This window comes from Lujinxingia litoralis (assembly GCF_003260125.1).
GTDB classification, from domain to species: Bacteria; Myxococcota_A; Bradymonadia; order Bradymonadales; family Bradymonadaceae; genus Lujinxingia; species Lujinxingia litoralis.
The window spans coordinates 173,015-229,422 of record NZ_QHKO01000004.1 but is presented as its reverse complement, the minus strand read 5'-3'; the positions used below and the strand labels follow the sequence as shown (position 1 = coordinate 229,422).

The window sequence follows — 56,408 nt, the reverse complement described above, 5'->3', positions numbered from 1 at the left end:
ACTCCATGGAGGCCCGGGCCGCCGACATCTTAGAGGGGCTGAACATCCCCACCGAGAAGCATCGCGAGCCCCTCTCGGCGCTCAGCGGCGGCTATAAATTGCGCGTGCTCCTGGCGCAGACCCTGGCGGGCAACCCCGACATTCTCCTGCTCGATGAGCCCACCAACCACCTGGATATCGTCTCGATCGCCTGGCTGGAGCGCTTCCTCAACGACTACGCCGGCTGCGTGGTGGTCGTCTCTCACGATCACCAGTTTCTCAACACGATCTGCACCCACATCATCGACGTCGATTACGAGCAGGTCACCGTCTACAAGGGCAACTACGAGCGCTTTGAAACGGCCAAGGTCGAAGATCGCGATCGTAAAGAGGCCAAAATCGCCAAGCAGCAGGCTTTTATCGCCGAGCAGGAAGCGTTCATTAAGCGCTTTAAGGCCAAGGCATCCAAGGCGCGTCAGGCGCAGAGCCGCGTTAAGCAAGTCGAGAAGATGGAGGTCGAAGAGCTGCCGCAGAGCTCGCGCATGTATCCGAAGTTCAACTTCAAGGCGGCGCGCGACACGGGCAAAGAAGTGCTGCGTGTGGAGGGGCTGACCCGCTCGTTTGAAGAGCGCACCGTGCTCAATGACGTCACCTTCAGCATCAACCGCGGCGACCGGGTGGCGATTGTGGGGCCCAACGGCATTGGTAAATCCACGCTCCTGAAGCTGGCGATGGGCGAGCTTGAGCCTGACTGCGGTGAGATCGAGTGGGGCCATGCGGTGGAGCCAGGGTATTTTTCGCAGGACCTGGCTGACCTGAAGGGCAGCGCGGAGACGACCCTGCACGACTGGCTCTGGAGTCACTTCCCCGATAAGCCCAATGGCTTTATCCGCGGTAAACTCGCCGAAGTTCTTTTTGGAAAGGAGGATATTGAGAAGCGCGTGGGGGCGCTCTCCGGCGGTGAGAAGGCGCGTTTGGCCTTTGCGCGTCTGGGCGTTGCCGAGCCCACCGTGCTGGTGCTCGACGAGCCGACCAACCACCTCGACCTGGAAGGGATCGACTCGCTGGCCAAAGGGCTGGAAGCCTACCCCAACACCGTGCTCTTTGTGTCTCACGATCGCTGGTTTGTGCAGCGGTTGGCCACGCGGGTGCTGGAGATCACGCCCCAGGGGGTCAACGACTTTAAGGGCGGGTACGCCGAGTTCTTGCGGTGGCGCGAGGGCGCCGACCACCTGGACCGGGCCGAGGTGGCCAGCGCCGGGCGCTGAGCCTGGCCGAGCTCAGGAGGACTTTTTGCGTCGGGGGCGCATCAGTCCCTCCTGGGCCGTGGACGCGACCAGCTCCCCCTGCTGGTTGAACATGCGCCCGCGCACCAGCCCGCGACCGCCGCTGGCCGAGGGGCTCTCCACGATGTGCAGGAGCCAGTCGTCGAAGCGGAAGGGGCGGTGGAACCACATGGCGTGATCCAGGCTGGCGACCTGCATGGAGGGCATCAGCCAGGAGACGCCGTGGGGGTACATGGCGGTGGCCAAAAAGTTAAAGTCCGAGGCGTACGCCGCCATCGACTGATGAATGCCCGGGGTCTCCGGGAGCGTGCCGGCGGAGCGATACCAGGCGGCGCTCTCCGGCTCGCGGATGGTGGGTTTGAGGTAATTCATCGGGCGCACCGGGCGGATCTCGATGGGGCTCTCCGCGGTGAAGCGCTCGCGTAGCGGCGCGGGGATCTGCTCGGCGATGCGCCGGGAGAGCTCCACCTGGGAGAGGAGCCCCTCGGGGCCTTTGACCTGCGGCATCTCGTCCTGGTGATCGTAGCCCGGCTGAGCCTTCTGAAAGGAAGCCGACATGCTGAAGATCGGGCGTCCCTGCTGAATGGCGACCACGCGGCGAGTGGTGAAGCTGCCGCCGTCACGGATGCGCTCGACGTCGTAGACGATCGGGGTGTTGACGTCGCCCAGCAACAAAAAATAGCCGTGCAGGGAGTGCACGAAGCGATCTTCGGGCACGGTCTGAATCGCGGCCGAGAGCGCCTGCCCGAGCACCTGTCCGCCAAAGACCTGACCCCAGCCCAGATCCTGGGAGCGGCCGCGGAAGAGGTTGACTTCGATGCGCTCAAGCGCCAGCAGATCGACGAGTTGTTGGAGGACTTCGGTCATGGGAGTTCTCAGGGGCGGAGCGGGGAGTGGGGCGAAAAAAATCTGGCAAACTTTGAATACCCGGGGTGCGCCTTCGTCTGCGGCGGCACCGCTTGCGGCATCCTTCCACGCGCTCTCTGCAGGTTCAAGTCGTACGCCCCTGGCATAGGGCAGCGGACTGGCGAGCGGGCCGGTGTTGTTTTTTGCTGCGCTTGAGCAACCCTTAGTGCAGATTTAACAGAAGCAAGAATACAACGATGTGTGCGCAGGTGTGTCGCCGGAGCGGCCTGGTACGCCCCTCCATGATCGCGCGCCAACGCGCCAGCAGACGAGTGATCGCTATGATGATGAACTGGATTCGCCAGGGGGGGGTGGGCGCGGCGTTCGCGCTGGTCGCGCTCACCGGATGTTCGGATGCTGCCGACGACGCAAACGTCGGGCAGCTCTCGCAGGCCGCGGTGACCTGCGCAGCCACGAGCTGCCAGGCGCCGACGCCGTATTTCAACCAGGCTCTCTGTGCCTGCGCGCCCTGCGCGCTCGATGCGCATTGCCCCGGCGGCGCCACCTGTGATGCGGCCGGTCAGTGTGTGGCCACGCTGGAGTGCGAAACCGTCAGCGATTGTGCCGCAGCAGAGGTCTGCCAGGCGGGAGTCTGCCGCGAAGCGACAGGCAGCGATGGCGAGCAGTACGCCGGGGAGCCCGACCCTCCGACCTGCGACCCCGACGATCCGGGGGCCTGCGGTGTGGGACAGGTATGCAACCCGCAGACGCTGCAGTGCGAGACGTCGATCACGACCTGCGACGAGGTTCCCTGTCACCCGGAACTGACCTGCCTGCGGCGCTGCCGGCCTGTGCGAGGGCTGTACCGATGGCTTTGATGAGCGATGCGCCAACGGCAGCTTCTGCTTTGGCGGCCTCTGCCTCCAACTCTGAGGAGATGATCATGTTGAGAAAGCAATGTGTGATCGTGCTGGTGGTCTCTCTGATGACGGCGGCGTGCAGCGATGATTCCAGGAATCGCCGGGGCCCCGACGACTGGGATCTTAACGACGATGTGTCGGTGGAGGATGACGCCGGCGATGTTGGTGATGAGGTCGATGGCGATGTCCTCGATGCGGACGCACCGGACGCGGACACGCCGGATGCAGACACACCGGATGCGGACACGCCGGATGCAGACACGCCGGATGCGGACATTCCGGACGTAGATACGCCGGACGCGGATACGCCGGACGCGGACACTCCGGATGCAGACACGCCGGATGCAGACACGCCGGATGCAGACACACCCGACGCCGATGAGCCCGATGTCGAGATGCCCGGGACCTGCGTGGAGCTCTGGGCTGGTGGGGCTCCGGCTGGCGAGGACTTCGACTTTGGAGCGCAGAACGAAGCGACGACCCTGAGCTTTGAGCTGCGACTCTGTGAGGGCGCGGCACCCACGCGCGTCAATTCGCTGGAGGTCGTTGGCGACGCCTACACCCTGGCACTGGGCAGTGTGAGCGGGTGGCCGGCACCGATTGAAGAGGGGCGAACGCTGAACTTCACGCTGACCTTCGATCCTCAGGAGGTGGATCTGGATGGGGAGCTGGTGGTGGGCGTTGTGGATGGCCCCGGGGAGTTTCGCTTCGGGCTGACCGGCGAGCGCATGGATTACTCACCCGAGTGCCCGGTGGTCACGCCCCAGGCCGCCCCCAGCTTCACGGCGGTGGGGCCGGCCAACCCGGGCGAGGCCACCGGCGGGCTCTTCGATTTGAGTGTGGCGGGCACCTACGTCCCGGCGCGCTTTAGCGCCCAGTGGTATGTGGTGGAGACCCCGGTCGGGGCAACCTCGCCAGTGTTCTACGATCGCAGCGATGAGGCCCCCACCCGGGTGCGCTTGGACGCGCCGGGGGACTATGTGATCGGGCTGAAACTCCGTGATGAGCAGCTCGGCCAGGACTGTGCTCCGGAGATGTTGCCGGTGGCGGTGATTGAAAGCGCGTTTGGCGACAACGATGCCGTGGTCACGGTGACCTGGTCCAACGCTCAGGTGCCCAATCCCTCGGAGGGGAACGGCACGGATATGGACCTGCACCTGTGTCACCCCGATGGTGAGTTCAATACCACCGATGGGTGGTGTGTGTACTGGAGGTCGGCAGCGACGGTCTGGCATACCGGGAATGCCGAGCTGGTCATCGACGATCTTTACGGGGTGACCGGTGAGATGATCAGCCAGGAGTTCGCGCTGCCGGGCTTTAGTTATCGGGTGGGGGTTGAGTACTACAGTGACAACGGCTACGGCCCGTCGCTGGCCACGGCCAAACTCTACCAGCGCGGGGTGGAGGCGCATGTGCAGACTCGGCTCCTTCAGTACCTCGATTTCTGGCGGCCCTTTGACTTCGATCCGGCCACCGGCGTGACCGTGGTAGACACCGTGCAGGCAGGGTCGCCCTTGCCCTGATGGCGAGTAGGGTTGGCGGGCGCTGGTCCAACGCGCCCGGCTGGCCTAGATTCATTGCCGCGCCCGCCGAAGCGGGCGCGGCTTTTTTATGGCCGTCGTCCGTGTCGGACGATGGCGCAGGGTCCGAGGAGAGTACGATGAGTGAGCGATTTTTAGCCCATACCGGCGCGCGGGTGCCGATGATCTGCGGGGCGATGTACCCCTGTTCCAACCCCGAGCTGGTGGGCGCGGTAGTGGGCGCCGGGGCGGTGGGGGTGGTGCAGCCGCTCTCGATTGTGTTTGCACATCGCCTGGATCTGCGCACGTCGCTGCGCCAGATGCAGAGCCAGAATCAGGGCGGGGCGCTGGGCTTTAACGCGCTGGTGGAGAAGTCCTCCAAGGTCTACGAAGACCGCATGCGCAAGTGGGTCGACATCGCGCTGGAGGAGGGGGTGCGCTTCTTTGTGACGGCGCTGGGCAACCCGGACTGGGTGGTCGAGAAGGTGCACGCGGTGGGCGGGGTGGTCTACCACGACGTGACCGAGCGCAAGTGGGCGCTCAAGGCGCTGGAGAGCGATGTGGACGGGCTGATCTGTGTCAACGGCCGGGCCGGCGGCCATGCCGGGGCGAAGGGGGGCGAAGAGCTCTTTGAGGAGCTCCATGACCTGGGCGTCCCCCTGGTGATGGCCGGCGGGGTGGGAGGACCCCGGGGCTTTGTCGAGGCGCTGGACCGGGGTTACGAAGCGGTGCAGCTGGGCACCCGCTTTATCGCCACCGAAGAGTGCAGCGCCCACGCCGACTACAAGCAGGCCATCGTCAAGGCGGGCAAAGACGACATCGTGCTGACCCGACGCATCTCCGGGGTGCCGGTCTCGGTGATCCGCACTCCCTTTGTGGAGCGGGTGGGCACCGAGGTGGGACCCCTGGCGCGCCGGATGCTGCAGCATCCGCGCTTTAAGCACTGGATGCGCGGGTTTTATGCGGCCCGTTCGGTCTGGTCGCTGGGGCGGGGCGCCACCCGGGACGGCGGGTACAACGACTACTGGCAGGCCGGAAAGAGTGTCGACGCCATCGATCGGGTGCGTCCGGTGGCCGAGATCGTGGCCGAGTTTGAGGCCGCCTATCGGGCTGCGCGCGCGCAGGCCGGCTGAGCGCGCTGTTTTGAGCTCGTCCGAGCGCTCTTAGATTCATAGGGCAGACTGTGGGATTCCCCCCTCTTTAAGCCGTGGTGTGCCTATGACTCTCTCCGAGCGACGCGGGCCAGCCTACCAGATCCGCACCGAGCGTCTGATGGTGCGCTGCCTGAACCCCGAGGACGCCCTCCTCTTTCAGGAGGCGGTCGACGATAACCTGGAGCACCTGCGCCCCTGGCTCTCTTGGACGCGGCACGAGCCCCGCGACCTCAACGAGAAGATCGAACGTCTGCGCCAGCTGCGCAGCGCGTTTGATGCGGGGCGCGACTTTGTGTTCGGGCTTTTCACCCCCGACCAGACCCGCATCATCGGGGCCTGTGGCCTGCAGACACGCCAGGGCCCCGGCGCGCGCGAGGTGGCCTACTGGGTGCACCGCGACTTCTGCCGGCGCGGCCTGGCCACCGAGGTGGCCGCCGCGCTGGTGCGGGTGGCCTTTGAGGTGGAAGGGGTCGGGCGCGTGGAGATCCGCTGCGATCCGCGCAACACGCCCAGCGCCTGCATCCCCCGAAAACTGGGCTTTGAACACGAGGCCACCCTGCGCGGGCGCAAGCGCGACGCGCAGGGCAACCTCTGCGATGAGATGATCTGGACGCTCTTTGCCGAGCACTACCCGGGGAGCCAGGCCCGTGAGCGCGCGGTGTGCGCCTACGATGTGCTGGGGCGGCGCCTGATCTGAGGCGGTACTGCGCGCCTCTCTCAGAGCTGGCTGCGCAGGATGCGGGGCAGGTCTTCGGCCACGACTCGATCTTCGTAGTGGCGCATCGCGTCGGGGTGTTTTTGCAGGTACTGGCGCACCGCGTCGTGCGCGTCCAGGGTGTGGATGCGGGTGTTCTGGGCGTTGGGAATGCGGCAGAGCATGTGGGGCTCATCGCCCTCGCGCTCGCAGGCGGTCAACGTGTACAGGCGCTCGTCGTCCAGGAGTTCCCCGCCCACCCGGATCTCTTTGACGCGCTCCCCGCGAGGGGCCCGGGCCTCAAAGCGCACGCTCATATTGGAGGGGCGAGGAATCCAGCCCCCGAAGCGATCGGCGGGATTGTGGGCAAACACGTTTTCCAGCTCGCGCTCCCAGAAGGCGCGGATCTGGGCTCCGCTCACCTGGCCGGTCTTCAGCTCGGTGACCACCGGGTAGAACTTCCAGAGGTCCCCCTCGACGATGGGGCCGGGGAGCACCGGGTTGCCAAAGCGAAACCCGTTGGAGAGGGCGATCTCGGTGCCGGTGGCCTCCCGGAGCGCGTCGGAGAGGAGGTTGTCCAGGGTGGTCTCGATCACGTTATGGCGCGCCAGCACCCCGGAGGTGTGGCCGATCACCTGCGAGAGCTCCGCGCGGGTCGGGGCGGTGGCCTGGTCGATCAGCGCCCGCACCTCGGCATCTTCGGGGTAGGCCTCGGCGGTGAGCTCGATGAGCTCCCAGCGTTTGTCGACGATCTGCCCGCGGTGCACCTTAAGGTCCAGGCGGCCCAGAAAGGAGCCAAAGGCGCCGGGCTCCACCACCCAGGTGCTCTTTTCGACGATGGGCTCGTAGGTGCGCTCGTGGGTGTCGCTGGAGAGGTGCACGTCGATGCCCTCCAACTCCCCGGTGAGTTGCACGGCTTTGGCCAGGCCGATGTGGGAGAGGAGCAGCACGACGTCGGCGCCCTGATCCTGGCGCACTTCGTCGATCAGCGCCGGGAGCTCTTCGGGGCCCTGGTAGCTTAAGCCCCGGCTGTAGGCCGGAGGCTGGCGAAAGGGCACATCCGGGTCGGTGTAGCCGATCACGGCCACCTTCACCTCGCCGACCTCGCGGATGATGTAGGGGGCGAAGAGGCGCTCCCCGGAGGCCTCATCCCGCAGGTTGGCGGCAAAGAGGGGGAAGTCGAGCTCGGCGGCGCGATCCTTAAGGACCTGCGGGCCGTAGGCCACCTCCCAGTTGCCGGGAATCGCCGCGTCGAGGCCTAAGGCGTTGAGCGCCGGGACCACCGCGGCGCCCTGGGTCAGGGCCGCTTCGCCCGCGCCCTGGAGGGTGTCGCCTCCGTCGAGCACCAGGACCCGGCCGGGGTTCTCGGCTTTGATCGCGTCGATGGCCGCGGCCACCCGGGCAAATCCGCCGGCCATCTCCAGGCGATCCTCCTGGCCCTCGTGCCAGAAGAGCTCCGGGTGCTCGTAGAGCTGGGCGTGGAGGTCGGCCACAAAGAGCACGGTGAGCTCGTGGGGCGCGTCGGAATCGTGAAGCTGCTCATCGGCACGGGCATCCCCGGGCCTGGCAAGGGAGGGGTTGGCGCCGGTGGCGCAGGCGGCAATAAGCCCGCCGGCGCTCAGGGTCAGGAGAGGCAGAGCCATGTATTTCAACAGTGTATGCATCGCGTCATCTGTGTGTGGGGGAGGGAGGCGGGCTCAGAGCTCCAGGCTCAAAAATCCCTGCTGCTGGAGCTTGAAGATCTCGATAAAGGCGTTGTCGACCCGGGTCACCGCCGGGTGGAGGGTGGCCGGGTCGACCTGAAGCTGGGTCAGCGAGAGCCCGCAGGCGACCACGCGGCTGCCGCGCTCGCTCAGGCCGGCGATCTGGTGCGCCAGGTCGGCGGGCATGGTCTCGGCGACCAGCGATTCAACGGCCGGGCCGCAGACGATGACGTCGGCGCGTTCGGTGGGCAGCGCCTCGCCGTCGAGGAGGTCGTGGGCGGTCATCAGCGCGACCTTCAGGTGGCGCTCGGTGCGCACCGCCAGCAGCGTGCGCGCTGGGGCCGGGCTCTCGACGGCCGTCTCGGCGGGCAACTCGGCAGCCTGCGCCGCCTCGGGGCCGGTGGCGCAGGCCGTGGTGCCCACCAGGGCGATCAACAACGCCAGCAGGGTCCAGGGGGTAAAGCGTTTCATGGGGTCTCCTAAAAAAGGGGGAAGAGAACAAGGCCTACAAGGGCCACGGGAAGCTCAGTGCACGCGGGAGTCGCGTCGGGCCGAGCGCCAGGCATCCACGCCAAAGGCGTCAGAGCCGTGGGTGATGAAGAAGATCAGGCCGCCGGCCAGCCCCACGTTTTTAAAGAGGGGCCCCAGCGCGGCCATGTTGCCGATCTGCACGGTGATGGTGATGGGGATGATCAGCGCCAGCAGTCCCAGCGCCGCGGCCCGGGTGTAGACGCCGACCAGAAGCGCGACCCCGCCCACCAGGAGCGCCACGCCGCTGAGCACCACCAGGGGCTCGGCCGGCGCGAGCGAGGTGGCCAGATAGCCCAGCGGGGAGCCCTCCAGGCGCGCGGCGGTTTTGGCCGGATCGACCAGGTGACTGGCCCCGGCGACGATGAAGATGGTGCTGAGCATCATCCGAAAGAGCGCGCGCGCCGCCGGCTGCAGGCGTTCGGTCATCGCGGTGAAAGCGTCGATCATGAAAACTCCATTTTTAAACGATTCGATGATTGTTTAAGTGTTGGTCGTAGAAGGGCAGAGCCAGCCCCGGGGGCAAAGCCCCCGGGGCGCTGGCATCAGGCGGGTTTACAGAGGGGGATCAGGCGACGTGATCCGAGGGTTCGATCGGCAGGCCGGCGGCCCGCCATTCCAGAACGCCGTCAACGGCGCGGTGAGCGTCGAGTCCGGCGGCCCGCATCTTCTCGACCCCCTGGATCGCGGTGACGCAGTAGGGGCCCCGGCAGTACGCCACGATCGTGCGGTCGGTGGGCAGGTCTTTGATGCGCTGATCGAGCTCCGCGGCCGGGATCGAGCGGGCTCCGGGCAAGTGACCGGTTTCAAACTCCCGGGTGCTGCGCAGGTCGAGCACGATCACCTCGCCACGGGCGGCCCGCTCCATCAACTCCGGGGTGCGGAGCATCGAGAGCGAGTGGGGTTCCTCGGCATAGGTGTGCATCAGGTCACGGACCTCGGGCAGCTCGGTGAGTCCCAGATCGCGCAACGAGAGCCACAGCCGCTGGGTCGCCTCGTTGGCCAGCCCGTAATAGACGTGCTTGCCCTGGCGGCGTCCCACCACCAGGCGGGCCTGCTTGAGCACTTTGAGGTGGGTGCTGGTGTTGGCCATGCTCTGGTCCAGGCGCGTGGCGAGCTCTTCGACGGAGCGCTCTGACTGGGAGAGGATGTTGAGGATGCGCAGGCGGTGGGGGCTGGCCAGGGCCTGCCCCACCCGGGCGAAGGCATCGTAGAGCGAGGCGGGTAAGTCTTCGATGGACATGGTCTTCTCCGTGGGAGCCGGAGTCAGGTGTGGCGCGGCGAGCCAGCTGGCGGGCCGTGATTTCAACGCTTTCTTAAGTGTTAAAGCCCGGGGCCTTTATTCCGACCTTCGTCGCAAGTCGCGCTGGCGAGGTCGAGGCCCCGGGGAGTCCCGGGCATCGGGAGGAGCGGGGCAAGGGCGTCTTAAGGCGCGCCGGCCTCAGGGCCAGCGGGTCAGCGGACCCAGGTCGTGGACCTGCTCAAAGCCCTGGGAGCGCAGGTAGTTGCGGGCCTGCGAGCTGCGGTTACCCGAGCGGCAGTAGACCACGATCGGGCGCGCCTGCTCCGGGAGTTCGCCCTGGCGAGCCTGGAGCTCCTGCAGCGGGATGTTGAGGGCGCCGGGAATGTGACGCTCGTTAAATTCGGCCGGGGTGCGCACATCCAGCAGAAGTGCTCCCTCTTCGACCAGCTGGCGAGCTTCCTGGGGATCGATGAAGTTCATGCGTGACCTCACAATGGGGAGGGCGACGAGGATGACCAGCGCGATGAGCGCAAAGGTCATAAGGTTGGATGTCATCGTCTCTTCGTCCTGGTTGGGGGTTCGTGGGCCTTCGTTGGCCCTTCGCTGGTGGGTATTTGCGAGACCCGTGCCAACCCTTCAAATCACGTAAAATGGCGCCGATCCGGCCGATCCGGGCCCGATTCGCCGTGGCGTTGATTCATAAACGTTTCAAATGTTTCGAAAGTGTTTAGGTGATTGCAACGTCGCCGGGCACAAAATAGCGCGCCCGGCTCTGGGGGCGCGTGGCGAGTCCGGGGCTTGAGGGGGATGCCTTTGTCCGAGGCGCCCACGGGCCGCCCGACTCCGCGCCAGGGGGGCGCCGCGGCGCGTGATCAGGGAGGACGGGTTTGATCATCGACCCCTCGCGGTCCGCATGAAAGTAGGGGGCCTGAGGGCCCCCCCGGCCGGTGAGCTACAAAGGAGCTGCCATTCCCGGATGAGACCGGGCTATGAAAAGAGGAGGGTGATTTGTTAACGGGATGTTACATGTGAGGCGATGACAACCCCCCCGGGCGGCGGTCATGGTAGAGCGTCAGCCATGATGAAAAAGACCACCGGATAGGATGCGTGCGCGGAGGAGGCCCCCCGGTGGCGCGCGCCGGGCCGAGAAGGGATGAGATGAGCCAACTCAGCGCAGAGTTCGAGGCGCTCTACCGCGAGCATGCCCCGGCGGCGCGGGCCACCCTGATCCGTCTGCTGGGTGACTTTGATCTGGCCGAGGACGCGCTCCACGACGCCTGGCTCGCTGCGCTGCAGGCCTGGGTGGAGGGCGATCGCCTCTGCCCGCCGCATAACCCGCGCAGCTGGCTGATCTCAACCGGGCGCTTCAAAGCCATCGATAAACTGCGGCGTCGCTCGCGCTATCGGGAGAAGCTCGCGCTCCTGGCGGCCGGGATGGAGGCCCACGCGCCGGCCGCGGAGCTCGATGAGCGCGTGATTCGTGACGATCGCCTGCGCCTGATCTTTACCTGTTGCCACCCGGCGCTCTCGCCAGAGGCCCGCGTCGCGCTGACCCTGCGCGAGGTCTGCGGGCTGAGCACCGAGGCGATCGCACGGGCCTTTCTGGTCCGGGGGCCCACGCTGGCCCAGCGCATCGTGCGGGCCAAACGCAAGATTCAAGACGCGGGGATCCCTTATGAGGTTCCCGCACTCCAGGAGCTGCCCGGGCGTCTGGAGGCGGTGCTCTCGGTGATCTATCTGGTCTTCAACGAGGGGTACGCCGCCACCGCCGGCGAGGAGCTGATCCGTGGCGAGCTCTGCCAGGAGGCCATCGAGCTGGGGCGCCTGCTCCTGGATCTCTTGCCCGAGCCCGACCCCGAGGTCCTGGGGCTGCTGGCGCTGATGCTGCTTACCGAGGCCCGGCGCGCTGCGCGCGCCGACGCCCAGGGCGACCTGGTCCTGCTCCAGGATCAGGACCGCCGCCTCTGGGATCGCGCGCTCATCGCCGAAGGCGCCGGGCTCATCGCCCGGGCCTTTGCCGCTGGCGAGGTCGGCGGCTACGCGCTGCAGGCCGCCATCGCCGCGACCCACGCCCGGGCGCCGACCTTTGAGGCCACCGACTGGCCCGCGATCCGGGGCTTCTACGATCTCTTGATGCAGGCGACGCCCTCGCCGGTGGTCGCGCTGAACCGGGCGGTGGCCCTGGCCATGGACCAGGGCCCCGCGGCCGGGGTGCCCCTGATCGAGGCGCTCTTAGAGCGTGGCGAGCTTCAGCGCTATCACCTGGCTCACGCCGCGCTCGCCGACCTCTACCGCCGCCTGGAGCAGCCCGAGCGGGCCCGCGCCGCCTACGAGCGGGCGCTGGCTCTGACCGAACTCGAGCCCGAGCGGCGCTTTTTGCGCGCCCGGCTGCGCGAGCTACAGGACTGAGCCCGGGCGGCGACGCCCGGAGTTTTGCGGGCCTGTCGAATCCGGGACCGCCCGTTCGACCACGCTATGACCTGCGCACACCGGGGCTTCTTCGGTGAGCGTGTTCCGGGCTTTTGCCCCCCTTATAAGGAGACCACCATGAAATATGCCTGTCTGGTGTACGGTGACGAAGGCGCCCTGGCCACGATCAACGACCGGGAGTGCGCCGCCTATGGCCAGGAGATCACCGCCAGCGGTCACTACCAGAGCGGCCAGCCCCTGATGCCCGTGGCCACCGCCACCACCGTGCGGGTGCGCCAGGGCAAGGTCTCGGTGACCGATGGACCCTTTGCCGAGACGCGCGAGCAACTCGCCGGGTTTTATCTGATCGAGGCCCGGGACCTTAACGAGGCGATTCGCATCGCCTCGGAGATCCCGCCGGCGCGCGTGGGCTCCATCGAGATTCGCCCGCTGCGCGAGCTCGACGTGGAGTCCTGAAGCCCTTTATCCAAAAAATCTCGGCGGGCCTGTCGAATAGGGCTGCGCTCCTTCGACTACCTCCCGAACCCCTCCCGGGACCTCGTCCCGGGAGGCACACACACACGATCCCCGAGAGGCGGGGATCCTTACCCCGGGAATCCACCATGAACATCGTCCCCTACCTGACCTTTGACGGCACCTGCAAAGAGGCCTTTGGCTTTTACCGCGACATCCTCGGCGGCACGCTCACCGTGCACACCGTGGGCGACTCCGAAGTCGCCGATGAGATGCCCGCCGAGTATCGCGACCGAGTCATGCACGCCTGCCTGCAGGTCGGCGATCGCCTGCTGATGGCCTCCGATGCCCTCCACGGGGGCTATGAGACGCCCCGCGGCGTCAACGTCTCGCTCCATGCGGAGAGCCCCGAGGAGGCCGAGCGCGTCTTTGCCGCCCTGGCCGAGGGCGGCCAGGTGACCATGCCCCTGGAGAAGACCTTCTGGGCGCTGCGCTTTGGCATGGTCACCGACCGCTTTGGGACCCCCTGGATGATCAACTGCAACGAGCGGGAGTGCATCGACTAAGCCCCGCGTTAGCCAAACGCACATAAAAAGGCCGCCGCGACCCGGAGTCGCGGCGGCCTTTTTTGATCGGGTCCCGCTCAGTCCTCGTCGTCCTCATGAAACTGCCGGGCGGCCTCCGGGTGGATGCCGTGGGTGACCGAGATCCCCAGGTGCGTGCTCAAAAAGCGCTCGAAACTCATCCACTCCCCGGCCACCCGGATCGACTTGGTCCAGGCGCAGAGCGTGACGTAGCGCTCCGGGTTCTGGAGGTCGTCCAGGTTGGTGATGATGCCCTCCATCTCCCCGAGCAGGGCGCGGGTGCTCAGGCGTAGCTCCATGGCCTCGGTGACCAGGCCCGCCAGGTCTTTTAGGGAGGCTTCGTCCTCGGCGGTGAGTGCCCGGGGGGCAAAGTCCATCACCGCCAGCGCGCCCAGCGTCAACCCCCGGGAGTTCACCAGGGGGGCCGACACGTAAAAGTGCAGCCCCAGCTCTTTGGCCGCCTTCGGGTGGGCCAGCACCAGGGGGTCTGGGAGGGCCTCGCTGAGCAGGGCAGCGGCCTCCTCAAAGCGCACCGCCGCGCAGATGGCCGGGCTCCCTTCCCCGAGCTGGGCGCCTTGCGAGGCGGGCGCCTGGCAGGTCTCCGAGGCCTCGTCGATCAGAGAGATCAGGGCGATCGGCGTCTGAAAGACCCGCGCGCTCAGGCGAGCAATACGCTCAAAGGCCGCATCGGGTGGGGCCTCGAGGATGGACAGACGACGCAGGTCTTTCACGGGGGGAGTTCTCTACAGCCAACAGGAGGGAGGAGCGGGGAGAGCGCTGGTGAGCACGTCGTTCAGGCGCCCGAGGTCGACGTCTTGGGGGGATGGACCTTCGGGAGCGCCGGGATCCTTTCCCGGGGACGTCTCAAGGACAGACAAAGAGGCGCCAGATTAGCCCGCGGGTCCTTCCTTGGAAAGCCCCCCGGAGCCGGGGAGCTTCGGAAATCAGGAAACGATTCTGTGAAAAGTGACAATTATACCACCTTCGTGGGCTTGACCTTTTTGGCGATGTAAGATTTGCGTTCCAGAAATACTGAAATTTCGAAAATAAAGTAGACGAAGCGCTTTTCTTTTGGGATCTTTGGTAACTGATTGAAATGGTTGGGGTTTTTAGGGGTTTTGTAAAAATGTTTCTCGGGCGCCTTTGATAATTATTATTCTAGTGGTACTGGATTTATTAGAACACGTTTCTAGTACCAATCAGTCTTGCCGTTTTCCACGGTGAGGGGGGGTGTGGAGCCAAGCGGCGAGTATCGCTCATCAGGCCGACAACTCCATCGCCCAGGATATCGCCGTGAAGGCCAGGCAGGACCGCGCTACGTCCAGAGTGAATTTAACCGATACCGAGTTCGCAGGGGGCGAACTCCATACGAAGCTCGATGCTCTGGTCGAAGCCTGGAAGGAACTCGCAGGTCAGGGGGAAGAGGGACGCGAGCAGGCGCAAGCCCAACTCTGGGAGCTTCTGCGTCAGCTCAACACTCAGGAAGTCTCTCGCCGCCACACCATCCTCAGCACCATTTACGACTCCGGGGTGCTCGCCATGATGCGGGCCAACCGCGCGAGCCTGGAGAGCTTTGTGCGCCGGGCCGAGAACTGCGGGGCGGATCGCGTGGCCGTGCAGCTGCTCTTTGACCTGGCCAGCCAGCAGACCACCCAGCATGAGATCGCCCGCGGTTACCTGCAGCGCGCGCTGACGCTCAGCGGCGATGCCAACCAGGTCTATCGCCTGGCCGCCAAACTTGAAGTGGTGCTCTCCGACGACACCGAGCCCAACACCGTCACCGAGAGCGCCGATCGCCTCCCGCGCTCCCCTCGCCACTCTGGCGAGTTCGACGTGCCCGACGCCCGTCAGCGCACCTCGCCACGGCTCGGCGCGATGGTCGCGCTGGTCGAAGAGGAACCCGTCGACCTTCAGGAGGCGACCACGCTCAGCGCGCTGGGCTACGCCGAGATCGACGCTCGTCATCCCTCCCTCTTTGACCTTCCGCCGGCCAAACTCACGCCGGTCGACGAGGAGGACCCCACCGCGTCGACCCGGACCTTCATCGAGCCCACGCTCACCCGGACCCTCATCGGTACGCCGCCCGCCCCCACGGTGCCGGACACCGCCGAGGTTCCGGCCCCCTCGACGACTCCCGAGGCGCCCGCGCCGGCCGCCGCGGCCCCCGAAGACGATGGTTTTGAGCCCTCGGAGCTCTCTCGCCAGCGCCTGGAGAGTTTCTGGGAGCAGAACACCGGCCAGATGCAGATGGGCGCCACCTTTGAGAGCCGCGAGCTGGTGGCCGGCCATTGCTTTGACGTGCACTCCGAGGAGGAGGGGGCCTCGCTTCGCGAGGCCGCCGGAGCCCTGCGGAGCTTTGCGCGGCAAATCGCTCAGGCCCTGGGAGGCTCCACGGTGGTCGTGGCCCTGCCGACCGACGAGGGCAGCTGGCATGCCCTGATTGAAGAGGGGGACGTGGCCATCTTCCGCGCCACCTTTGGCGGATTCGGGCGCGCGATGCGCTTGAGTGAAGAGGTCGTGAAGGGAGAGCACGCATGAGTCTGGTGATGTTGAATGAGGTCACGTTCCGGGTGCGCGATCGCGTGCTGCTGCATCGGGTGGGGCTGGAGATCAGGCCTGGTGAGGTCGTCGCGCTGATGGGGCCCGGGAGCGCCGGTAAGTCCACCCTCCTGCAGGTGATCGCCGGGGTGCGGGGGCAGGGGGATGGCGAACGGCTCCGGGGCACGCTGCACTCCGCGCAGGTGACCCTGGTGCGCCAGCACCTGGCGATGATGGCCGGCACCGTGGAGTCGTACCTGCTGGGGCGCCTGTCCGGTCGCGAGGGGTTGAGCACCCGCGAGTCTCGGGAGCTGGCGATGCAACGCTGCGCCGAGCTGGGGATGGAACTCCAGGAGTCCGACTTTGACCAGGAGGTGGTGCTCCTTCCCCCCCCGCGCCGCGCCCAGCTCGCGATCGTCGGGGCGCTGCTGGAGGGGGCGGATGTCATCGCCGTCGATGAGCCCACCGCCCAGATGAACGAAGAGGAGGCCGCTCCCCTCCTGGAGATGATCGCGCGGGCGCGCACCCAGAGCTCGGTGGTCTGGGTCTCGCACCACCAGCGCCGGGTGCGCCAGGTGGCCGATCGCGTGGGGCTGGTGGTCGCCGGCCAGTTGGTGGCGCTCCTGCCCACCGCGGAGTTCTTTGGTGAGGACGCCCCGACGCCGGTGCGCCACTTCGTGCGCACCGGGGGCTGCCCCCGCGACTTAATCGAGCTGCCCGAGGTCACCGAGCCCTTTGACGAGTCCGGCACCCCGGCGCTGCGCGCGATCTGCGTGCCGGAGCCCCGGATCCTCTCGGAGGCGCCGGCGCCGGCCCCCGAACGCGCGGTCCCCGCGGAGCCCAAACCGCTGCCGAAGCCGGCGACGACTCCCGGCGCCCGGGTGCTCCGGATGCCGGGCCGCCGGGTCCGTGCCGCCGAGCCCGAGCCGGCGAACCCGACCGCTCGCCGGGTGCTGCTGGAGAGCCTGCCACGGGTCCTGGGCTTAAAGGCGCGCAGCCTTCCGCCCGAGGTGCAGGCCCCCCGCGATCTGGGCTGGCTGATCACCGGCGTGCTCGGCGGGTCGCCTCGCCCCGGTCTGCACCGCGACGATCTCGAGGATCTGCACGCCCTGGTTGAGCTGGGCGTCGCGCACCTGATCGATATGCGGGCCGAGGTCACCCCGCCGCCCCGCGAGCCGGTGCCCGGGTTGCGGGGCCACTACTTCCCGGTCGTCGATATGGAGGTGCCCGAGCTCCCGGAGATGGCCCGCTGGTGCGTGCGCATCGAGGACTGGCTGGCCCAGGGCCAGCCGGTGGTCGTGCACTGCGAGGCCGGCCTGGGCCGCACCGGCACGCTCCTGGCCAGCTTCCTGATCTACCACGGCGTCGCCCCCGACCAGGCCATCAAGCTGGTGCGCCGCGTGCGTTCGGGCTCGATCCAGAGCGACGCCCAGACCGCGTTTCTTTTTGAGTTTGAGCGCTGGCTCAACACGTCCATTCGCCCGGGGCTTCGGTGAGTTTTTCCGCCAGGTTCCGGGCAAAGGGTTTGAGGTGCGGCGTGGGCACGCACCTCAAAGGGGAATCTCCCCAATCTTTTCGCAGCCCCACATTCAATCCCGAGAGGAGTACGTCATGTCGTTGAACGATGCCATTCAGACCGCCGTCCGTGAAATCCCCGAGTGCGTTGCCGGCGGATACGTTGATATGTCCACCGGAATGCTCATCGGCGTCAAAACCGTCGAATCGCACCCCCAGGATGTGCTCGATATGGTCGCCGCCGCTACCGCGGATCTCTTCCAGGGCCGCAACGTCTCGACCATCGAGAAGATGTTCCGCAACGCCCGCGGGCTGGAGCAGGACGGGCACCACTACTTCCAGGAAATCATCGTGTTCAGCGATAACCTCCTGCACATCTTCCAGCGCTGCAAGCAGAACCCCGAGCACGCCGTGGTCTGGGTTTGCGACCGCTCGGCCAACATCGGGATGGCCCTGACCAAGTCGCGGATGCAGCTGCCCAAGATCGAAGGCGCCCTCTAAGAGGCGTGCTTGATGTATCCGATGACCTGATACATCTGAGATCGCAGGATGTATGAATGGCAGCAGGGCCGGCGCACAAGCGCCGGTCCTGTTTTTTTATGCGCGCTGCCCGGCACCCGTAGCCGCCGGGCTTCTCGCGAACCTTGTCGATCCGCAGGTCGTAGCACGCGCGCTCCCCCCAAAGGGGCGATCGGGCGATCGCTGAGGATTCATGCGCTTATACGACCTTAGTTTAAAATGAAACAGGGTCGATTAAGCGCTGAGAGAGGGCTTTTGCAGTTGAACCAGGGTCGATTAAGCGCTGAGAGAGGGCTTTGCAGTTGAACCAGGGTCGATTAAGCGCTGAGAGAGGGCTTTTGCAGTTGAACCAGGGTCGATTAAGCGCTGAGAGAGGGCTTTTGCAGTTGAACCAGGGTCGATCAGGTGCTGAGGACGTGAGTTTCAATGGGCGCGGGGGTCGATCAGGTGCTGAGGACGTGAGTTTCAATTGGCGCGGGGGTCGATCAGGTGCTGAGGACGTGAGTTTCAATTGGCGCGGGGGGCGATTAAGCGCTGAGGACGTGAGTTTCAACCGGCGCGGGGGCAAGGGGAGGACTACCCCTCTTTGAGGGGGCCGATCTGGCGGAGCGCGTCGATGCGGGTGTCGACCTCCCGGTGTTCCTGGGCCAGAAAGTCCTGGATGGCGAGGCGCAGGCGTTGGTCGCGGATGTAGTGCGCGCTGTAGGTGGCCGTGGGGGTGAAGCCGCGCTCGTATTTGTGGTCGCCGCCGGCCCCGGGTTCAAAGACCTGGAGTCCCTGCGCGATCGCCCACGTAACCGGGGCGTAGATGCAGGCCTCAAAGTGGGCAAAGCGCACCTGGCGTTCGCAGCCCCAGTAGCGCCCGAAGAGGTGGGTATCGTCGACCAGGTTAAAGGCGCCGCCAAAGGGCTCCCCCTCCTGCTCCAGCATCATCAGGTGCAGGGCCCCGGGCATCGCGCGGGCGATCTCCACGAAGAAGGCCTCGTTGAGGTAGCGCTCCCCGTAGAAGAACTTATCGACGGTGTCGGCATAGTAGCGGTGCATGCGCCGCATCACCTCGTCGGTGAGCTCGTCGCCGCGCAGCACCCGGGCGCGCACCCCGGCGCGTTGCAGCTCGCGGCGCTCCCGGCGGATGGTCGCCCGGCGTTTGGCGCGAAAGGCCCCCAGAAACCCATCGAAGTCGGTGTAGGGCGCGCCGCTTACCGGGTCGTGGTTCTGCCACTGGTACTGGATGCCGGCGCGGATCGGCAGGCCGAGTTCGGCGAAGAGGGCGCGGTCCTCGGGGCGGATGAAGTTAAAGTGCAGCGAGGAGAGCCCGGCCTGGTCGGCCAGCGCGATGGCCGCGCGCACCAGGGCGCGCATCACCGCCGGGCTGTGCGCCTCGGGCCTGACGAGCACCCGCGCGCCGGTGACCGGGCTAAAGGGCACCGCGACCACGGCCTTGGGGTAGTAGGGGATGCCGGCGCGGTGGGCGGCCTCGGCCCAGCTCCAGTCAAAGACGAACTCCCCGCGGGAGTGGAATTTCAGATAGAGGGGCAGCGCGCCCACCAGGGCATCGTCGGCGAAGGCGCAGAGGATCTGGGGCACCCAGCCGCTGGCCTCGTCCAGGCAGCCGGTGCGCTCCAGGGTGCTCAAAAACGCGTGGCTCAAAAAGGGGTTGGTGTCCGCGCTCAGCGCGTCCCAGGCGGCCGGGTCCAGGGTGCCCACGCCCGGGCGAATCTCGATACGCAGCTGCTCCATGTAAAACCTCCAGGGGGAAACGCGCGGGGGGGGGCGGGTGAGCCGGCCTCCATAGCCGGGGCCGAGGGCGACCGAGGGGCGCCTCCGCGGGTGATACGCCATTGTTCGCCGCGCGTGATCTGTGCGACCATAGGCCCACTTTGAAGTGCCTCCCACAGACCTCACACGTAGCTCAGGAGCGCTGGATATGCAGGTGGCGCAAGATCAGATCGTTAAAAAAGTCCTCGCCAGGCAGTCCTACCCCATGCTCTTCGCCTCGGTGGTGGGCAGCCATCTCTACGGCTTCCCATCCTTCGACTCCGATCATGACATTCGCGGGGCCCACGTTCTTCCGCTGGAGAATGTGGTGGGGCTCTACAATGAGCGCGAGACCCTCGAGCTCTTTGAGCACATGGATGGCGAGAAGATCGATTTCGTTTCGCACGACGTGCACAAGTATTTCACCCTCTTGCTCAAGCGAAACACCAACGTGCTGGAGCAGATTTTTTCACCCCTGGTGCATCATCGCACGGCCTATTTTGACGAGCTGCGCGAGATCGCCGGGGAGTGCATCACCAGCAACCACGGCCATGCCTACCGCGGGTTTGCCCAGAAGATCTGGGCGGTGTTTGAGAAGCAGCGCAAGCTCAAGCCCCTGCTCTACGTGTTTCGCACGCTCCTGACCGGCATGTACCTGATGGAGACTGGCGAGGTGGAGGCCAATATCATGCGGCTGAACCACCGCTATCGGCTTCCCTACCTGGGGGACCTGATCGCGCTAAAGCTCCACGGCTCCGAAGAGACGCTGATGGAAGACGCCGACATGAGCTTTTACGAAGGGGAGTTTCGCCGGCTGATGCGCCAGCTCGACGACGCGCGCTTCCACAGCGATCTGCCCGAGGAGCCGCGGGGCAAGCCCGAGCTCCACGACCTTCTGGTGCGCCTGCGCCTGGAGTACGGCGGCTGAGGCCGCTTTTCGGCCGGCCGCCGGCCGCACTGCTGACATCCCCCGGGGGGGCTCAGGCCACGTAGATGGTCTTGACGTTGGTGAACTCGTGGATGCCTTCGGCGGCGAGCTCACGGCCAAAGCCGGAGTCTTTGATGCCACCAAAGGGCAGGCGCGGATCGCTTTTGACGATCTCGTTGACCGCGACGAAGCCGGCGTGGAAGCGGGAGACCAGGGTCTGGCCACGGCTGCGGGTGGTCCAGAGGCTGGCGCCCAGGCCGTAGGCGCTGGTGTTGGCCAGGCGGATGGCGTCGTCGACGTCGCGGGCGCGCACCACCGCGGCCACCGGCCCGAAGGTCTCTTCGTCGAAGGCCGGCATCTCGGGGGCGACGTCCACCAGGAGGGTGGGGGCGTAGAAGAAGCCCTTGCCCTCTAAGGGGTGGCCGCCGACCAGACAGCGGGCGCCCTGGCGGATGCTGCGTTTGACCTGCTTATGGAGCTCATCGCGCAGGTCTTTGCGGGCCATCGGCCCCACATCGACCGCCTCGTCGTGGGGATCGCCGACCTTGAGCTCTTCGATCGCGCTTTTGAAGCGGGTCACGAAGGCCTCGTAGACGGGCTCCTCGACGATGAAGCGTTTGGCGGCGATGCAGCTCTGGCCGTTGTTCTGGAAGCGACCCACCAGGGCCTTTTCGACGACCTCTTCCAGGTCGCAGTCGGCCAACACCACAAAGGGATCCGAGCCGCCGAGTTCCAGCACGCATTTCTTGAGCGACTCGCCGGCGATGGAGGCCACCTGGCGGCCGGCGCCGGTGGAGCCGGTGAGCGTGACGGCGGCCACGCCGCTGTGGCGGATCACCTCTTCGGTTTTGCGCTCGTTGATGAAGAGGTTCTGGAAGGTACCGGTGGGGAAGTCGGCCGCGTCGAAGAGCTCGACGATGTCGCGGGCGCAGCCCGGGGTGTTGGGCGCGTGTTTGAGCAGCGCCACGTTGCCGGCCATCATCGCCGGGGCGGCGAAGCGGAAGACCTGCCACAGGGGGAAGTTCCAGGGCATGATCGCCAGCACCGGGCCCAGCGGGGCGTAGGTCACGTAGGAATCGGTGGCCTCGGTGTCGATATGGCGAGTTTCCAGCAGGGCGCCGGCCTGCTCGGCGAAGTAGTCGCAGGCCCAGGCGCATTTTTCGACCTCGGCGCGGGCCTGAGCGATGGGTTTGCCCATCTCGTCGGTCATCCGACGGCTTAGGTGGCTGACGCCGCTGCGGAGCTCGTCGGCCAGGAGGCGAAAGTGCCGGGCGCGCTCCACGATCGGGGTGAGACGCCAGCGCTCAAAGGCCTCGTGGGCGCGGTGAAGGCGCGCGATGATCTCATCGTTGGTGTGGTGGGGGTACTCGGCGATGAGCTCTTCGGTGGCGGGGTTGATAGCACGCATGAACACCTCGGCAGATGCGTAAGACGACGTAAGACAGGTTGGCGGGTGCAATCTAATCGCCAGCCCCCCGCGCACAAAGCCAGTAGGGGGGAGCGGGCGGCGCGCTCAGGAGCGCTCGGGAGCGGGGCCCAGGTTGGCGATGGCGTCGGTGCCCAGGTCCTGGAGGAGTTCGGGGGCCGAGAGGCGCTGGCCGGGCTCGACCCAGCCCAGGCTTTCGGCCAGGTAGCCGATGACCGCCGGCGCGTCCATGCCCTGGTCCTTGAGGAGATCGAGGGCGTCGGAGCCGTCACGCTTGGACATGCGCTCGCCAGTGGCGTCGCGCATCAGGGGCACGTGCCAGAAGCGGGGGGCGGGTTGTTCAAAGATCTCAAAGAGCGCGATCTGGCGAGCGGTGGAGTCCAGCAGATCGTCGCCGCGGACCACGTCGGTGATGCCCATCAGGGCGTCGTCCAGGACCACGGCCAGCTGGTAGGCGAAGATGTCGTCGGCGCGGCGCAGCACGAAATCTCCCACCTCACGGCCCAGGTGCTGGTGTTGGGGGCCGCAGACGCGATCGTCGAAGTGGATCGTGCGCTCCTCGACCACCAGGCGCCAGGCCGGCAGGCGCTCGGGGCGGCGGGCCTGGCGGGCGGCGCGCTCTGCGGGGGATAGGGCGCGGCAGGTCCCCGGGTAGATGATGCCCGTGGGGCCATGCGGGGCGCTGGCCGCCTGGGCGATGTCGCGGCGAGAGCAGTAACAGGGGTAGACGCGACGGCGGTCCTGGAGGCGTTGGAGCGCGGCCTGGTAGAGGCTCAGGCGCTCCGACTGGAGGTAGGGGCCGGAGGGGCCGCCCTGCTCGGGGCCTTCGTCCCAGTCGAGGCCGAGCCAGCGCAGGTCGGCCAGGAGTTTTTCGGTGCTTCCCGGGCGCACCCGGGGCCGGTCGAGATCTTCGATGCGCAGGATAAAGCGGGCACCGGCCTGGCGGGCTTGCAGCCAGGCCAGGAGCGCGGTGCGGAGGTTGCCGGCGTGCAGATCGCCGGTGGGGCTGGGCGCGTAGCGCCCGGCGGGGCCCTGGCGGCGCAGGGCTTCGGCCCGGGCAAAGAGGACGTCGAGATCGGGAAGGGTCATAGGGCTATCAGGAGGCAGCGGTCATCCACATCGCGGGCACCCTAACATAGACGCCGGGTGCGTGCTGCCCCCGTGCGCGCTTAAGGTCGGGTGGGAAAGGCGGAGCTGGGCGCCGGGGTATCGGGGGCGACCCGGGGCGCCGGGGGGGCTTTGGGAGGCGCGGCCTCAGGCTCCTCGGTGGCCTCGGTCTCGGGCTCCTCGGTGGCGTCCGTGGCCGCGGTGGCCTCGGCCTCAGCGTCGCTTTGTGGCGAGTCTTCGGCGGTGGAGATCGCGGTGGTCTCGGGCTGGTTTTCGGCTACTTCGTCGGGGGCCTGGCGGGGCTCCTCGACTTCGCAGTTGGCGCGCACCGGGCAGAACTCGTCGGGCTGGCCGCCCAGGTAGCTCTGGGGCGGCATGCGCACAAAGGTGTGCTCCGGGCGCAGCCGGAAGCGCCCGGCGGGGATCTGGGCTTCGGCGGCTTCCATCGCCGCGACCTCCGAGGCGAAGGGGCCGATGAGGCGCGCGGTGGGGGCCTCGTAATGCTCGATCTGCACCTGGCGGGTTTCGGCGTCGCCGGCGAAACGCCCGCCGGCGGCCTGCCACTCCACCGTGGCGGTCTTGCCGGTGGGGTAGCGCACCTCGGAGAGGGAGACCAGAACCACGCCAAAGAAGGGGCCGTTCTCAGGCGGGCTTAAGTCCTGGCGGGTGTACGAGAAGACGATGGCGCCGGCCAGGTTCTGGTCGTCGCGAAAGGCGCAGCGCTGCTCGGTGCGCACGACGCGGATGGGGGCGCGTTTATGGTCGAGGGCGACCTTCACCCGGGCCAGATCGATGTCGTGGCGCCCCACGTAGAGGATGTCGCCCTGGCGAGCGTCGTGGGTGGTGAAGAGGGCGAAGATGGGGGAGTGGGCGTTGGGGCGCTCGGCGAAGAAGCAGTGGGCGGCGTGGGTGGCGCGCCCGCGCAGCCGGCGTTGAGCGATGCCCTCGGTGTTTACGGGATCGACGCTGACGGTATGCCAGCCCAGGCGCCCCTGGTAGGGGCCCTCCGCCGATTCCAGGATGGCCGGCTCGCGGTGGGGGTGTTCCGGGGTGGGGCCGTGGGCGATCTCGGTGATCGGGCGCGGGGCGTTGCCGGTGTAGCTCATCCGCTGGGCGATGGTGGCCTGCTCGGCGGCCAGGTGCACCAGGAGCTCCGCGCGGCGCAGCGGCGGTTGGATGCAGTCCTCGCAGGCCGGCGCCTCGGGCTCGGGTGGCGGGGCGCTGGCGCAGGACCACACGCCGATCAACGAGCAGATGAGCGCGGCAATGAGCAGTGCGTGGCGTGGCATCCTCTCCCCCTTAGGTGATGCGGTCACAGGCGCGCCCTTAGTTGGTGCATGGGGCGCGTTAACGTATTGAACTCTCAAGGGAATTTAATCACCCCGTCAGGGCGCGAAAAATGCATGGCGAGGATTGACTGCCTGGGAAGCGAGCACAAGATCGCGCCACGCGAAGCAGTCGAGTGTCGCGGGTTCTTGTTTGAGTTGGGCCGCCGGGGAGACACGCATGATTTTGATCACGGGCAGTCAGACGCCTTTTGTAAAACAGGCGCTTTTTGAGAAGGGGTTTCAGGTCCAGACGATTCGCGCCGGGGAGCCCGGTGGGGAGCCCGGTGTCGACCCGGAGACGGAGCTGGTGGTGATCGAGGGGGACGCCGCCGGGTTGAGCCAGTGGCTCGGCGCGCAGCGCCCTAGCCAGCCCCGGGTGGGGCGAAGGCTGCGGGTGGGGTTTACCTACAACGTCAAGCGGGGGCTCGACGGGGATCAGGAGGCCGAGTTTGATTCGCCGCGCACCATCTCGGCGATTGTCGAGGCGCTGGAGGGCTGGGGCTACGAGGTGGTGCCGATCGAGGCCCGCGGCGACCTGCCGGCGCGCCTCGATGAGGTGATGCCCGATCTGGTGTTCAACATCGCCGAGGGCTGGCAGGGGCGCAGCCGCGAGAGCCAGGTGCCGGCGATGCTGGAGTACCGGGGCATTCCCTTTGTGGGCAGCGACTCGGTGGCCATCGCCATCACGCTCGACAAGGTGTTGGCCAAGCGTCTGGTGGCCCAGGCCGGGTTGGACACCCCGGCCTTTCAGGTCTTTCAGGCGGCCGACATCCCGCTGAGCCCGGGGCTGAGCTTTCCGCTGATCGTTAAGCCGGCCTGCGAGGGCTCCAGCAAGGGCATCGGGCAGGGCGCGGTGGTGCACGATGAGGAGGCGTTGCGCGCCCGGGTGCGCTATCTGCGCGAGCGCTACAACCAGCCCGCCCTGGTCGAGGCCTACATCCCGGGGCGCGAGTTCACCGTGGCGATGATCGGCAACGGGGCTGAGCCCTGCGTGTTGCCGATTCTGGAGGTGGCGTTCAACGAGGCTGCCGGGGCCTTTCCGGTGTACAGCTACGAGATCAAGCAAGAGCTGGTGGCCGGGGCGCGCTACCTCTGCCCGGCGCCCCTGGAGCCGGAGTTGAGCGCGCGGATTGCGGCGCGGGCCCGGGAGGTGTTTGCGGCGCTGGAGCTGCGGGACTTAGCGCGGGTGGATTTTCGTCTGGCCGACGAGGGCACGATTCATTTTCTGGAGGTCAACCCCCTGCCGGGGCTCACGCCGGACTACAGCGATGTATGCCTGATCGCCGCGGCGGCCGGGCTGAGCTACCAGGCGTTGATCGGGCACCTGATGGGGGCGGCGCTCACGCGGATGGGGCTCGATCCGGAGCAGCGTCCCGGGCTGGTGCCGCTGAGCACGCTGGCCGCCGGGATGGGGCCGGGGGAGGCGGCGGGTTGAGCGAACTGGCGAGCGGGCAGGAGGGCAGACCCCGCGGCCGCAGGCCGCGGGCGCGGGAGGCCGGCGTGCGCATCGGGCGGCTGCCCTGCGGGCCGCTCAACGCCATCACCGACGTGAGCGGCGTCAAGGTCGGGCACCGTACCTTGATGTCTTACGACGGGCAGGTGCGCAGCGGGGTGACCGCGATCCTGCCCAATGACAACCCCTACGAAGAGCGGGTCATCGGCGGCAGCTTCACGCTCAACGGCGCCGGGGAGGTCTCCGGGCTGGTGCAGGTCCATGAGTGGGGGGTGATGGAGACGCCGATTTGCCTGACGAACACGCTGAGCGTGGGGCTGGTGCAAGACGCGGTGGTGCAGTGGATGGTGCGCCGCCACCCCGAGATCGGCCGCCGCGGCGATGTGCCCATCCCCCTGGTTGGCGAGTGCGACGACTCCTGGCTCAACGACATCGCCGGGGGACACCTCAAGGCGCAGCATGTGTACGAGGCGCTGGATCGCGCCCGGGGCGGGCGCGTGCGCGAGGGCAACGTGGGCGGCGGCACCGGCATGATCACCTGCGACTTCAAGGCCGGCATCGGCACCTCCTCCCGGCGTTTTGGTCCGCCGGAGACCCTCTACACCCTGGGCGTGCTGGTGCAGTCGAACTTCGGGGTGATGGACGACCTGCGCATTGCCGGGGTGCCGGTGGGCGCGGCGCTGGAGCGCCGCGCGGGCAGCTACCCGCGGCGCCGGACCAATTACGGCAGCATCATCGTGGTCTTTGCCACCGACGCGCCCCTCTTGCCCAAACAGCTGGAGCGGGTGGCCAAGCGCTGCGCGTTGGGGCTGGGGAGGGTGGGCAGCATGGCCGCGCACGGCTCTGGCGAGATCGTATTGGGCTTCTCCACCACCAACATCGTACCGCGTCACCCGGTGGGGTGGACCGGCTCGCTGGTGTACCTGCACGACCAGCACACCCGCGATCTCTACGAAGCGGCCATCGAGGCCACCGAAGAGGCCGTGGTCAACAGCCTCTTCGCCGCCGAGTCGATGTCGGGCTTTCTGGGGCGTTTTGTGCCGGCCCTGCCCCTCGACGAGGTCGTTGCCCTGATGGGCGAGCGATCCTCGCCGGGGGCTTAAACCCGCAGCAGGGAGCTTTTAGCGCTCGTCGGCGCCTTCCAGGTTCAGTCCCCCTGGCGAGGCGTAGGAGACGTGGCAGGCGTAGCCGTAGCCGATCACCCCGAAGGGCTCCTCGCCACTGAGCGTATGGAAGCCGGCGTCGACCTGGAGGGTGGCTACTTCAAAGCGCCCGCGGCTGCCCACCAGCTCCCAGCGCGAGGCGGCGATGGGCTCACCATCCAGGCGCACCTCGCGCCCGGTGGGCACGATGATGTTGAGGTAGTCGCGCTCGTAGTTCTGAGGGGTGAGCACGATGTAGTTGTCGCGGAACTGGTCGGTGGGCACGCCCGCCGACATCGCCGGGTCTCCGATGCCGGTGGGGTTATTAAAGTCGATGCCCTCGTTGCACTCCCGGGGGATGCCCAGCCAGTTGGAGCCGACCATGTACTGCATCAGCGCCACCGGCTTGCTGGCGCCGAGCTCAAAGTGTTCCCGGGCCTCAAACTGGCGCCACTCCCCGGCGGCCAGGGTGCGCCCGTGCACCCCGTCGATGGGCGGGTCGGTCTGAATCTGGGTGCCGTCTTCGGCGGCCATCACCCGCCAGATGTCGGGCTCGGGCAGCGAGCCCACCGCCCGCGGGCTGAATTTGGAGCCCACGTAGCTGGTGCCCCAGGCCTCCACCGGCAGGAGGATCGATTCGATGTGGTCGCAGCGATTGACCCCGGCGATGACGTTGCCGCATTGGTGGCCGCCAAACACCGTGACGGGCTGCTCGGCCACGATGTGGGTGCCCGTGAGGTCGGGGCAGGGGGAGGTGGCCAGGGGAGGGCCGTTGGGGTTGGCCAGGCAGCCCTCCAACTCGGCGGCGTCGAGTTCGGCACCCGAGGTCGAGAGGTTCAGCGACTGGCCCGGGGCCAGCTCAAAGACCCGCTCCTCGCCAGCGGCGATCGCCGGCACGTCGGGCCCGCCGATGACCTCGGCTGAGGGGGTCACCCGCACCTGGTTGGGCTGGTTGCTGGAGTTGACCACGGTGAGGTAGCCGCGAATGCGCACGCCCCCGCCGCCGCGGTAGTACCAGCTCATCCCGAAGTACTCGCGCCCCACCGAGTTGGTGGGCAGGAGCAGGGTGCCGTCGTTGGAGTAGACGTCGATGTTGTTGAGCGGGTTGAACTGGTGGGCGACCACCGGAATCGAGGCGGTGATGCGGATGGCCCGGTCGTTGAACACCCGGGTGCCGGAGTGGTCGTAGCCCACCGGGATCGAGAAGATGCGTGCCTGGCCCGGGGGGATGGTCGTGTCGAAGGGCTGGCCTTCGCTATCGTTGAGGATCTCGCGATCGGTGGCGCCCTCAAAGAGGCGCACCCGGGCGTCGAGCTCTTCATTGGGGTTGGTGATGACCACGGCGTGGGGCTGGCTTAAGGCCTCTTCGAAGTTGTCCAGGTCCGCCGACCAGTACTCACAGCCGATGTAGCTGGAGACCTTGGTGGAGAGCTCGCAGAGCTCCTCGCAGGTGCCATCAAAGCATTCGGTGCCCGAGGGGCAGCGCTGACCGGGCACGTAGGCGCCGGCCTGGTTGCAGACTTCGAGCTGCTCGCGGGTCAGGCAGCGATTGAGCCCGGGCTGGCACTCCGGCTGGCCACACTGGCCGTCCTGGCAGGCCGCGCCGCCGGGGCACGCCGCTTCCTGGTAGCCGGTGCCGGTGGCGTTGCAGAAGCGCTGCAGACCCTGGTCGGTGCAGGCATCAAAGGCCCCGGGTTGGCAGAGCTGGGCCGAACAGCTGGCCGAGCTCGCGTCGCAGCGCAACTCTCCCTGGCAGACGGTCTGCTCCCAGCCGCTGGCATCGGGGCGGCAGACCTCCAGGGTGACGGCGTCGTCGCAGCGGGCCTCGCCGGGCACGCAGAGCGCCGGGACGTCGGGCTCGGTGTCGCCGGCGTCGGTCGGCACGTCGGTGTCGGGACCGGTGGCCGGATCGACCGGTGAGGAGCAGGCCATCGCCCCGGCGAAAACCGTCGGGATGGCAAGGAGGAGCAGGTGTGAAAAGATGCGCACGTCGTGACCCTGGTGGGAGAAAACAAAACACGCGGCCGAGCAGACAACAGCGTCGGTCGCGTGCTTTATGCCGGTGAGCGCCCGCAGGCCCTCTCCTGGGGAGGAGAGGGCGCCGGGCCGGTGGCCGCCGGGCGGCCACCGGGGCCTGCGATCAGGCCGGGGCCTTGGCAGACGATTCGGGGGTGCGCTGGCGAGGCGCGTCGTCGGCGGCCGCCTCAGGCTTTTTTTCGGCCTTCTTAGCCTGGTCGACGTGGGTCTTCTTAAAGGTCTCGGCCGGGGGATGGTGGTAGGCCGGGTCCATCAGGCACTCGCGCATCGTCGTGACCAATTTGCCGATGTGGTAGCCGTCGTAGCAGCGGTGATCCAAGGTAAAGGACGAGCTCATCACCTGGGTGACCTTGACCTCGCCATCGACCACGGCCGGGGCCTCGTAGATGGCGCCGGGCAGGAGCACCAGCGGGGTGCGCGAGGCCGGGACCAGGGGGGCCAGCCCCAGGCGGATATTAAAGGGCGCGCAGTTGGTGACCATGCCGCTGCCGAAGGGGTCGTCGCGGATGCCCAGCTTCCCTAAGTCCACCGGCACCACGAAGGTCAGGATATCGACCAGGCGCATCACCGTGGGCAGGAGTAGCGGCGGAATCTTGTCGATCATCGACTTGGTCTGCTCGATCTCCTCGTCCTGGCCCTTGCGCACCCGGGTGGCGCGGGAGTGCAGGTACTCGGCGATCTCGACGATGGAGAGGCGGTCGGCGTTGCGGATCTTCACCCCGCTTAAGTCGGCGTCTTTGCCGTCGCCGCCGGCCACGGCCACCTGGCAGAAGATGTCGACGTTTTCGCGCTGCATCACCCGGTTGCCCACCACGATGGAGTTGAGCTCGGGGTAGAGCGCAAACATCAGCGCCATCGATTTGACCAGGTAGGCCGTCATGGTGACCTTCTGCCCGGAGTACTCGCTGACCTCTTCCAGGTAGGTGAGGATCTTGTCGGCCGGATGGGTCTCGTGGCCGTAGACCGTGGGGTCGGAGGGGCGAGTCCACATGCCCACCGAGAGCTTGCGCCAGGAGGATGAGCGCTTGGGTTTTTTCCAGAGTTTGGCCATGGAGGGCTCCTTCAAGGGGAAGAGGTCTGCCGGGGCATTCCGGGTCAGCGTCGTTGCCAGATCGATAGCGGGAGCGAATGTATCGCCCGTCGGGGCGACCATCAAGCAGGTAGCGCCCTGAGGAGGAGAGGCGCTGGAGCGGGCCGGGGAGGTTGATGGCAGCCGGCGGAGGCACGTAGGTTGAGCCGGTGGGGCGCTCGCTGTGGCGAGCGTGCGTTCCGGAGCGCTTTAAGGGTGATGGGTGTGGGGTGGTGGGAGCGGTGCGGGGTGGATTTTTGGGATGCGAGGTGAGGATGCGAGCCAGAGAGATGGTGCGAAGGAGCGTGGCGCTGGCGCTCTTGCTGGTGGTGATGGGCGGGGCGGTTGAGGCCCGGGCCGGCGGGTTTTCTCAGGGCGTTCAGGGCGGGGCGTCGGCCGGGGTGGCCGGGGCGCTGACCGCGCGCCCCGACGTGCCGGAGGCCGGCTACTACAACCCGGCCGGCTTCGTGCTGGGCCGGGGCTGGGCGGTGGAGCTGGGGGCGGGCGCGATCTTCCCCACCCTCTTTCATGTCGACCCGCGCACCGGGGAGCGCACCCGGGCCGAAAACGAGCTGGCGCTGGTGCCCCATCTTCACGCCCGCGCCCGGCTCGGCAAGCGGTGGGGAGTGGGGCTGAGCGTGGGAATTCCCTACGCCAGCAGCCTGCGCTGGCCCGCGGGCTGGGAGGGGCAGGCCGAAGCCGGGGCCCTGAGCCTGCGGGCCTGGGAGGTGGCCCCATCGCTGGCTTTTCGCCCGACCCGCTGGCTGGCCCTGGCTGCCGGCCCGCGCCTGTTGCGGGCCGGGGTCGGCCTGGAGCGCGCGGTCGACGTGGCCGAGAACCCGCAGCAGGCGCAGATGACTCTCAAGGCCGGCGCCTTTGGCCTGGGCGCACAGGTGGGCCTGTGGGCCAACCCCTGGCGCTCGCTGAACCTGGGGCTGAGCTGGCGCTCGGCGGTCCGGCTCAACATGGAGGGCCCGGCGGAGCTCGCGCACCTCTCGCCAGAACTCGCCGCCGAGCTTGGCGACACCCGGGCCTCCACCTCCCTGGGGCTCCCCGACCGCCTGGTACTCGGGCTGGCCTGGGAGCTCAGCGCCCAGGGCATCGTCAGCCTGGATCTGGAGTATCAGCGCTGGAGCTCCCACGAGCACTTCGAGGTCGACTTCGACGACGCCCGAGTCGCAGACCTCTCGGAGTCCCGCGACTGGCGCGACACCATCACCATGCGTCTGGGCCTGGAATACGGGTCGCCGGTCAATGGCCTGACCCTGCGCTCGGGCTTTGCCATCGATCCCTCCCCGGCGCCTCCCGGCGCGCTCTCCCCGGCCCAGCCCGAGACCGACCGCTACATCGCCTCGCTGGGCCTGGCCTACGACGTCGCCGAACGCCTGCGGGTGAACCTGGCCTACAACTACGTGATCTTAAGCCAGACATCCGCCGGCACCGAGGCTTACCCGGGCATCTACGATGGCTTCTCGCATGTGCTGGTGTTGAGTGTGCGGGCGAAGTGAGAAGGGCCGGCGGGCATTCCGGTTAGGGTGTTGGTGGGAGTGTTTGTTGGGTTTTGTGGTGTGTGGGGTCTGGGGGGATTGGTTTTTCGTAAGTCGTGCCCACCGCTTGCTCCCCACCACGCTCTTTTGCTACCTAACCTCTCGATGAATTCAACGTCGTTTGTCGCCTGAGCTTGTTGCTCGCAGCGCTCGCCACACAGGTCTTGAAACCCCGGTGGGGGCGACGGCTGCGTGCGCGGTCGGCGCGACGTTTTGTGTGGGTGTGTCACGAGAGGAGCAAGTGATGAAGACCGGTTGGAAGTTCGGGCGTGCCGCGCTGGCGGTGTCGTTGATGGTGGGTGTGGTGGGTTGCGCCGAAGGCGGCATCTTTGGTGGCTCGGGTGAGGATGAGGACATCCGCGTCGACACGCGCCCGGACACGGGCAACCTCCTCGACGCTGGCGAGGATGCCGGCGAGGTAGGGGACGATGCCGGCAACCTCCCGGATGCTGGTGGCGAGCCCGATACCAACACCGAGCCCGACACCAACACCGAGCCGGATGCCGACATCACGCCCGATCCAACCTGTGCCGACCTGCTGGATACGAATTCGACCTGGACCCTGCCGCTGGTCGGCCAGGCGCAGCTTCAGGCGCGTCTGGCCTTCGACGGGGAAGGCGTGTGGGTGACCTACGTGCAGCGCCCCGGCGAATCCGGTACGCCGGAGCGGGTGTACGCCGCAAAGATGGGGTGCGACGCCGAGCTTCTGGTCGAGCCCTTTGAGGTCTCCACCACCCCGGAAGCCCGTAGCATCCAGCCCTCGCTGGCTTTGAGCGAGACGACGCTCTTTGTGGTGTGGACCGAGGATGACGTCGATCGCACCATCCACGCGCGCACCTTTGATCTCGACGGTACGCCGCGCCAGGCCGAGTCTTTTGCCGTGACACCGATTTTGAGCTCCGGCGATGCCATCAATACCATCTGGCAGCCCGATGTCGCGGTGCTCGGCGACGACGAAGCCATACTCGCCGCCTCCGCCTTGACCCAGGAGGGGGCGCGCCTGGTGCTGCAGCGCTTTAACGCCGATGGCGAGCGCCTGCTCGACGGGTTTTTCCCCTATCCGGTCGACCTCTACGGCGACCAGACCGACCCGAGCGTGGCCGCCAACGACAGCCGCCTCATCACCATGAGCTTTGTGGGCGGCTCCTCCGACGCCCCTCGGGTCTACCACGGCCAGATCTTAGCCGGCGGAACCAAAGCCACCCCCGCCCAGGCCATCGTCGCGCACCCAACCGTTGCGATAAATCGCAGCGGTCGCCTCTCCAAAGCCCAGAACAACGGCCGCCACTGGCTGGCGTTCAGCGGCGGCACGGGATTCGGCAACACCATCCTCGTGAAAGATGGCTCCCGCATGAGTGTGGGGAGTGACTACGCCTCCAGCGCCGTCGGTAACCGCGAGGCGCTCCTGGGCGATGTGGCCGCCTCCCCCACCGGCGGTGCGGTGGCCTGGATCACTCGCCAGTCCAGCAGCACCGCCCTCAACGTGCATGCGCGCCGCTTCCTCGCCAACGCCTCCGGCGACTTCACCTCCCAGGCCGGCCGCGTCGACCTGCACAGCGGCGACCAGGCCCGGATGCCCTACGGCGTGAGCATCGACCACGTGGCGGGCTCGGTCTACGTGGTGCTGTGGGGCGAGGGCTCCGCTCCTAACACGCAGCGGGTGCAGGGGCGATTTGTGAATCTTAATTGAGCGTGATCAGGGGGGGCACTATAAACGAGCCGAAACCGTGCGGGAGAATGCCGATGACCCACGCAAAAGAAGACCTGGTTGCGTTTATTCGCGAGCTTCCAGATGACCTGACCTACGGAGAAATGATGCAGGAGATTATGCTCTACATGCATTATGTTCATCACGTCCGGTCGTTGGCTGAGCGCGGAGAGCGCGACATCGACGAGGGGCGAACGATGTCCCATAAACTCCTGAAGAAGAAGCGGGGGCTCGGTTGAGCGTCAGGCTTCACGTTGCTCACACCTCTTTCACTCAAGCCCCCCATTCCATGCCCGCATTCATCATGAACAAACCCCCCGGCTGCATCACCGCCCGGGTGGATTTTGAGGACCGCCCCACGGTCTACGACCACGTGCCGAAGCATTTTGAGCCCCTGCCACACGTGGGCCGCCTCGACTTCAACACCGAAGGGCTCTTGCTCTTCACCGACGACGGCAAACTCGCCCAGGCCCTGCTCAACAAAGACTACGCCGGCCCGACGTCGATGGAGGAGACGAGCGCGGAGCTCGCGCCCATCGAGAAGGTCTATCACGTCAAGGTCAAGGCCAAGCTCGGGCCGGACCATCCGGTGCTGGCGGCGTTGCAGGAGCCTTTGGAGTACGAGCCCGGCAAGTTCACCGCGCCGGCCACCACCGGCTGGGTGGCCGAGCGCTCCAGCTGCACCTGGATCAGCATCACCATCACCGAGGGGCGCCACCGCCAGGTGCGAAAGCTCTGCGAGCGCAGCGGCCTGCAGATCCGCAAGCTGCGCCGGGTGCGTCTGGGACCGCTGGGGCTCGGCGAGCTGAAGCTGCGCTGGTGTCGCGAGCTCACAGATGAGGAACTCACCGAGCTCTATGTGGCGGCCTTTGGCCACGACCCGCGGCCCTGGCCCGAGGGGTAAGGGGGCTGAGCAGCGCTTCTGTTCACGCCAGAACGCGAGCTAAGGGGGCTGAGCAGCGCTTCTGTTCATAACAGAACGCCAGCTAAGGGGTCTGAGTAGCGCTTCTGTTCATAACAGAACGCCAGCTAAGGGGGCTGAGTAGCGCTTCTGTTCATAACAGAACGCGAGCTAAGGGGGCTGAGTAGCGCTTCTGTTCATAACAGAACGCGAGCTAAGGGGGCTGAGTAGCGCTTCTGTTCACGACAGAATGGGAGCTAAGGGGGCTGAGTAGTGGTTCTGGCTGGCAAGAATGGCAACTGGGGGCACCGAGTAGTGGTTCTGGCTGGCAAGAATGGCAACTGGGGGCACCGAGTAGTGGTTCTGGCTGGCAAGAATGGCAACTGGGGGCACCGAGTAGTGGTTCTGGCTGGCAAGAATGGCAACTGGGCGTCCCGAGTCGTTATCCAGATCAAAAAAAACCGGCTGGCGAGGGCGCCAGCCGGTTTTTTTGATCCGATAGAGAAGGAGAAGCCGCGAGCTTCTCGAACCTATCAGGCCTGAATCTTGGAGATGTCGGCCACCCCGAAGAAGAGTTCGCGCAGCCCGGCCAGAAGTGCCAGGCGGTTATGGCGCACGGCCTCGTCGTCGGCCATGACCATCACCTCGTCGAAGAAGCGGTCGACGGGGGCTTTGAGTTCGATGAGCCGGGCGCAGGCGCCGGGCCAGTCGGCGTTGGCCAGCGCCTGGTCGACCTTCTCGCGGGTCTGGGTGAAGGCTTCAAAGAGCGTCTGTTCGGCGTCTTCCTGCAACAGCGACGCGTCGACCCGGGTGGCGAGCGGGAGGTTCTCGGCCTGTTTGTTCAGGATGTTGACCACCCGCTTAAAGCCGATGGCCAGGGGCTCGAAGTCGGCCTGGTCGCGCAGGCCGGCCAGGGCCTCGACCCGGCCGCGCACCGAGGGGATGTCTTCGACGCCGGCGGCCAGCACCGCATCGACCACGTCGGTGGGGGCGTCGTCCATCAGCAGGAAGCGCAGGCGAGTGACCAGGAAGTCTTTGACCTGGCCCTTAAGCGAGGCGGCGCCGGTGGTGAGCACGCCCGGGTTCTGGCTCTGGTAGGTGTCGATGGCCTGGTCGACCAGATCGCCCAGGGCCACCGGGTAGCCCCCGGCGTCGAGTACCCGCAGCACGCCCAGCGCGGAGCGCCGCAGCCCGTAGGGGTCGGCAGTGGAGGAGGGCACCAGCCCGATGCCGAAGCAGCCCACGATGGCGTCGAGTTTTTCGGCGATCGCCACCGCCGCGCCCACCACCGAGGCGGGCATGTCCTGGCCGGAGCCCCCGGGCAGGTACTGCTCGTAGATCGCCTGGGCGACCTCGGGGCGCTCGCCAGATTTCAGGGCGTAGGCACGGCCCATCACGCCCTGGAGGTCGGTGAACTCGAAGACCATCTGCGTGACCAGATCGGCCTTGCTCAGCAGCCCGGCGCGCTCGGCGTCGTCGCGGGATTGCCCCTCCAGGCCCAGGGCCTGGCCCACGCGTCCGGCCAGCTCCCCGATGCGTTCGGTGCGCTCCTTCATCGTGCCGACCTTGGCCAGCCAGACCACGCTCTCCAACTCCGCAAGGCGCGCGGCCAGGGGCGTCTTCAGGTCGCGATCCCAGAAGAAGCGGGCGTCGTCCAGGCGCGCCTTGAGCACCCGGAGGTTCCCCTGGGCGACCACGCGGGGGTCGCGCACCGGGGTGTTGTAGATGATCACGCAGGCGGCCATCAGCCCGCTGCCATCGGCCTTCTCGATGGCGAAGTAACGCTGGTGCGAGCGCATCGAGCTGATCAGCACCTCGGGGGGCAGCTCCAGGTAGGCTTCGCTAAAGGGGAGCGTGACGGCGAAGGGCTTCTCCACCAGGTAGGTGACCTCCTCGACAAGCTCCGGGTCGTCGATGACCTGGCCGCCCACCTGGGCGCCGTGCTCCTGAAGAGCAGCCTCGATGGTGGCCCGGCGCAGGGCCGGATCGGGCTCGACCTGGGCGGCGCGCAGATCGCTTAAGTAGCCCGCGATGGTCTGGACCTCGATGGCTTCGGGGGCGGCAAAACGATGGCCGTAGGTGTGCTCCTGGCTGGAGACGCTGGCAAAGGTCACCGGGATGAGTTGGCCACCGGCCACCGCCACGATCCAGCGCACCGGGCGAGCGAAGCTCAGCGAGAGGTCGGCCCAGCGCATGGATTTGGGGAAGTTCAGTTTGGCCAGAATCCCTTCGAGAAGCGCCGGCAAGATCTCGTGGGCCGGCTTGCCCTCCTCAAAGACCTTCGCCGCGACATACTCGCCCTTTTCCGTCTCGACGAGGTAGAGGTCTTCCACCGCTACGCCCTGTCCGCGGGCAAAGCCCAGGGCGGCTTTGGTGGGCTCACCGTCGCGAAAGGCCGCGCGGGCCGGCGGGCCGGTGCGCTCTTCCTGGAGGTCGCTGGCGGCCGGGGCCAGGTCGTCGACCAGCAGGGTCAGGCGGCGCGGGGTGCCCATGATGCGGATAGCCCCGTGGGTGAGGCGCGCGTCGAGGGCGGCTTCGGCGAAGAGGTCGCGGAGCTGGTCGAGGGCGGCGGGCACAAAGCGCGCGGGAAGCTCCTCGCAGCCGATTTCAAAGATAAATTCCATAGCATCACACCGGGGTCTGAAGCGGTTTAAACGTGGGGGGAGGCCGCCTGTGGGGCCTGTCAACTCGGCCTGTCGCTCAGCGCTGCAGGAGCGGGAAGCCCAGGGCCTCGCGCTTCTCCAGGTGGGTGCGGGCGATGCCGCGGGCCAGGTTGCGGATGCGCCCGATGTACTTCTGGCGCTCGGTTACGCTGATGGCGCCGCGGGCGTCGAGGACGTTGAAGGTATGGCTGGCCTTCATGATGTAGTCGTAGGCCGGCTGCACCAGGCCCTTGTCCATCAGGGCTTTGGCCTGGGCTTCAAACTCGTCGAACCAGCGGAAATGCAGCTCGGTGTCGGCTTCTTCGAAGTTGAAGTGGCTGAACTCCACCTCTTCCTGGTGGCGGATCTGGCCGTAGGTGACGTCTTCGGTCCATTTGAGGTCGTAGACGCTGTCGACGCCCTGCAAAAACATCGCGATGCGCTCCAGGCCGTAGGTGATCTCGGCCGGGATGGGGCTGAGCTCAATGCCGCCGACCTGCTGGAAGTAGGTGAACTGGGTGGCCTCCATCCCGTCGATCCAGACCTCCCAGCCCAGGCCCCAGGCGCCGAGGGTGGGCTGCTCCCAGTCGTCTTCGACCAGGCGCAGGTCGTGCTCCAGGGGATCGATACCGATGGCCCGCAGGCTGTCGAAGTAGAGATCGAGCACGTTGTCGGGGCCGGGCTTTAAGAGCACCTGAAACTGGAAGTAGCTGCCCAGGCGGTTGGGGTTCTCACCATAGCGCCCGTCGGTGGGGCGTCGGCAGGGCTCAACGTAGGCCACCTTCCAGGGCTCGGGTCCTAAGGCACGGAGGAAGGTGTGGGCGTTGTAGGTGCCGGCGCCTTTCTCCACGTCCCAGGGCTGGGCGACGATGCACCCCTGCTGGGCCCAGAAGTTTTGAAGGGTGAGGATAAGGTCCTGAAAGGTCGCTGCGCTCATGGTCGCTCGTGACGAGGTTAGGAGATCAGTTCAATGGAAGACATCGCGTTACGGGGGCGCCGGGCGCGAAGCGCCGGCGCGTTAAGAGCGCCGTTTATAGAGCCATTGTTAGCCCATCACAAGGCTGGCCCGGGGGCACCTGGCGAGCGGCCCCCGGCGGTGGCGGCGGTTGCCCCGATGGGGGGCCTTCTGTAGAGTGCCGGCCTTCTGCGCCCGGGCTTTGGCGTCCCTGACGCGGTGACCGGCTCGCCGGCCCCGGCCGATACCCCTTATGACCTCTGGAGACGATCGAGCGATGAGCATGTCCAAGTCTTTCCCCCAGACCCCCACCGTGGCGGTGGTGGGAGCGACCGGCGCGGTAGGCCGGGAGATGTTGGCGATTCTCCAGGAGCGCGACTTCCCGCTGGGCAAGCTGCGCCTGATGGCCTCGTCGCGCTCGGCCGGCGCGCGGGTGAACTTTGGCGGGCGCGAGGTCGAGATCGAGGACCTGGCCCAGGCCGACTTCGCCGGCGTCGACATCGTGCTCAGCTCGGCCGGCGGGGCCGTCAGCAAGGCCTTTGCCCCGCGGGCGGTGCAGGCCGGGGCGGTGGTGATCGACAACACCAGCGCCTTTCGCATGGATCCGCAGGTGCCCCTGGTGGTGCCCGAGGTCAACCCGGAGGCCATCGCCACCCACCAGGGGATCATCGCCAACCCCAACTGCTCGACGATTCAGCTGGCCTGCGTGCTCTGGCCCCTGCACCAGGCCGCGGGCCTGGAGCGGGTGGTGGTGAGCACCTACCAGTCGGCGTCGGGTGCCGGGCAAAAAGGCGTCGATGAACTCCTCTGTGGAGTGCGCGCGTACATCGACGGGGAACAAGAAGCGAAGCCGGCGACGTTTGCGCATCCGTTAGCGTTTGAAGCCCTGCCGCAGATCGATGTCTTCATGGACGACGGGTTCACCCGCGAAGAAGAAAAGATGATGCGCGAGACCCGTAAAATCATGGGACTGGACGAGCTGGAGATCGCCGCGACCTGCGTGCGGGTGCCGGTGGTCCGGGGCCATGGGGAGTCGGTGACGGTCGATCTCAAGGGGGCACTCCCGGTGGCGCAGGCGCGCGCGCTCTGGGAGCAGGCCCCCGGGATCGAGGTGTACGACGAGCCGGCGCAGGCGAAGTATCCGCTGGCGCGAAGCTCGGCGGGCACCGACCCCTGCTGGGTCGGGCGCCTGCGTCAGGACCGCGATCGCTTACAAACGCTGCATTTCTGGGTGGTTGCCGACAATTTACGTAAAGGCGCGGCGCTCAACGCCGTGCAGATTGCCGAGGCGCTCCTGACCTGAGCACCTGCCGAGCAGGGGCGCGTGCGGGGAGCCGGCGAGTCGATGGTGGAGAAACGATGAGAAGGATGATGATGATGAACTCAACTCGATGGGCGGTGGCCGCGCTCAGTGCGTCCACCGTGGCGCTGGCGGTCGCTCCCCAGGCTCAGGCGCGCGCGCCCAAAAGCAGCACCCTTGTCCAGGAGACCACGCCCTCGGCGCTGGGCGATGCGAAAATTGACGGCGCGTCGCTGGTGGCCGGCATCGCGGAGTGCCGCAAGGCGCTCAACAACGATAGCATCGTTAAGTTCACCTTCGAGACAACCTATGCCGTCGCCGAGGAGCAGGACTCCTCGGCGGTGTTCTCCGGCCCCTACATCTACAGCCTGGCACGGGGGACCTCCACCAATGTCAACTGCACCGATGGTGAGCCCTCGGTGGAGTGCGAGGACATGAGCTCCGACTCCCCCCTGATGATCGATACGGGCGAGGTCGTAGCGGAGGTCCCCTTCGAAGATCTGGTGGGCTTTAGTAACGCCGAGCTCTGTGAGAGCGAGCAGAGCGATCTGGAGCATTTTGTGCAAGTTCATATCGACCCGAACAACAACGTCACCGGCGCCGTGGACGCCGATTACGTGGAAGGGCGGGTGGTTGTGGATCTGATTCGCCCGGAAGCGCCGGTCACCCTCGATGGTATGAGTACGGCGACGACGATGCTGGTGAACATTGAGCCCTCAAGCTCGGAGGATGTCAGCGCTTACTTTGCCGTGGTGAGCACCACTTCCTTTGAGGGGGGGGTGAGCATCGATGACCTGGGAGACTCCTCGAAGCGCTACCCGGTGGTCCTCAACGAGACCACCAACACCGGTGAGGTATCGGTGGACCTGGCGGAGGGCACGGTGGTCCATGTGTCCGTGGTGGCCAAGGACGACGCGGAGAATTACAGCCTGGTCCCCGCTCCGGTCGAGGTGGAGGTGGTACCTACGAAGAACTTCTGGGACTACTACCAGGAGGCCGGCGGCAGTGAGACAGGAGGCTATGGTTGTGCCAGCGCCGGCGGTGGCAGTGGCGCCGCCGGGCTGTGGGCGCTCCTGGTAGCGCTGCTGGGACTGGGGCTCACCCGCGTGCGGCGCGCCGGGGCCCGGGCCTGATGTCGATGACCCTTTTGACACCTTTTTGCAGACGCTCAAGGAGCCTGCTGATGAATGTTTCGACCCGAGCTCGCCACGTGGGTGGCCCGCTTGTGAGTGCTGGTGTGGTGATGATGGCGGTGATGCTCTCGGGCGCTGCGGCCCAGGCGCAGTCGCCGGTGAGTGGCGTGCTGGAGATCAAGGGCGGGGCCTACAGCCCGCGCATCGATCAGGAGTTCGGAGGGGCCGAGGGGCCCTTTGAGAGCTTCTTCGGCGGCAAGTCGATGGTGTTGGGAGAGGTGGAGTACGACCACCACCTCTGGAGGGGCTTCGGGAAGCTGAGTCTGGGGTTCAACGCCGGCTACGGCTCGGTGAGCGCGCGGGTGCACACCCCCGAGGGCATGCCGATCGAAGTGAGCGACGAGGCGCGTTTTCGGGTCATCCCCCTGCGCGCCGGGCTGGTCTATCGCTACGACTACAGCGCGTTGCATCACAACATCCCGCTGGTGCCCAAGCTGAAGGCCGGCCTGGACTACCACCTCTGGCGGGTGGTCGGCCCGGATGGAGAGACCGCCGGCGCTGGCGAGGAGCGGGCCGCCGGCGGGAAGTTCGGCTGGCACGTGACCGCCGGTTTGAACTTCCACCTGGACTTCATCGATCAGGGCAGCGCGGCGGCCTTCGACATGAGCTGGGGGGTGAACAACTCCTACCTCTTTGCCGAGTACACCTGGGCCAACGTCGATAACTTCGGCGGGGAAGGCCTGGACCTGAGCACGAGTCACTTCGCGTTTGGGCTGGCGTTTGAGTTTTAAGATCGTCGGGGCGCGGCGCTCCGGGTGAGCGCCGCGCGTCGGGTGTTGTAAGGAGCGCTCCATGGTGCGCGTGAGACTTCATATCGTGTATCGGGGCAGCGCGTATCACGGCTGGCAGATTCAGCCCCGAGATCGCACCGTGGAGGGGGAGTTGACCCGCGCGGTTCAGACGGTGCTCGGGCTGGAGGCGCCGGTGAAGGTGCAGGGAGCCAGCCGCACCGATAGCGGCGTGCATGCCCTGGGGCAGGTGGCCCATTTTGACCACGAGAGCCCGCGCAAGCTCTGGGATTTTGTGCGGGCGCTCAATGCCTTAACCGATGATGACATCTGCGTGACCCGGGCCGAGGAGGCCGCCGAGGGCTTTCACGCGCGTCACTCGGCCCGGGGCAAAATTTACCGCTACCGCATCTGGAACCACCGCTTTAACCATCCCTTCTTAGGCGATCGGGTCTGGCAGATGGGCAGCCAGCTGGATCTGGAGCGCATGCGCCAGGCGGCGGCGAAGCTGGTGGGTACGCATGATTTTGAGGGGTTTCGCACCACCGGCTGCGACAGTCCCACCACGGTGCGCAAGATGCGGCGGGTGGAGGTGCACACCCGGGGGCCTTCAATGATCGAGGTGGAGGTCGAGGGCACCGCCTTTCTCAAGCATATGGTGCGCATCATGGTGGGGACCCTGGTCGACATCGGGGCCGGGCGCATGGAGCTCTCCCGCATCGATGAGGTCTTTGAGAGCGGGGAGCGCCGCCGGGCCGGGCAGACCGCGCCGGCCTGCGGGCTGACCCTGGAGCGGGTGTTCTACCCGGACTTCCCCTGGGCCGAGCCCGCTCCGGAGCTGGGCGGGGCTTATTTGCCCGTGGGGTTGGAGGCCTGAGCCTCCGCGGCGCTCGGGGACGGCGCGGCCTGATGGGCCGCGGCCTGCTCGCTGGCGAAGGCCGCGAGCTCGTCTTTGCTCATCAAGGGGTAGCGCCGGGAGACCGCCTGCAGATTCATGATGATGTTGCGCTCCTCGCGGGTGGCGTTGACCAGCTGCTGGGAGAGGCGATGGCCGTTATGGGCCATAAAGCTCTCTCGGAAGCTCTCTTTGTCCTGCGCAAAGGCTTCGCGGCTGGGGTGCTGACGGTCGACCAGTCGAAAGACAAAGATGTCATCGCGAGACTTCAGCGGCTCATCGAGGGTGGGCTCATCAAGGGTGCGCTCGGCGGCGGCCTGGGCGAGCTCTTCTGCCAGGCCCAGACCGGGGATATATCCGGTGCCTTTGACCGAGAAGGGCTCGGAGTGCACGGCCTCAAACCCGGCGTTTTCCAGCGCGGTGATCAGGCCCTCGATCTGAGCCGGGCTCAGGGCTTTGCCGGTGGGGACCTCGTTTAAGAGCGCGAGCGCCGGCTGGAGCCGTTGCCGGGCCGAGGGGACGATGCCCCGGGTGCGCATCAGGTGTGAGGCGATCTCGCGGCGCAGCGGGCGATTGAGCTCCATCGGAGTGGGCTCGATACGCTCGAGCACCCGGTAGGCGTACTGCCCGCGCGGACCGCTGATGGCAAAGCCCACATCCTCGGCGCCCTCTTCAAAGATCTTCGGGTTCTCGGGCAGGATCAAAAAGGCCTCCGGGCGCAGCTCCAGCCCCAGGCCGGCGGCAATCGCCTCGGGCTCTTCGCCCGACTTTAGCCGGCGCGCGGCTTCCTGGACGGCCTCGGGGTTCTCGCCGGACTTGGGACGCAGAACGGTGAGCTTCGCGGTCTGCGGACGCATGTACCTCAGGGGGTTGTCGCGGTAGTAGGCCTCGATCTCGGAGGCCATCGTGGAGACGGCCTCGTCGATCTCGCGACTGGTCGGGGTGTTGGTCCCGCGGACCGCCACCACCGTGGCGGTGTCGTTGGCTGCCTCGTAGATCTTCCAGAGCTTCTCATCATCGAAGCGTTCGATCAGGGCGTCGTGCACCTTCTGTGCGTAGATCATGTCGTGGAGCAGGTGGCGGACGTCCTCCACACTCAGGCCGGCTGCGCTGAGGTGGGCACGCAGCGCTTCGCTCTGATCGTTTTCTTGAAACAGGGGCAGAAACGGTTGCATCTGCTCCTGGGATTCAAGCATCGCGATCTCGTCTGCTGGCGAGATGCTCAGTTCCAACTCCTGAGCTTTCATACGCATGACTTTGAAGTGCAGCAGGTTGTTCACCAGGCTCGACTGGGCCTGTGGGGTGCGAAACCAACGCTCGTCGGCCCTGGCAAACGCCCCATCTTCGGCGCGCGGCGCGAAGATGCGCAGGCGGTCCACAGCCTTCTCCACCTCGCCAAGGGTCACCGAGAGCCCCTCGCCGGAGACCACCTCGGTGGTGGGGTCGACGTCCTCGCCGGCCGGCGCTTCGACCGGCGCCTCTACCTGCTCCTCGGCCCGGGGAGCAGGGCTCTCCGGGGAGGGTTTACACGCGCCCACCACGGAGGCGGCCGCCAGCAACATCAGGCATGATTTGAGGCGTCGTGAAAAAAGCGTCGAGCTTGCGTGCATAGCTACTCTCTGTTAGGAGGGGGCCTCGTCAGGGGTGCCCCCGAAATTTCGGGCATCGCTCTTGCGAGATGACCTTGCCACGGCCTGTCGTGGCGCTCAACAAACGATCGGCGCGCCTCTGTTCCGCGCGCCCGCCGATGCTGCCACAGCAGCTTCACCCGGCCCGGCTGCTCCCAGCCGCCGGCTGCAAGCTCAGGGCGGTGTCGACGCTTTAAAAAGGGAGATGTATTATGGCTAAAAAGACCCCGATGCAGCGCGTCAAAGAAGAGTACGGCTCCAAAGAAGCGCTGGCGGAGAAAGTTCTCGGCGTGCTCGACCGCCCGGAAGACGAAGAAGCCGTTGCGGCCTTTGAAAACAATGTCAAGACGATGAGCAACCGCAAGCTTCTTCGCCTGTGGGACGCCCATCAGCTGATGACCAGCAAGTTTGGCACCAAGGCCAAGCTGGTTGACGCGATCACCAACGCGCGCTTCAAAGGCGGCAACGAAGACTACGCCCGGAAGCTGGGAACCTTCACCCTTCCCCGTCTTCTGGATGTGGCCCGTCAGCACAACCTGATCAAGATCAGCGAGCTGCCGCGCCTCTAAGTTTTAAGGTTCGACATCGCCCGCATCACTGCTGTGATGCGGGCGATTTTTTCCTCTCCGGCGGCCGCTCGCGCTCGCCGAATCCGACGAAATCCCGCGCAAGGCAGTTGTCTTCAGCGCGCCAACGGACTACAGTGTTGGGGCTTTATCGCGTGCTGGGCACGACGCGTTGGGCAGCGCCGATCCTTCGGAATGCGGCACGTCATCGATGAGGTTAGACCTCCTCGTAGCTCAGCGCCGGCGCCTTGTCCAGCGCTCTTTCAATCCCCCTGCGCTGGTGGAATGTGCGTCTTCGTCGTCGACTCAACGCTTTTGCTCCCAGCTCTCGGGCAGCTGCCCGTGTCTCTGTATGGACGGCGCAATCCCGGACGCGCCGCGTGTACGCTCATCCCCGTTCGTTGTGTGAAGCCAGTCTTGTGGGCGCGGCCGACGCGGTCGCTCCCTGGCAATGCTTCGGCATCGCGGCCGGTCCTGCACGGCCCCGGTTGAAGGGAGCCCCCGGGCAGGCCCCGCCCCACAGCCTCATTGGTAAGGAGAAGTCAAGGTGACCCCGTTTAAGGTTGGAGATAAGGCCGTTTACCCCGCTCAAGGGGTGGCGGAGGTGGTGGGCATCGACACCAAAGAGATCATGGGCACGAGCCAGACCTTCTACGTGCTGCGCGTGATGGACTCGGATAAGCGCATCATGATCCCGGTGAACAACGTCAAAAACGTCGGTCTGCGCAGCGTGATGAGCGGCAAAGAGCTCGAGGAGGTCTATGACATCCTGCGGGAGCGCGATGTCGATCTGAACCAGCAGACCTGGAACCGTCGCTACCGCGCTTATCTGGAGAAGATCCAGACGGGCAGCCCCTACGAGATCGCGGAAGTGCTGCGCGATCTCAACCTCTTGAAGTTCCATAAAGCGCTGAGCTTTGGGGAGCGTAAGATGCTCGACAAGGCCCGTCGCCTGCTGGTTCAGGAGATGGCCGTGGCCAAAGACGCCTCTGAGGAGGCGGTGATGGAAGAGCTCGAGCACATCTTTACGGCCTGACCCCCCGGGCCAATTCTCGAGGATCGGGCGGCATTCTGGCCGCGGCTCGAAGACGAAAAAAAGCCGGCGCTTACGCCGGCTTTTTGGGTTCTTGGTGCGGTGGAACTCGGCGCGTTAGAAGCCGCCAAAGCTCAGGCAGATGCCCAGGCCGCTTTCGTCATCGCCGGCCGGAATGCAGGGGGAGCCCTCCGCGCAGTCATCGGCCTGGAGGCGACAGAGTTGCAGGCATTGGCCGGCGGCGTCGCTGAAGTCGAGTTCGGCGCAGAAGGTGGCGTCGGCTCCGCAGGTCGGGAAGTCGGGGTTGCAGACGCCGCCTGTGTCGGGGCTGGAGCCCGCGTTGGGACCCGGGTTCATGCAGACGCCGGTCTGCGCGCCGACGGGCAGGCAGACGTCCTCGCCACCGCAGTCGTTGTGGCCGCCGAAGGGGCGGCAGGAGGCGCGGCAGACCTCGTCGATACAGATCGCGCCCTCGGTGCAGCTGAAGGGTTCGTCGTCATCGCACTCCGCGCCCACAGGTTCTTGCCCGCTGGTAGGCAGGCAGAGCCCGTAGCCCCCGTCGTGCTCGTAGGCCACACAGCTCAGGTGTTCGGCCGCACACCTGTCACCACGCTCGCAGCTCGAGAGGCAGACCCCGTTGGGCTCAAAGGGCTCGGCGTAGCAGTAGGTCCCCGGGGTCGGGCAGCTCGACGAGGGGTTGGAGCGATCGGTGGTGCAGATGCCCAGGCAGGTCAGCTGAGCTTCGCCATCGAGGTTGGTGCAGATAAAGCCGTTGGACACCTGGCCTTCCTCCTCACAGGGCTGATCCTGGTAGGTGCAGGAAGCGGGGTCGACCTCGACGCACTGACATTGATGGCAGACCTGATCCGGGCCGCAACCATCGGGGCAACAGGGGGCTTCTTCACGCGGGAGGCACTCGCCAGTCTCCCCGGCACAGAACTCGTGCGCCGCACAGGGGATCGAGGTCCAGGCGCCGGTTCCGTCGGCACGTGGCTCACAGCGCAGCGCGGTCTGCTCATCGGCGCAGGTCTGCGCACCCGGCTGGCAGCCATCAGGAGGAAGATCGGTGTCAGGATCCGGGACCTCGGTGTCGCCTGGTCCGCTGTCCGGAAGGCCGGTGTCGCCTGGTCCGCTGTCCGGAAGGCCGGCATCGGGCAGGTCGGCATCAAGACGGCTCAGCGGGGTGCATCGACGTTGCCGACAGACCAGATCCGGGGCGCAGTCCTGATCGGCGCGGCATTCCTGGCCGGGGGCCTGCTGCCGGGCCTCAAAGTCAATGCCACAGGCGCTCAGGCTCAGGGTCGTCATCACGAAGAGCCCACACAGGGTTACCAGCCGATTCATAAAGGCATCCGAGGGTATCGATAGGTTCGGCCGCAGCGCATCGTGGCTCATCGCGGCGCACAGGTGAGTGTATAACCTGGAGGTTGTAATACAGGCGTGCAGTCGAATCAAATTCGCAGGCTCGACGCCGGGAAGGGCAGCCGTTAGGTTGAAGGGCGTACGTACGAGCTATGACACGTTCGGGGGACCTGACCCGGGCATGTTTTGAAGGACTGCAGGGTCGAGAGATCGATGTGGTTGTTCTGTTTACACTCACGATTTTTTTGAGTGCGCTGTTGCTCTTTGTCGTCCAGCCGATGGCCGGCAAGATGCTGCTACCCTTTCTCGGGGGAACTCCCGGGGTGTGGAACACCTGCATGATGTTTTTTCAGGCGGTGCTCCTGGGGGGCTATCTATGGGCGCATGGCCTTCAACGCCTGCGCCCCCGGCGCCAGCTGGTGTTGCATGGGGGGCTGCTGCTGGCGGCGCTGCTGGCGTTGCCGCTGAGCATGACCCGCATGGACCTGAGCAGCCCGCTGCTCTCCTCTTACCCCAACCTGTGGTTGCTGGCGGCGCTGGGGCTGGGCGTGGGGCTGCCCTTTTTGGCGCTTTCGACCACCTCACCACTGATTCAGGCCTGGTTTGCGCGTCTGGACCACCGGCGCTCCCGTGACCCTTATTTTTTGTACGCGGCCAGTAACGCGGGGAGCCTCCTGGCGTTGGTGGGGTTTCCCCTGCTGGTCGAGCCGATCTTCGGGGTGCGCGCGCAGGCCTCCCTGTGGAGTGGAGCGTTCGCGCTGCTGGTGGCGCTCCTTGTGGGATGTGGCGTCCTGACGCTGCGAGGCGGCGCACAGACGCGTGATGTGGAGGTCGGGGCCCCCGATGGCGAGGATGGGCAGGTCGCCCCGACGCGGGCGTCGGTTCCCGGCCCCGATGCGCGTTCGCGCGGGCGGTGGGTGCTCTACGCCTTTGTGCCCTCCAGCCTGATGCTCGGGGTTACCAGCTACATCAGCACCGATGTGGCGGCGTTTCCGCTGCTCTGGGTGATTCCGCTGGCGCTCTACACCGGATCTTTCATCCTGGTGTTCTCCTCACTGCGCCTGAGTCTGGCGTTGATGGGGCGAGTGATGAGCCTGGTGGGCGTGGCGCTGCTGGTGGCCTGGATTATGGGGGCAACGCATCCGGCCTGGCTCCTTCTACCGTTGCATATTGTCTTTTTTGGGCTGGCGGCTCTGGTGATTCACGGCCGGCTGGCGCGCGCGCGGCCGGCTGCCTCCCACCTGACGTCTTTTTATCTGCATATGTCGATCGGGGGCCTGCTCGGAGGGATCTTCAACAGTCTGCTGGCGCCGATGATCTTTGACCGAATCTGGGAGTATCCGCTGGTCATGATTCTGGCCTGTGCGCTGCGTCCGCAGTCTGAGGCGGAGAGGGCCGATCCGGATCGCCGCTGGAAGCGGGCCGCGCCTGTGGCGGCTACCCTCCTGATGCTCGCCACCATGGGGGCGCTGCGCATCTTTGACATCACTATCACCCAGATAAGCGCGGTGCTTCTCTTCGGGATCCCGGCGGCGATAGCCTACAGCCAGGTGGAGCGCCCGCGCCGCCTGGCCCTGGGGCTGCTGGGGGTGCTGGCCGCGTCGACATTTTTTCCGGGCATCGCCGGCAACGTGATTTTTAAAGAGCGCACCTTCTTCGGGACGGTGCAGATTGCGGAGTCGGCCGCGCACTACCGGATGGTTCACGGGGGCACGGTGCACGGCCAGGTGCTGAAAGAAGACCCGGGGTGCACGCCCCTGGCGTATTACCATCGTCAGGGGCCGATGGGAGGGCTCTTTGAACTCTACCACAGCAGCGAGTTACCCCGGCGTGTGGGGGTGATCGGGCTGGGGCTGGGCTCGCACGCCTGCTACGCTCGCTCAGAAGATGAGATGACGTTTTATGAGCTCGACCCGACGGTCATCGAGGTCGCGAAGCGCTACGGGCCTCTGAAGCGCTCGCCGGCCGGGGCGCTGGACTTTGTGGTGGGCGATGCGCGCATTCAATTGCAGCAGTCGGATGCCGAGCCCTACGGATTGCTCATCGTCGATGCGTTTAGCTCGGATGCCATCCCCGTTCATCTGCTGACCGTGGAGGCGTTCGCTCTCTACGTCAGTCGCATGGAGCGCGGGGGGCTGCTGGCCGTGCACATTTCCAATCGTTACTTTGACCTTTTGCCTGTGCTCCGGCGTCAGGCCCGCGAGCAGGGGATTCATCTGCGGGTGCTCGACGATGCGCCCGGCGCCGAGATCGATGTCAACGCCGCCCGTCAGCCCTCGACCTGGGTGGTGCTCACTGAGGACCGCCTGGCGATCGAGGAACTGGAGCGTCTCGACCCGCGTTGGGCGCGCTCGGAGGGCAGAGAAGTGCTCTGGACCGACGATCACGCCAACGTTCTGAATGCCTGGCGACGATAGGCGACCTGATTCCGGGGCGTTGTCTTGAACTCGACCATCTGTTAGAAGTCGAGGGCAGTTTATGGTGGCGAAAGATCACCTCGTAGACGACCGAGTGACGCTTGAAAAAGCAATGGATACATAGTCTGAGCGCGACGTTGATGCTGGTGGCGGTGCTGATGAGTCTCTCGGGTTGCGCCGGTTCCCGAGAGGCAGAGAAGCCGCAAGATGCCATGGTAGATGATGGCAGCGCACGCGCGCATAAAGGCAACCTCTCGCGCCGCGGGTTAACCCCGGAGGTCGCGGATCTCAACGGCGATGATGCCCCCGATCAGTGGGTTCTCCGAGATGACGAGGGCCTGGTGGTGCGCGTGGAGCGCGACCTGAGCTTCAATGGGCAGGTCGATCTCTGGCAGCATTACGATGCCAGCGGAGAGGTGGTTGAGGAAGAGATGGATCTCGACCTCGATGGCCGCATCGACATGATCACTTTTTTCGAGAATGGAAAAGTGGTGCGACGCCTGCTCTCCATCGGGTTCGATAACTCGTTTCCGATCGAGAAGTTCTACGACAGCGAGGAGAAGCTCCTGCGCGTGGAACGGGATGAGGACAACGACGGTCGTCCCAACATCTGGGAATACTACGAGGAAGGCCAGCGCGTGCGTATCGGCTGGGATACGACGGGTGACGGTCAACCCGATAGCTTCGATCAGCTCTGAGAGAGCGGTCAGCGAGCAGGGCTGGTCAAAAGAGCGCTACGCTTGAACTCCAGCGCAGTAGAAGCTGCGTCGTGGCGGAGAGGATCCGTTCGGCGTGAGCGTTGAGGCAGGTGACATGTACCGCGTCGAACAGGTGTTGGTCCCGCTGGATTTTTCTACCTCCAGCCGCAGTGCGCTGGCTTTTGCCCGCGCCCTCGGTGGAGAGGAGCCGGCGCGCATGCAGGTCGGGCACGCCCTGGAGCCGATGCCTCCCTATGTGCGTCGGGTTCTATTTCCTTATGCTGCGCTCGGGGAAGATGATCGCGAGTTTGAGGCGGAACTCATTGAGGAGGCCCGCGCCGAGTTGGAGCGCTACTTCGAGTTCGACGATCGCCTGCGCCGTCGCATGATCGGGGAACCCGTCGTCGAGATGGGCGCGAGCCGCGAGCAGGTTGCGCGATGGGCAGGGCGCTTCGACGTCGAGGCGGTGGTCATGGGGGCGGTTGGTGAGCAGAGCGGTGGGGCCGGACACCAGCTGGGGGCGACGGCACTGCGCGTGTTGGAGAGTTCGAGCCGACCGGTGGTGCTGGTTCGTCAGCACGACCCGCGTCCTCGCCTCAAACGTATTCTGGTGGCGCTGGACCTGGAGGCGACCAGCGCCGAGGTGTTGGAGGTGGGGCTGGGGATGGCGCTGCAACACGGCTGCGAGCTCGAGCTGCTCTTTGTGCTGCCTTCGCCGCTGGCCCAGGATAGCGCCGGGCTCTTGAAGAGCCAGGTGCGCTTTGATGAGCGTCAGGCGCGATCTCGGCTCAAGAACAAGATCGAAGCTCTTTTTGAGCGCACCGTGGAGCAGGTGGACGTTCCCTTCCCGCAACGGGAGAAGGCCCGGGAGTTGACCTCGACCACCCGGGTTGAAGTCGGTGATCCGGCGGCGACCATTGTGAAGCGCGCGTATGATATCGACGCCGATCTGGTGGTGATCGGCGCGCGTTCGGGTCCGCGGGCTGCGGGGGGCAACCTGGGGTCGGTGGCTCGCGGCGTGGCGAGCGGGGCGACCGCGCATGTGATGGTGGTTCCGCCCGAGACCAAGAGCACCCCGCTGACTCGCGAAGACTAGGCAGAAGGGCCCGGGGCGGGGGATTTGTCGGAACTTTGTCCGGGCCGGCCTCACCATCCACGAGAGTAGATAGTGAGGCGCCTGCTCGCCACATCAAAAAAGCCGCGCTCCGGATGCCCGGAGCGCGGCTTTTTTTGAGTCTTCTTGCCTCGGGCCCCCTTGTTTAGGGGGCCCGAGTCGAATCAGACGATGCCCTTGAGCTTTTCGGTCAGGGCCGGGACGATTTCGAACGCATCGCCCACCAGGCCGAAGTCGGCGACCTGGAAGATCGGGGCGTCAGCGTCTTTGTTGATCGCCACGATGGTCTTGGAGCCCTTCATGCCGGCCAGGTGCTGGATGGCACCGCTGATGGCCACGGCGAAGTAGAGATCCGGGGCGACGACCTTACCGGTCTGGCCAATCTGCCAGTCGTTGGGGGCGTAGCCACTGTCGACCGCCGCGCGGCTGGCGCCGACGGCGCCGCCCAGGGTGTCGGCCAGGTTCATGATCATCTGGAAGTTCTCGCCAGACTTCAGACCACGACCACCGGCCACAACCACGGCGGCATCGGTGAGCTCGGGGCGCTCGCTCTTGACCTGATCAAAGGAGACGAACTCCGCGTTATCCGGAGCGGCCAAGCCGGCATCGAAGGCTTCCACGGCGGCGGCATCGCCTTCGGCGGGGGCTTCGAAGTCGGTGGTGCGAACGGTGATGACCTTGACCGGGGTGACGACTTCCACGGTGGTCAGCACGTTACCGGCCCAGAGCGGACGGCGGAACTTGATGCCACCGTCGTCGAACACGGCGATGGCGTCGGAGACCATACCGGCGTCGAGCTTGGCGGCGACGCGCGGGAGCACGTCTTTACCGGTGGTGCTCGAGGGAGCGGCGACAACCGTGGCGCCGATCGCCTGCGCGGCCTTCACGATGGCCGGCGCGTAGGTCTCAGCGAGGTAGTTTTCAAAGACCGGGCTGTTGGCAAAGTGCACCTTGCTCACGCCGTACTTTGCAACTTCGGCGGCGACGGCATCGGTGCCGTTGCCCAGCACCAGCACGTGGACCTCACCGCCGGTCAGCGCGGCCGTCTGCTGGGCAAAGGTAATGGTGGGAAGGGTGACCTTACGAAGCTTCCCGTCGAGATGTTCGGCGACAACGAGTACGTTGGCCATAAGGGTTCCTCACATTGCAAAAGGGTTCACCAGAAGATCTCTATACCGGCGCGTTCGACGTGTCAGACACGCGAGCGCACGCAGGGCGATTAGAGGACCTTGGCCTTGTTCTTGAGGCGGTCGATCAGCGTGTCGATGTCCTCGACGATCTCGCCGGCTTCACGCTCCTCGGGAGCTTCGAAGAGAAGCACGTTGACCTTGTTGGCGATATCCACGCCCAGGTCCGAGGGGGACAGCGTCTCCAGGGGTTTGCGCTTGGCCTTCATGATGCCCGGGAGGCTGGCGTAGCGCGGCTCGTTGAGGCGAAGGTCGGCGGTGATGATGGCCGGCAGCTTCACGCGCTTGGTGGCGGTTCCACCGTCGACTTCGCGACCCACCGTGGCCCAGCCATCGGCGACTTCCAGGCTGTAGGCGAAGGTGGCCTGCGGGTAGTCCAGGTAGGAGGCCAGGATCTGACCGGTCTGGTTGCGGTCGCTGTCGACGGCCTGCTTGCCCATCACGATGATATCGGGGGACTCGCGGCGCACGACCTCGGCCAGCACGCGGGCTACCGCGTCGCTGTCGAGCTCGGCGTCGGTTTCCACCAGGATGCCGCGGTCGGCACCCATGGCCATCGCCGTGCGAATCTCTTTGGTCGCCGAGGACGGACCCACCGAGACCACGACGATTTCGCCGCCGTGGGCTTCCTTGAGCTTGATGGCTTCTTCGACGCCGTACTCGTCGAAGGAGTTCATTTTGTACTCGACGCCGTCGGTGACAACGCCGCTCTGGTCAGGTTTGATCTTGACCTTCATGTCCGGGTCGGTGACCCGCTTCACAGTCGTGAGAATTTTCACGTTCAGCCTCCTTCAAAAGGGGGGTAAGGGTGGTCAATCCATCGTGGAATGGGGGCGTACAATAAGCCCATCGATGATCATGCTCGAGATCTGCTCGGCCTCGTTTTTGACATCGTTGGGGGCGGTGCGCGCCAGGGTAAGCTGCAACAGAACCTCGTCGAGGGCGCCAAAGAGCGCGCGGCCGACCAGGCGGCTGTCCAGATCGCTGCGGAAGATGCCCTCGGACTGGCCCTGGTCAATCAGGCCGTGAAGGATCTTCAGATAATCGGCAAACTTGGGGTTCTTATATTCTTTGACAAACTTCGCGCTCTGGCGCAGTTCCACGGTGATGAACTCCGCCAGATCCCGGTCTTCAATGGCCAGGCGAAAGTGCAGGTGGATGAACGCCTTGAGGCGCTCCAGCACGCCGCCATCGACCGCTTTAAGCTCGGTCTGCAACCGGTCAATGATCCACTCCATGCGGTCTTCAAAGAGCGAGATGAGCAGGTCATCTTTGTTCTTGAAGTAGAGGTAGATCGTGCCGTCGGCCACACCGGCTTCGCTGGCAATCTCGGAGACCTTGGTATTGTAGAACCCCTTCTTGGCGAAGGCACGCAGGGCGCCTTCGAGAATGCGCCCGCGCTTTTCAGTGCTGCCGCGCTGCTTGTCCGGCTCAGCCATAAAGAACGAACCTCTTTTCAGGGGGGATCGGGCGCAGAAGTGGGCTGAATGAATGCCCATTCATTTTGTAGTCACGCACTCCGCGGCTGTCAAGGCGGCCCGGACGCGCGCGCCACACTCCGGCGGCTATTGCAGGGGATAGCGTCCGCCGCTGCCAAGGGCGTAGTTTGGAAGAAGGCAGCCGCGAGCCTCGCCGGTGGTGGTGTCCTCAAAGCCCAGCATGTTCTGGCCCAGGCTCACCTGGAAGTTGGCTTCCATGGTTTTCTCTCGATTGTCGAATCCGACCACGGTGAGGGTGCCTCCGGAGCCGTGGTAGACGAAGTGATCCTGGTCGCCCAGGACTTCGTCCCCGTTGACGTCGTATCCGAGCTGCACGCAGATGGTATCGTCGGCCACCGAGCAGTCAAAGCGCTCCAGGTCGGTACGGCCCTGGCTGCCGGTGACTTCGGCGGTGGCGTCGATCACCTGGAGGATCAGCGGCGCGGAGGTCGTGCGCTGGCTCAGGGTGTCGAGCATGTTCTGGGCGCTGCTGCTGTCGAAGAAGTTGAGGATGAGATCGGCCTGGTCCGCCTGGCCGGGGATGGGGCGAGCGCCCAGATTGACGCTGATCCCACGGACATCGATCGCGCCGGTGATAGCGGGGCGCGCCAGGTCGTGGCGGATGGTCCGCTCGGGACCCTCCAGGGTGGCGTCGAGGTAGGCGCTTAAGCCTTCTTCGGCACAGCGCTGCTCAGGGGCGATCTGAGCCGGCTCGTCACCGCAGCCCAGGAGCAACCCGAGGGCAAGTGTGGGGAGTGTGAGGCGATAAGCGGAGTTCGGGCGCATGTTCATCCTCATAGAAGTTCCAGGGGGCCCGGGGGCAGGGGCTCGTCCAGGCGCAGGTTATCGATGAGACGAGTGTCGCCAAAACGCACGGCCATGGCCAGGTGCGCCGGCTGATTGTGGAGGTCTTCGTCCGGCGCAAACTCGCGGAGGGTATCGGGGTGGACGCATTGAAGGTACTCGGGACGCGCATCGGGGGCCTGCGCCAGCCGCTGCTGGCCGCATTGGACCAGCGCCGCCGGGGAGCGCTCACCACGTGCCCAGAGCTGATGGGCGGCGACCAGCGCGCCGCTGAGCGCGGTGGCCTGGCGGCGATGTTCCGGGGAGAGGAAGCGGTTGCGACTGGAGAGGGCCAGCCCATCGGCCTCGCGCACTGTGGGCACGCCGACGATCTCGATGGGGAAGTTCAGGTCGCGCACCATGCGGCGTACGATTGCGAGTTGCTGGTAGTCTTTTTGGCCAAACACGGCCACATCGGGCTGCACCAGATTAAAGAGCTTGGCCACGATGGTGGTCACCCCGGCGAAGTGCGTGGGGCGTCCGGGGCCGCAGAGCGTAGTGTCGAGCCCACCGACGCGTACCTCAGTGCTGTGGTCCGGGGCGTAAATCTGCGCCTCGGTGGGCATGGAGAGGATGTCGCACCCGAGCTGACGGCACTTCTCGGCATCGCCCTGCGGGTCGCGCGGGTAGCGATCGAGGTCTTCGCCGGGAGCAAATTGGGTGGGGTTGACGAAGATGTTGACGATGAGGTGATCGCAGCGTTTTCGGGCTTCGCGCATCAGCGCCAGATGGCCCTCGTGCAGGTAACCCATGGTGGGGACAAAGCCCACCGTACCAGGCAGCGCACGGCGGTATGTGCGTAACGCTTCGATGGAGGTCGTGATCTCCACGGGAGAGTCCTCGGGCGGGATGAACGGCGCGCCGCCACAGCGGCATCGCACCGATCAGTAGGAGTGTTCGTCGTCGGGAAAACTGCGCTGGTGGACTTCGTCGGCGAAGGCGTTGAGGGCGCCGACGACGGTGTTTTCCAGGCTGGCAAAATGTTTGACGAAGCGGGGTTTAAAGTCGGAGTTCATGCCCAGCATGTCTTGGAGCACCAGGACCTGGCCGCTGGTGTGGGGGCCGGCACCGATGCCAATGGTCGGAATGTCGAGTGCGTTGGTCACACGTTTGGCCAGGGCAGCGGGGACCATTTCCAGCACGATCATAAAGGCGCCGGCGTCCTGCAGGGCCCGGGCATCCTTGAGCAGGCGCTCGGCGGCCTCATCGTCTGTGCCCTGGAGGCGAAAGCCGCCGAAGGCGTGCACCGACTGCGGGGTCAAGCCCAGGTGACCGCAGACCGGGATTCCGGCGGCGGTCATGCGGGCGATCATCGTGGCGAGTTCTTCGCCGCCTTCTACTTTGACCGACTGGGCGTGCCCCTCTTTGAGGAGACGACCGGCATTACGCAGCGCGTCGTCTGTCGAGGCCTGGTAGCTCATAAAAGGCATGTCGGCCAGGATGTGGGCGGACTGGTTGCCCCGGAGGACGGCGCGGGTGTGGTAGATGATATCTTCCAGGGTCACCGGTACGGTGGTGTCATGCCCCTGGATGACGTTGCCCATGCTGTCACCGACGAGGATGATGTCGATATCGGCTTTATCGACCAGGCGCGCGAAGGTGTAGTCGTAGCAGGTCACCATGGTCAGTGGCGTCTGCTTCTCGTAGAGTTTTCGTAGCGCACGGGTGGTTTTTCGGCGGGCCATAGAATGTACCTCGTTACACAGGCAAACGCCGCGCAGAGCGCGGCGACCAGGGGGCTTTTCGAGGGCATCCTACGGGCGCGGTTGGTGAGGGTCAACGCGGGATGAGTGGCACGCTCAGAGCAGATGCAGACGTGCGAGAAGCCCGAGGCGCGGGGTGTATCCGACGATGCTGTGGCGCACCTGGCGATGGTCGTCGATGACGTAGATGGTGGGGTAGCTTTGTACGTTGAACCCGGCGGCCATCGCGTCGGTGCCCAGGTAGACCGGGTAGTCGATGTTGTTCTCGGCGACGAAGGCCTTGAGGGACTCGCGGTCGCTCCAGTCCATGACGACGCTGATGACGTGCACATCGTCGCGGTCTTTTGCGT

Annotated in this window: 51 protein-coding genes (2 of these 51 running past the window's edge); 27 read left to right on the top strand and 24 right to left on the bottom strand. The window is 66.1% G+C overall.

Annotated features, from left to right (window positions below; all coding sequences use genetic code 11):
• Positions 1-1,247, top strand: partial view of an ABC-F family ATP-binding cassette domain-containing protein gene (locus DL240_RS10525; protein ID WP_111729852.1) — the 3' portion only. 391 nt of this gene lie to the left of the window's left edge; only the last 1,247 of its 1,638 coding nucleotides appear in the window; the start codon falls outside the window, past its left edge; its stop codon occupies positions 1,245-1,247.
• 12 nt (positions 1,248-1,259) lie between these two features.
• Here the strand turns inward: DL240_RS10525 and tesB are convergent, their stop codons facing one another.
• Positions 1,260-2,132: an acyl-CoA thioesterase II gene (gene tesB / locus DL240_RS10520; protein ID WP_111729851.1), complete on the bottom strand. Its 873-nt coding sequence runs from the start codon at positions 2,130-2,132 to the stop codon at positions 1,260-1,262.
• 320 nt (positions 2,133-2,452) lie between these two features.
• Here tesB and DL240_RS10515 point away from each other — a divergent pair, with 320 nt between their 5' ends.
• The 4 genes from DL240_RS10515 to DL240_RS10500 all read left to right on the top strand — a co-directional run bounded on the left by DL240_RS10515 (position 2,453) and on the right by DL240_RS10500 (position 6,402).
• A complete protein-coding gene (locus DL240_RS10515) occupies positions 2,453-2,989 on the top strand; it encodes a hypothetical protein (RefSeq protein ID WP_111729850.1) in 537 nt (178 codons plus the stop codon).
• 65 nt (positions 2,990-3,054) lie between these two features.
• Positions 3,055-4,554: a hypothetical protein gene (locus DL240_RS10510; protein WP_111729849.1), complete on the top strand. Its 1,500-nt coding sequence runs from the start codon at positions 3,055-3,057 to the stop codon at positions 4,552-4,554.
• 137 nt (positions 4,555-4,691) lie between these two features.
• Positions 4,692-5,684 (top strand): NAD(P)H-dependent flavin oxidoreductase, encoded by a 993-nt coding sequence (locus tag DL240_RS10505; protein ID WP_111729848.1) that lies wholly within the window; start codon positions 4,692-4,694, stop codon positions 5,682-5,684.
• An 85-nt stretch (positions 5,685-5,769) separates the two neighbouring features.
• A complete protein-coding gene (locus DL240_RS10500) occupies positions 5,770-6,402 on the top strand; it encodes a GNAT family N-acetyltransferase (RefSeq protein ID WP_199589790.1) in 633 nt (210 codons plus the stop codon).
• Positions 6,403-6,422: 20 nt separating this feature from the next.
• Here the strand turns inward: DL240_RS10500 and DL240_RS10495 are convergent, their stop codons facing one another.
• From DL240_RS10495 to DL240_RS10475, 5 genes are all read right to left on the bottom strand, one after another.
• Entirely contained in the window at positions 6,423-8,042 is a 1,620-nt protein-coding gene (locus DL240_RS10495) for a bifunctional metallophosphatase/5'-nucleotidase (RefSeq protein ID WP_111729847.1), read from the bottom strand.
• 54 nt (positions 8,043-8,096) lie between these two features.
• Positions 8,097-8,573 (bottom strand): DsrE family protein, encoded by a 477-nt coding sequence (locus DL240_RS10490; protein ID WP_111729846.1) that lies wholly within the window; start codon positions 8,571-8,573, stop codon positions 8,097-8,099.
• Positions 8,574-8,627: 54 nt separating this feature from the next.
• Complete coding sequence (locus DL240_RS10485) at positions 8,628-9,080, bottom strand: DoxX family protein (protein ID WP_199589789.1); 453 nt, start codon at positions 9,078-9,080, stop codon at positions 8,628-8,630.
• 118 nt (positions 9,081-9,198) lie between these two features.
• On the bottom strand, positions 9,199-9,873 hold the full coding sequence (locus tag DL240_RS10480) for an ArsR/SmtB family transcription factor (RefSeq protein WP_111729845.1): 675 nt from the start codon (positions 9,871-9,873) through the stop codon (positions 9,199-9,201).
• A 198-nt stretch (positions 9,874-10,071) separates the two neighbouring features.
• On the bottom strand, positions 10,072-10,428 hold the full coding sequence (locus tag DL240_RS10475) for a rhodanese-like domain-containing protein (RefSeq protein ID WP_111729844.1): 357 nt from the start codon (positions 10,426-10,428) through the stop codon (positions 10,072-10,074).
• A gap of 603 nt (positions 10,429-11,031) precedes the next feature.
• On the opposite strand from DL240_RS10475, the gene DL240_RS10470 reads away from it, so the two are divergent.
• The 3 genes from DL240_RS10470 (at position 11,032) to DL240_RS10460 (ending at position 13,322) form a co-directional block, all read left to right on the top strand.
• Complete coding sequence (locus tag DL240_RS10470; RefSeq protein WP_111729843.1) at positions 11,032-12,282, top strand: RNA polymerase sigma factor; 1,251 nt, start codon at positions 11,032-11,034, stop codon at positions 12,280-12,282.
• A 138-nt stretch (positions 12,283-12,420) separates the two neighbouring features.
• On the top strand, positions 12,421-12,759 hold the full coding sequence (locus DL240_RS10465) for a YciI family protein (RefSeq protein WP_111729842.1): 339 nt from the start codon (positions 12,421-12,423) through the stop codon (positions 12,757-12,759).
• A gap of 146 nt (positions 12,760-12,905) precedes the next feature.
• A complete protein-coding gene (locus tag DL240_RS10460; protein ID WP_111729841.1) occupies positions 12,906-13,322 on the top strand; it encodes a VOC family protein in 417 nt (138 codons plus the stop codon).
• Positions 13,323-13,399: 77 nt separating this feature from the next.
• Here DL240_RS10460 and DL240_RS10455 read toward each other — a convergent pair whose 3' ends face one another.
• The gene (locus tag DL240_RS10455; RefSeq protein ID WP_111729840.1) at positions 13,400-14,071 is read right to left on the bottom strand and encodes a GAF domain-containing protein; all 672 of its coding nucleotides are present in this window, start codon (positions 14,069-14,071) and stop codon (positions 13,400-13,402) included.
• A 499-nt stretch (positions 14,072-14,570) separates the two neighbouring features.
• On the opposite strand from DL240_RS10455, the gene DL240_RS10450 reads away from it, so the two are divergent.
• From DL240_RS10450 to DL240_RS10440, 3 genes are all read left to right on the top strand, one after another.
• Positions 14,571-15,878, top strand: coding sequence for a hypothetical protein (locus DL240_RS10450; RefSeq protein ID WP_111729839.1), 1,308 nt, complete (start codon positions 14,571-14,573; stop codon positions 15,876-15,878).
• Positions 15,875-17,374, top strand: coding sequence for a phosphatase domain-containing putative toxin (locus DL240_RS10445; RefSeq protein WP_111729838.1), 1,500 nt, complete (start codon positions 15,875-15,877; stop codon positions 17,372-17,374). Before DL240_RS10450 ends, DL240_RS10445 begins: the two co-directional genes overlap by 4 nt.
• Positions 17,375-17,489: 115 nt before the next feature.
• Positions 17,490-17,894 carry a hypothetical protein gene (locus tag DL240_RS10440; RefSeq protein ID WP_111729837.1) on the top strand — a complete coding sequence of 135 codons (405 nt, stop codon included), beginning with the start codon at positions 17,490-17,492 and terminating at the stop codon, positions 17,892-17,894.
• 594 nt (positions 17,895-18,488) lie between these two features.
• Here DL240_RS10440 and DL240_RS10435 read toward each other — a convergent pair.
• Positions 18,489-19,652, bottom strand: coding sequence for a GNAT family N-acetyltransferase (locus DL240_RS10435; RefSeq protein ID WP_158542478.1), 1,164 nt, complete (start codon positions 19,650-19,652; stop codon positions 18,489-18,491).
• Between the two features lie 187 nt (positions 19,653-19,839).
• Here DL240_RS10435 and DL240_RS10430 point away from each other — a divergent pair, with 187 nt between their 5' ends.
• Positions 19,840-20,598 (top strand): nucleotidyltransferase domain-containing protein, encoded by a 759-nt coding sequence (locus DL240_RS10430; protein ID WP_111729835.1) that lies wholly within the window; start codon positions 19,840-19,842, stop codon positions 20,596-20,598.
• Between the two features lie 52 nt (positions 20,599-20,650).
• Here DL240_RS10430 and DL240_RS10425 read toward each other — a convergent pair whose 3' ends face one another.
• From DL240_RS10425 to DL240_RS10415, 3 genes are all read right to left on the bottom strand, one after another.
• Positions 20,651-22,006, bottom strand: a complete 1,356-nt coding sequence (locus DL240_RS10425; RefSeq protein ID WP_111729834.1) for an NAD-dependent succinate-semialdehyde dehydrogenase — start codon at positions 22,004-22,006, stop codon at positions 20,651-20,653.
• A 105-nt stretch (positions 22,007-22,111) separates the two neighbouring features.
• Positions 22,112-23,113 (bottom strand): tRNA glutamyl-Q(34) synthetase GluQRS, encoded by a 1,002-nt coding sequence (gene gluQRS / locus DL240_RS10420; RefSeq protein WP_111729833.1) that lies wholly within the window; start codon positions 23,111-23,113, stop codon positions 22,112-22,114.
• Positions 23,114-23,193: 80 nt separating this feature from the next.
• Positions 23,194-24,420: a hypothetical protein gene (locus tag DL240_RS10415; protein WP_111729832.1), complete on the bottom strand. Its 1,227-nt coding sequence runs from the start codon at positions 24,418-24,420 to the stop codon at positions 23,194-23,196.
• 217 nt (positions 24,421-24,637) lie between these two features.
• Between DL240_RS10415 and DL240_RS10410 the strand changes: the two genes are divergently transcribed.
• A complete protein-coding gene (locus tag DL240_RS10410) occupies positions 24,638-25,894 on the top strand; it encodes a D-alanine--D-alanine ligase family protein (protein WP_111729831.1) in 1,257 nt (418 codons plus the stop codon).
• Positions 25,891-27,015 (top strand): DmpA family aminopeptidase, encoded by a 1,125-nt coding sequence (locus tag DL240_RS10405; protein WP_199589788.1) that lies wholly within the window; start codon positions 25,891-25,893, stop codon positions 27,013-27,015. The genes DL240_RS10410 and DL240_RS10405 overlap by 4 nt, the downstream gene beginning before the upstream one ends.
• 18 nt (positions 27,016-27,033) lie before the next feature.
• Here the strand turns inward: DL240_RS10405 and DL240_RS10400 are convergent, their stop codons facing one another.
• Both DL240_RS10400 and DL240_RS10395 read right to left on the bottom strand, forming a co-directional pair.
• The gene (locus DL240_RS10400; RefSeq protein WP_111729829.1) at positions 27,034-29,043 is read right to left on the bottom strand and encodes an IgGFc-binding protein; all 2,010 of its coding nucleotides are present in this window, start codon (positions 29,041-29,043) and stop codon (positions 27,034-27,036) included.
• A 151-nt stretch (positions 29,044-29,194) separates the two neighbouring features.
• The gene (locus DL240_RS10395; RefSeq protein ID WP_158542477.1) at positions 29,195-30,142 is read right to left on the bottom strand and encodes a 2-oxo acid dehydrogenase subunit E2; all 948 of its coding nucleotides are present in this window, start codon (positions 30,140-30,142) and stop codon (positions 29,195-29,197) included.
• A gap of 293 nt (positions 30,143-30,435) precedes the next feature.
• Here DL240_RS10395 and DL240_RS10390 point away from each other — a divergent pair, with 293 nt between their 5' ends.
• The 4 genes from DL240_RS10390 (at position 30,436) to DL240_RS10375 (ending at position 34,319) form a co-directional block, all read left to right on the top strand.
• Positions 30,436-31,668: an OmpP1/FadL family transporter gene (locus DL240_RS10390; protein WP_111729827.1), complete on the top strand. Its 1,233-nt coding sequence runs from the start codon at positions 30,436-30,438 to the stop codon at positions 31,666-31,668.
• Between the two features lie 283 nt (positions 31,669-31,951).
• A complete protein-coding gene (locus DL240_RS10385; protein WP_111729826.1) occupies positions 31,952-33,397 on the top strand; it encodes a hypothetical protein in 1,446 nt (481 codons plus the stop codon).
• Positions 33,398-33,450: 53 nt separating this feature from the next.
• Positions 33,451-33,654, top strand: coding sequence for a hypothetical protein (locus tag DL240_RS10380; RefSeq protein ID WP_111729825.1), 204 nt, complete (start codon positions 33,451-33,453; stop codon positions 33,652-33,654).
• 65 nt (positions 33,655-33,719) lie between these two features.
• The gene (locus DL240_RS10375; protein WP_158542476.1) at positions 33,720-34,319 is read left to right on the top strand and encodes a pseudouridine synthase; all 600 of its coding nucleotides are present in this window, start codon (positions 33,720-33,722) and stop codon (positions 34,317-34,319) included.
• 530 nt (positions 34,320-34,849) lie between these two features.
• On the opposite strand, the gene glyS is transcribed toward DL240_RS10375, so the two are convergent.
• Both glyS and glyQ read right to left on the bottom strand, forming a co-directional pair.
• A complete protein-coding gene (gene glyS / locus DL240_RS10370) occupies positions 34,850-36,940 on the bottom strand; it encodes a glycine--tRNA ligase subunit beta (RefSeq protein WP_111729823.1) in 2,091 nt (696 codons plus the stop codon).
• Positions 36,941-37,016: 76 nt separating this feature from the next.
• Entirely contained in the window at positions 37,017-37,895 is an 879-nt protein-coding gene (gene glyQ / locus DL240_RS10365) for a glycine--tRNA ligase subunit alpha (protein ID WP_111729822.1), read from the bottom strand.
• A 301-nt stretch (positions 37,896-38,196) separates the two neighbouring features.
• Here glyQ and DL240_RS10360 point away from each other — a divergent pair, with 301 nt between their 5' ends.
• The 4 genes from DL240_RS10360 (at position 38,197) to truA (ending at position 42,011) form a co-directional block, all read left to right on the top strand.
• The gene (locus DL240_RS10360) at positions 38,197-39,216 is read left to right on the top strand and encodes an aspartate-semialdehyde dehydrogenase (RefSeq protein ID WP_111729821.1); all 1,020 of its coding nucleotides are present in this window, start codon (positions 38,197-38,199) and stop codon (positions 39,214-39,216) included.
• A gap of 74 nt (positions 39,217-39,290) precedes the next feature.
• Positions 39,291-40,346 (top strand): hypothetical protein, encoded by a 1,056-nt coding sequence (locus DL240_RS10355; protein ID WP_146618236.1) that lies wholly within the window; start codon positions 39,291-39,293, stop codon positions 40,344-40,346.
• Positions 40,347-40,396: 50 nt separating this feature from the next.
• On the top strand, positions 40,397-41,137 hold the full coding sequence (locus tag DL240_RS10350; RefSeq protein WP_111729819.1) for an MXAN_2562 family outer membrane beta-barrel protein: 741 nt from the start codon (positions 40,397-40,399) through the stop codon (positions 41,135-41,137).
• A 61-nt stretch (positions 41,138-41,198) separates the two neighbouring features.
• Positions 41,199-42,011, top strand: coding sequence for a tRNA pseudouridine(38-40) synthase TruA (gene truA / locus DL240_RS10345; protein WP_111729818.1), 813 nt, complete (start codon positions 41,199-41,201; stop codon positions 42,009-42,011).
• On the opposite strand, the gene DL240_RS10340 is transcribed toward truA, so the two are convergent.
• Positions 41,984-43,639, bottom strand: a complete 1,656-nt coding sequence (locus DL240_RS10340) for a peptidylprolyl isomerase (protein WP_111729817.1) — start codon at positions 43,637-43,639, stop codon at positions 41,984-41,986. The two genes, truA and DL240_RS10340, sit on opposite strands and share 28 nt — an antisense overlap.
• 230 nt (positions 43,640-43,869) lie before the next feature.
• Here DL240_RS10340 and DL240_RS10335 point away from each other — a divergent pair, with 230 nt between their 5' ends.
• Together DL240_RS10335 and DL240_RS10330 are read left to right on the top strand one after the other, a co-directional pair.
• Positions 43,870-44,226, top strand: coding sequence for a hypothetical protein (locus DL240_RS10335; protein WP_111729816.1), 357 nt, complete (start codon positions 43,870-43,872; stop codon positions 44,224-44,226).
• 544 nt (positions 44,227-44,770) lie between these two features.
• Positions 44,771-45,259, top strand: coding sequence for a CarD family transcriptional regulator (locus DL240_RS10330; protein WP_111729815.1), 489 nt, complete (start codon positions 44,771-44,773; stop codon positions 45,257-45,259).
• Positions 45,260-45,373: 114 nt separating this feature from the next.
• Here the strand turns inward: DL240_RS10330 and DL240_RS10325 are convergent, their stop codons facing one another.
• Complete coding sequence (locus tag DL240_RS10325) at positions 45,374-46,600, bottom strand: hypothetical protein (RefSeq protein ID WP_111729814.1); 1,227 nt, start codon at positions 46,598-46,600, stop codon at positions 45,374-45,376.
• A 233-nt stretch (positions 46,601-46,833) separates the two neighbouring features.
• On the opposite strand from DL240_RS10325, the gene DL240_RS10320 reads away from it, so the two are divergent.
• From DL240_RS10320 to DL240_RS10310, 3 genes are all read left to right on the top strand, one after another.
• The gene (locus DL240_RS10320; protein WP_146618235.1) at positions 46,834-49,035 is read left to right on the top strand and encodes a fused MFS/spermidine synthase; all 2,202 of its coding nucleotides are present in this window, start codon (positions 46,834-46,836) and stop codon (positions 49,033-49,035) included.
• Between the two features lie 101 nt (positions 49,036-49,136).
• On the top strand, positions 49,137-49,733 hold the full coding sequence (locus DL240_RS10315) for a hypothetical protein (RefSeq protein ID WP_146618234.1): 597 nt from the start codon (positions 49,137-49,139) through the stop codon (positions 49,731-49,733).
• Between the two features lie 94 nt (positions 49,734-49,827).
• Complete coding sequence (locus DL240_RS10310; RefSeq protein ID WP_146618233.1) at positions 49,828-50,829, top strand: universal stress protein; 1,002 nt, start codon at positions 49,828-49,830, stop codon at positions 50,827-50,829.
• Positions 50,830-51,011: 182 nt separating this feature from the next.
• Here DL240_RS10310 and DL240_RS10305 read toward each other — a convergent pair whose 3' ends face one another.
• The 7 genes from DL240_RS10305 to DL240_RS10275 form a co-directional block, all read right to left on the bottom strand.
• Entirely contained in the window at positions 51,012-51,977 is a 966-nt protein-coding gene (locus DL240_RS10305) for an electron transfer flavoprotein subunit alpha/FixB family protein (protein WP_111729810.1), read from the bottom strand.
• An 89-nt stretch (positions 51,978-52,066) separates the two neighbouring features.
• Entirely contained in the window at positions 52,067-52,813 is a 747-nt protein-coding gene (locus DL240_RS10300; protein ID WP_111729809.1) for an electron transfer flavoprotein subunit beta/FixA family protein, read from the bottom strand.
• 33 nt (positions 52,814-52,846) lie between these two features.
• Positions 52,847-53,473 carry a TetR/AcrR family transcriptional regulator gene (locus DL240_RS10295; RefSeq protein WP_158542475.1) on the bottom strand — a complete coding sequence of 209 codons (627 nt, stop codon included), beginning with the start codon at positions 53,471-53,473 and terminating at the stop codon, positions 52,847-52,849.
• 126 nt (positions 53,474-53,599) lie between these two features.
• Positions 53,600-54,298 carry a hypothetical protein gene (locus DL240_RS10290; RefSeq protein WP_146618232.1) on the bottom strand — a complete coding sequence of 233 codons (699 nt, stop codon included), beginning with the start codon at positions 54,296-54,298 and terminating at the stop codon, positions 53,600-53,602.
• Positions 54,299-54,306: 8 nt separating this feature from the next.
• Positions 54,307-55,185: a pantoate--beta-alanine ligase gene (gene panC / locus DL240_RS10285; protein WP_111729806.1), complete on the bottom strand. Its 879-nt coding sequence runs from the start codon at positions 55,183-55,185 to the stop codon at positions 54,307-54,309.
• 54 nt (positions 55,186-55,239) lie between these two features.
• Complete coding sequence (panB, locus tag DL240_RS10280; RefSeq protein ID WP_111729805.1) at positions 55,240-56,040, bottom strand: 3-methyl-2-oxobutanoate hydroxymethyltransferase; 801 nt, start codon at positions 56,038-56,040, stop codon at positions 55,240-55,242.
• A gap of 114 nt (positions 56,041-56,154) precedes the next feature.
• Positions 56,155-56,408, bottom strand: the final stretch of a protein-coding gene (locus DL240_RS10275; protein WP_111729804.1) for a TlpA family protein disulfide reductase. It continues 313 nt past the right edge of the window; the window shows 254 of its 567 coding nt (coding positions 314-567); its start codon lies off the right edge, out of view; it ends in the stop codon at positions 56,155-56,157.

What these genes read in the sequence shown, in the direction of transcription:
- tesB (WP_111729851.1), bottom strand. Translation starts at nt 2,132, where the DNA reads ATGACCGAAGTCCTCCAACAACTCGTCGATCTGCTGGCGCTTGAGCGC.
- DL240_RS10515 (WP_111729850.1), top strand. Translation starts at nt 2,453, where the DNA reads ATGATGATGAACTGGATTCGCCAGGGGGGGGTGGGCGCGGCGTTCGCG.
- DL240_RS10510 (WP_111729849.1), top strand. Translation starts at nt 3,055, where the DNA reads ATGTTGAGAAAGCAATGTGTGATCGTGCTGGTGGTCTCTCTGATGACG.
- DL240_RS10505 (WP_111729848.1), top strand. Translation starts at nt 4,692, where the DNA reads ATGAGTGAGCGATTTTTAGCCCATACCGGCGCGCGGGTGCCGATGATC.
- DL240_RS10500 (WP_199589790.1), top strand. Translation starts at nt 5,770, where the DNA reads ATGACTCTCTCCGAGCGACGCGGGCCAGCCTACCAGATCCGCACCGAG.
- DL240_RS10495 (WP_111729847.1), bottom strand. Translation starts at nt 8,042, where the DNA reads ATGGCTCTGCCTCTCCTGACCCTGAGCGCCGGCGGGCTTATTGCCGCC.
- DL240_RS10490 (WP_111729846.1), bottom strand. Translation starts at nt 8,573, where the DNA reads ATGAAACGCTTTACCCCCTGGACCCTGCTGGCGTTGTTGATCGCCCTG.
- DL240_RS10485 (WP_199589789.1), bottom strand. Translation starts at nt 9,080, where the DNA reads ATGATCGACGCTTTCACCGCGATGACCGAACGCCTGCAGCCGGCGGCG.
- DL240_RS10480 (WP_111729845.1), bottom strand. Translation starts at nt 9,873, where the DNA reads ATGTCCATCGAAGACTTACCCGCCTCGCTCTACGATGCCTTCGCCCGG.
- DL240_RS10475 (WP_111729844.1), bottom strand. Translation starts at nt 10,428, where the DNA reads ATGACATCCAACCTTATGACCTTTGCGCTCATCGCGCTGGTCATCCTC.
- DL240_RS10470 (WP_111729843.1), top strand. Translation starts at nt 11,032, where the DNA reads ATGAGCCAACTCAGCGCAGAGTTCGAGGCGCTCTACCGCGAGCATGCC.
- DL240_RS10465 (WP_111729842.1), top strand. Translation starts at nt 12,421, where the DNA reads ATGAAATATGCCTGTCTGGTGTACGGTGACGAAGGCGCCCTGGCCACG.
- DL240_RS10460 (WP_111729841.1), top strand. Translation starts at nt 12,906, where the DNA reads ATGAACATCGTCCCCTACCTGACCTTTGACGGCACCTGCAAAGAGGCC.
- DL240_RS10445 (WP_111729838.1), top strand. Translation starts at nt 15,875, where the DNA reads ATGAGTCTGGTGATGTTGAATGAGGTCACGTTCCGGGTGCGCGATCGC.
- DL240_RS10440 (WP_111729837.1), top strand. Translation starts at nt 17,490, where the DNA reads ATGTCGTTGAACGATGCCATTCAGACCGCCGTCCGTGAAATCCCCGAG.
- DL240_RS10435 (WP_158542478.1), bottom strand. Translation starts at nt 19,652, where the DNA reads ATGGAGCAGCTGCGTATCGAGATTCGCCCGGGCGTGGGCACCCTGGAC.
- DL240_RS10430 (WP_111729835.1), top strand. Translation starts at nt 19,840, where the DNA reads ATGCAGGTGGCGCAAGATCAGATCGTTAAAAAAGTCCTCGCCAGGCAG.
- DL240_RS10425 (WP_111729834.1), bottom strand. Translation starts at nt 22,006, where the DNA reads ATGCGTGCTATCAACCCCGCCACCGAAGAGCTCATCGCCGAGTACCCC.
- gluQRS (WP_111729833.1), bottom strand. Translation starts at nt 23,113, where the DNA reads ATGACCCTTCCCGATCTCGACGTCCTCTTTGCCCGGGCCGAAGCCCTG.
- DL240_RS10415 (WP_111729832.1), bottom strand. Translation starts at nt 24,420, where the DNA reads ATGCCACGCCACGCACTGCTCATTGCCGCGCTCATCTGCTCGTTGATC.
- DL240_RS10410 (WP_111729831.1), top strand. Translation starts at nt 24,638, where the DNA reads ATGATTTTGATCACGGGCAGTCAGACGCCTTTTGTAAAACAGGCGCTT.
- DL240_RS10395 (WP_158542477.1), bottom strand. Translation starts at nt 30,142, where the DNA reads ATGGCCAAACTCTGGAAAAAACCCAAGCGCTCATCCTCCTGGCGCAAG.
- DL240_RS10390 (WP_111729827.1), top strand. Translation starts at nt 30,436, where the DNA reads ATGCGAGCCAGAGAGATGGTGCGAAGGAGCGTGGCGCTGGCGCTCTTG.
- DL240_RS10385 (WP_111729826.1), top strand. Translation starts at nt 31,952, where the DNA reads ATGAAGACCGGTTGGAAGTTCGGGCGTGCCGCGCTGGCGGTGTCGTTG.
- DL240_RS10380 (WP_111729825.1), top strand. Translation starts at nt 33,451, where the DNA reads ATGACCCACGCAAAAGAAGACCTGGTTGCGTTTATTCGCGAGCTTCCA.
- DL240_RS10375 (WP_158542476.1), top strand. Translation starts at nt 33,720, where the DNA reads ATGAACAAACCCCCCGGCTGCATCACCGCCCGGGTGGATTTTGAGGAC.
- glyS (WP_111729823.1), bottom strand. Translation starts at nt 36,940, where the DNA reads ATGGAATTTATCTTTGAAATCGGCTGCGAGGAGCTTCCCGCGCGCTTT.
- glyQ (WP_111729822.1), bottom strand. Translation starts at nt 37,895, where the DNA reads ATGAGCGCAGCGACCTTTCAGGACCTTATCCTCACCCTTCAAAACTTC.
- DL240_RS10360 (WP_111729821.1), top strand. Translation starts at nt 38,197, where the DNA reads ATGTCCAAGTCTTTCCCCCAGACCCCCACCGTGGCGGTGGTGGGAGCG.
- DL240_RS10355 (WP_146618236.1), top strand. Translation starts at nt 39,291, where the DNA reads ATGAACTCAACTCGATGGGCGGTGGCCGCGCTCAGTGCGTCCACCGTG.
- DL240_RS10350 (WP_111729819.1), top strand. Translation starts at nt 40,397, where the DNA reads ATGAATGTTTCGACCCGAGCTCGCCACGTGGGTGGCCCGCTTGTGAGT.
- truA (WP_111729818.1), top strand. Translation starts at nt 41,199, where the DNA reads ATGGTGCGCGTGAGACTTCATATCGTGTATCGGGGCAGCGCGTATCAC.
- DL240_RS10340 (WP_111729817.1), bottom strand. Translation starts at nt 43,639, where the DNA reads ATGCACGCAAGCTCGACGCTTTTTTCACGACGCCTCAAATCATGCCTG.
- DL240_RS10335 (WP_111729816.1), top strand. Translation starts at nt 43,870, where the DNA reads ATGGCTAAAAAGACCCCGATGCAGCGCGTCAAAGAAGAGTACGGCTCC.
- DL240_RS10325 (WP_111729814.1), bottom strand. Translation starts at nt 46,600, where the DNA reads ATGAATCGGCTGGTAACCCTGTGTGGGCTCTTCGTGATGACGACCCTG.
- DL240_RS10305 (WP_111729810.1), bottom strand. Translation starts at nt 51,977, where the DNA reads ATGGCCAACGTACTCGTTGTCGCCGAACATCTCGACGGGAAGCTTCGT.
- DL240_RS10295 (WP_158542475.1), bottom strand. Translation starts at nt 53,473, where the DNA reads ATGGCTGAGCCGGACAAGCAGCGCGGCAGCACTGAAAAGCGCGGGCGC.
- DL240_RS10290 (WP_146618232.1), bottom strand. Translation starts at nt 54,298, where the DNA reads ATGCGCCCGAACTCCGCTTATCGCCTCACACTCCCCACACTTGCCCTC.
- panB (WP_111729805.1), bottom strand. Translation starts at nt 56,040, where the DNA reads ATGGCCCGCCGAAAAACCACCCGTGCGCTACGAAAACTCTACGAGAAG.